45 protein-coding genes, 2 tRNA genes, 1 other RNA gene and 5 pseudogenes (2 of these 53 only partly in view) are annotated in these 57671 nt (G+C 34.4%); 24 read left to right on the top strand and 29 right to left on the bottom strand.

What is annotated here, in order from left to right:
• Together CAI20_RS04210 and CAI20_RS04205 are read left to right on the top strand one after the other, a co-directional pair.
• Window positions 1-978: the 3' portion of a ribonucleotide-diphosphate reductase subunit beta gene (locus tag CAI20_RS04210; protein WP_006013958.1), read on the top strand. 12 nt of this gene lie to the left of the window's left edge; 978 of the gene's 990 nt are visible here — the last part of the coding sequence; its start codon lies off the left edge, out of view; its stop codon occupies window positions 976-978.
• 75 nt (window positions 979-1053) lie between these two features.
• Window positions 1054-1719, top strand: a pseudogene (locus tag CAI20_RS04205) (IS6 family transposase).
• A gap of 752 nt (window positions 1720-2471) precedes the next feature.
• Here the strand turns inward: CAI20_RS04205 and CAI20_RS04195 are convergent.
• Window positions 2472-3371, bottom strand: coding sequence for a hypothetical protein (locus tag CAI20_RS04195; RefSeq protein WP_149168853.1), 900 nt, complete (start codon window positions 3369-3371; stop codon window positions 2472-2474).
• A gap of 127 nt (window positions 3372-3498) precedes the next feature.
• The gene (ygfZ, locus tag CAI20_RS04190) at window positions 3499-4296 is read right to left on the bottom strand and encodes a CAF17-like 4Fe-4S cluster assembly/insertion protein YgfZ (protein WP_006012580.1); all 798 of its coding nucleotides are present in this window, start codon (window positions 4294-4296) and stop codon (window positions 3499-3501) included.
• A 112-nt stretch (window positions 4297-4408) separates the two neighbouring features.
• Between ygfZ and CAI20_RS04185 the strand changes: the two genes are divergently transcribed.
• The 3 genes from CAI20_RS04185 (at window position 4409) to CAI20_RS04175 (ending at window position 7238) form a co-directional block, all read left to right on the top strand.
• Complete coding sequence (locus tag CAI20_RS04185; RefSeq protein WP_007302813.1) at window positions 4409-4699, top strand: co-chaperone GroES; 291 nt, start codon at window positions 4409-4411, stop codon at window positions 4697-4699.
• Between the two features lie 89 nt (window positions 4700-4788).
• Window positions 4789-6447, top strand: coding sequence for a chaperonin GroEL (gene groL / locus CAI20_RS04180; protein WP_007302814.1), 1659 nt, complete (start codon window positions 4789-4791; stop codon window positions 6445-6447).
• Window positions 6448-6734: 287 nt separating this feature from the next.
• Window positions 6735-7238, top strand: coding sequence for a protein-disulfide reductase DsbD domain-containing protein (locus tag CAI20_RS04175; RefSeq protein ID WP_007302815.1), 504 nt, complete (start codon window positions 6735-6737; stop codon window positions 7236-7238).
• Window positions 7239-7382: 144 nt separating this feature from the next.
• Here CAI20_RS04175 and CAI20_RS04170 read toward each other — a convergent pair whose 3' ends face one another.
• On the bottom strand, window positions 7383-8273 hold the full coding sequence (locus CAI20_RS04170; RefSeq protein WP_149168852.1) for a hypothetical protein: 891 nt from the start codon (window positions 8271-8273) through the stop codon (window positions 7383-7385).
• 638 nt (window positions 8274-8911) lie between these two features.
• Here CAI20_RS04170 and CAI20_RS04165 point away from each other — a divergent pair.
• Entirely contained in the window at window positions 8912-10249 is a 1338-nt protein-coding gene (locus tag CAI20_RS04165; RefSeq protein ID WP_149168851.1) for an alanine/glycine:cation symporter family protein, read from the top strand.
• 206 nt (window positions 10250-10455) lie between these two features.
• Window positions 10456-11396, top strand: a pseudogene (locus tag CAI20_RS06920) (IS5 family transposase).
• 223 nt (window positions 11397-11619) lie between these two features.
• Here the strand turns inward: CAI20_RS06920 and CAI20_RS04145 are convergent.
• The 10 genes and pseudogenes from CAI20_RS04145 to CAI20_RS04100 all read right to left on the bottom strand — a co-directional run bounded on the left by CAI20_RS04145 (window position 11620) and on the right by CAI20_RS04100 (window position 18712).
• Window positions 11620-12048 carry a ClpXP protease specificity-enhancing factor SspB gene (locus CAI20_RS04145; RefSeq protein WP_007302665.1) on the bottom strand — a complete coding sequence of 143 codons (429 nt, stop codon included), beginning with the start codon at window positions 12046-12048 and terminating at the stop codon, window positions 11620-11622.
• A gap of 16 nt (window positions 12049-12064) precedes the next feature.
• Window positions 12065-12402: a transfer-messenger RNA gene (gene ssrA, locus CAI20_RS04140) on the bottom strand.
• 448 nt (window positions 12403-12850) lie between these two features.
• Window positions 12851-13864 carry an Obg family GTPase CgtA gene (cgtA, locus tag CAI20_RS04135; protein ID WP_007302664.1) on the bottom strand — a complete coding sequence of 338 codons (1014 nt, stop codon included), beginning with the start codon at window positions 13862-13864 and terminating at the stop codon, window positions 12851-12853.
• Window positions 13852-15126 (bottom strand): phosphopyruvate hydratase, encoded by a 1275-nt coding sequence (eno, locus tag CAI20_RS04130; protein WP_149168850.1) that lies wholly within the window; start codon window positions 15124-15126, stop codon window positions 13852-13854. Before eno ends, cgtA begins: the two co-directional genes overlap by 13 nt.
• 66 nt (window positions 15127-15192) lie before the next feature.
• Window positions 15193-15326, bottom strand: a pseudogene (locus tag CAI20_RS06915) (WPE palindromic element domain-containing protein); the annotation flags it as partial.
• 120 nt (window positions 15327-15446) lie between these two features.
• The gene (locus CAI20_RS04120) at window positions 15447-16445 is read right to left on the bottom strand and encodes a recombinase zinc beta ribbon domain-containing protein (RefSeq protein ID WP_007302662.1); all 999 of its coding nucleotides are present in this window, start codon (window positions 16443-16445) and stop codon (window positions 15447-15449) included.
• Window positions 16446-16454: 9 nt separating this feature from the next.
• Window positions 16455-17066, bottom strand: coding sequence for an SURF1 family protein (locus tag CAI20_RS04115; RefSeq protein WP_007302661.1), 612 nt, complete (start codon window positions 17064-17066; stop codon window positions 16455-16457).
• 1 nt (window position 17067) lies between these two features.
• The gene (gene bfr, locus CAI20_RS04110) at window positions 17068-17544 is read right to left on the bottom strand and encodes a bacterioferritin (protein ID WP_007302660.1); all 477 of its coding nucleotides are present in this window, start codon (window positions 17542-17544) and stop codon (window positions 17068-17070) included.
• A gap of 53 nt (window positions 17545-17597) precedes the next feature.
• The gene (locus CAI20_RS04105) at window positions 17598-18071 is read right to left on the bottom strand and encodes an RDD family protein (protein WP_007302659.1); all 474 of its coding nucleotides are present in this window, start codon (window positions 18069-18071) and stop codon (window positions 17598-17600) included.
• Window positions 18071-18712: an HAD family hydrolase gene (locus CAI20_RS04100; RefSeq protein ID WP_007302658.1), complete on the bottom strand. Its 642-nt coding sequence runs from the start codon at window positions 18710-18712 to the stop codon at window positions 18071-18073. The genes CAI20_RS04105 and CAI20_RS04100 overlap by 1 nt, the downstream gene beginning before the upstream one ends.
• Before the next feature lie 143 nt (window positions 18713-18855).
• Here CAI20_RS04100 and CAI20_RS04095 point away from each other — a divergent pair, with 143 nt between their 5' ends.
• A complete protein-coding gene (locus CAI20_RS04095; RefSeq protein ID WP_149168848.1) occupies window positions 18856-19944 on the top strand; it encodes a hypothetical protein in 1089 nt (362 codons plus the stop codon).
• Between the two features lie 128 nt (window positions 19945-20072).
• Here the strand turns inward: CAI20_RS04095 and CAI20_RS06910 are convergent.
• A pseudogene (locus tag CAI20_RS06910) lies at window positions 20073-21013 on the bottom strand (IS5 family transposase).
• A gap of 462 nt (window positions 21014-21475) precedes the next feature.
• Here CAI20_RS06910 and CAI20_RS04075 point away from each other — a divergent pair.
• On the top strand, window positions 21476-22237 hold the full coding sequence (locus tag CAI20_RS04075) for a hypothetical protein (protein ID WP_246111564.1): 762 nt from the start codon (window positions 21476-21478) through the stop codon (window positions 22235-22237).
• A 24-nt stretch (window positions 22238-22261) separates the two neighbouring features.
• Here the strand turns inward: CAI20_RS04075 and fumC are convergent, their stop codons facing one another.
• The 4 genes from fumC to CAI20_RS04055 form a co-directional block, all read right to left on the bottom strand.
• A complete protein-coding gene (fumC, locus tag CAI20_RS04070) occupies window positions 22262-23650 on the bottom strand; it encodes a class II fumarate hydratase (protein ID WP_007302656.1) in 1389 nt (462 codons plus the stop codon).
• 192 nt (window positions 23651-23842) lie between these two features.
• Complete coding sequence (locus tag CAI20_RS04065) at window positions 23843-24592, bottom strand: ankyrin repeat domain-containing protein (RefSeq protein WP_007302655.1); 750 nt, start codon at window positions 24590-24592, stop codon at window positions 23843-23845.
• Window positions 24593-24700: 108 nt separating this feature from the next.
• The gene (locus CAI20_RS04060; RefSeq protein ID WP_149168847.1) at window positions 24701-25249 is read right to left on the bottom strand and encodes an ankyrin repeat domain-containing protein; all 549 of its coding nucleotides are present in this window, start codon (window positions 25247-25249) and stop codon (window positions 24701-24703) included.
• Between the two features lie 213 nt (window positions 25250-25462).
• Window positions 25463-28261: a PD-(D/E)XK nuclease family protein gene (locus CAI20_RS04055; protein ID WP_179951423.1), complete on the bottom strand. Its 2799-nt coding sequence runs from the start codon at window positions 28259-28261 to the stop codon at window positions 25463-25465.
• Window positions 28262-28369: 108 nt separating this feature from the next.
• Here CAI20_RS04055 and CAI20_RS04050 point away from each other — a divergent pair, with 108 nt between their 5' ends.
• The 6 genes from CAI20_RS04050 to CAI20_RS04020 all read left to right on the top strand — a co-directional run bounded on the left by CAI20_RS04050 (window position 28370) and on the right by CAI20_RS04020 (window position 37067).
• Window positions 28370-31429 (top strand): phosphoribosylformylglycinamidine synthase subunit PurL, encoded by a 3060-nt coding sequence (locus CAI20_RS04050; protein WP_149168845.1) that lies wholly within the window; start codon window positions 28370-28372, stop codon window positions 31427-31429.
• Window positions 31430-31506: 77 nt separating this feature from the next.
• Window positions 31507-32019, top strand: coding sequence for a hypothetical protein (locus tag CAI20_RS04045; protein ID WP_007302651.1), 513 nt, complete (start codon window positions 31507-31509; stop codon window positions 32017-32019).
• Window positions 32020-32281: 262 nt separating this feature from the next.
• Window positions 32282-32359 (top strand) — tRNA-Arg (locus CAI20_RS04040).
• An 82-nt stretch (window positions 32360-32441) separates the two neighbouring features.
• Window positions 32442-33560: a molecular chaperone DnaJ gene (dnaJ, locus tag CAI20_RS04035; protein ID WP_012481762.1), complete on the top strand. Its 1119-nt coding sequence runs from the start codon at window positions 32442-32444 to the stop codon at window positions 33558-33560.
• A 169-nt stretch (window positions 33561-33729) separates the two neighbouring features.
• The gene (locus CAI20_RS04030; RefSeq protein ID WP_149168844.1) at window positions 33730-35364 is read left to right on the top strand and encodes a ribonuclease J; all 1635 of its coding nucleotides are present in this window, start codon (window positions 33730-33732) and stop codon (window positions 35362-35364) included.
• A 446-nt stretch (window positions 35365-35810) separates the two neighbouring features.
• Window positions 35811-37067: a Tol-Pal system protein TolB gene (locus tag CAI20_RS04020; protein ID WP_012481764.1), complete on the top strand. Its 1257-nt coding sequence runs from the start codon at window positions 35811-35813 to the stop codon at window positions 37065-37067.
• 38 nt (window positions 37068-37105) lie between these two features.
• Here the strand turns inward: CAI20_RS04020 and gatC are convergent, their stop codons facing one another.
• Together gatC and CAI20_RS04010 are read right to left on the bottom strand one after the other, a co-directional pair.
• Window positions 37106-37459 carry an Asp-tRNA(Asn)/Glu-tRNA(Gln) amidotransferase subunit GatC gene (gene gatC, locus CAI20_RS04015; protein WP_007302647.1) on the bottom strand — a complete coding sequence of 118 codons (354 nt, stop codon included), beginning with the start codon at window positions 37457-37459 and terminating at the stop codon, window positions 37106-37108.
• On the bottom strand, window positions 37449-38369 hold the full coding sequence (locus tag CAI20_RS04010) for a ribose-phosphate diphosphokinase (protein WP_149168843.1): 921 nt from the start codon (window positions 38367-38369) through the stop codon (window positions 37449-37451). The genes gatC and CAI20_RS04010 overlap by 11 nt, the downstream gene beginning before the upstream one ends.
• Before the next feature lie 286 nt (window positions 38370-38655).
• Here CAI20_RS04010 and CAI20_RS04005 point away from each other — a divergent pair, with 286 nt between their 5' ends.
• Complete coding sequence (locus CAI20_RS04005; protein ID WP_149168842.1) at window positions 38656-40740, top strand: AAA family ATPase; 2085 nt, start codon at window positions 38656-38658, stop codon at window positions 40738-40740.
• 383 nt (window positions 40741-41123) lie between these two features.
• On the opposite strand, the gene tkt is transcribed toward CAI20_RS04005, so the two are convergent.
• A complete protein-coding gene (tkt, locus tag CAI20_RS04000; RefSeq protein WP_149168841.1) occupies window positions 41124-43052 on the bottom strand; it encodes a transketolase in 1929 nt (642 codons plus the stop codon).
• 113 nt (window positions 43053-43165) lie between these two features.
• Between tkt and rpsD the strand changes: the two genes are divergently transcribed.
• The 7 genes from rpsD (at window position 43166) to dnaQ (ending at window position 47390) form a co-directional block, all read left to right on the top strand.
• Entirely contained in the window at window positions 43166-43780 is a 615-nt protein-coding gene (rpsD, locus tag CAI20_RS03995) for a 30S ribosomal protein S4 (protein ID WP_006012690.1), read from the top strand.
• 10 nt (window positions 43781-43790) lie between these two features.
• Window positions 43791-43877 (top strand) — tRNA-Leu (locus tag CAI20_RS03990).
• Between the two features lie 20 nt (window positions 43878-43897).
• Window positions 43898-44092, top strand: a complete 195-nt coding sequence (gene iscX, locus CAI20_RS03985) for a Fe-S cluster assembly protein IscX (RefSeq protein ID WP_026097274.1) — start codon at window positions 43898-43900, stop codon at window positions 44090-44092.
• A gap of 267 nt (window positions 44093-44359) precedes the next feature.
• Entirely contained in the window at window positions 44360-44683 is a 324-nt protein-coding gene (locus tag CAI20_RS03980; protein ID WP_006012687.1) for a DUF721 domain-containing protein, read from the top strand.
• A gap of 54 nt (window positions 44684-44737) precedes the next feature.
• Window positions 44738-45052 (top strand): 50S ribosomal protein L28, encoded by a 315-nt coding sequence (gene rpmB / locus CAI20_RS03975; RefSeq protein WP_149168840.1) that lies wholly within the window; start codon window positions 44738-44740, stop codon window positions 45050-45052.
• Window positions 45045-45908, top strand: coding sequence for a lipoyl synthase (gene lipA, locus CAI20_RS03970; protein ID WP_149168839.1), 864 nt, complete (start codon window positions 45045-45047; stop codon window positions 45906-45908). Before rpmB ends, lipA begins: the two co-directional genes overlap by 8 nt.
• 855 nt (window positions 45909-46763) lie before the next feature.
• Entirely contained in the window at window positions 46764-47390 is a 627-nt protein-coding gene (gene dnaQ, locus CAI20_RS03965; RefSeq protein WP_149169007.1) for a DNA polymerase III subunit epsilon, read from the top strand.
• A gap of 80 nt (window positions 47391-47470) precedes the next feature.
• Here the strand turns inward: dnaQ and CAI20_RS03960 are convergent, their stop codons facing one another.
• The 4 genes from CAI20_RS03960 to CAI20_RS06665 form a co-directional block, all read right to left on the bottom strand.
• Window positions 47471-48307: a hypothetical protein gene (locus tag CAI20_RS03960; protein ID WP_149168838.1), complete on the bottom strand. Its 837-nt coding sequence runs from the start codon at window positions 48305-48307 to the stop codon at window positions 47471-47473.
• Window positions 48308-48427: 120 nt separating this feature from the next.
• A complete protein-coding gene (locus CAI20_RS03955) occupies window positions 48428-49252 on the bottom strand; it encodes a hypothetical protein (protein WP_149168837.1) in 825 nt (274 codons plus the stop codon).
• A 105-nt stretch (window positions 49253-49357) separates the two neighbouring features.
• Window positions 49358-50506: a hypothetical protein gene (locus CAI20_RS03950; RefSeq protein ID WP_149168836.1), complete on the bottom strand. Its 1149-nt coding sequence runs from the start codon at window positions 50504-50506 to the stop codon at window positions 49358-49360.
• A 180-nt stretch (window positions 50507-50686) separates the two neighbouring features.
• On the bottom strand, window positions 50687-50908 hold the full coding sequence (locus tag CAI20_RS06665; protein ID WP_246111563.1) for a hypothetical protein: 222 nt from the start codon (window positions 50906-50908) through the stop codon (window positions 50687-50689).
• 388 nt (window positions 50909-51296) lie between these two features.
• Between CAI20_RS06665 and CAI20_RS03940 the strand changes: the two genes are divergently transcribed.
• A complete protein-coding gene (locus CAI20_RS03940; RefSeq protein ID WP_149168835.1) occupies window positions 51297-52265 on the top strand; it encodes a transposase in 969 nt (322 codons plus the stop codon).
• 291 nt (window positions 52266-52556) lie between these two features.
• Here CAI20_RS03940 and CAI20_RS03935 read toward each other — a convergent pair.
• The 4 genes and pseudogenes from CAI20_RS03935 to CAI20_RS03925 all read right to left on the bottom strand — a co-directional run.
• A pseudogene (locus CAI20_RS03935) lies at window positions 52557-53336 on the bottom strand (hypothetical protein); the annotation flags it as partial.
• An 88-nt stretch (window positions 53337-53424) separates the two neighbouring features.
• A complete protein-coding gene (locus CAI20_RS06660; protein WP_246111561.1) occupies window positions 53425-55398 on the bottom strand; it encodes a glycoside hydrolase/phage tail family protein in 1974 nt (657 codons plus the stop codon).
• A gap of 32 nt (window positions 55399-55430) precedes the next feature.
• The gene (locus CAI20_RS06655; protein WP_246111560.1) at window positions 55431-56624 is read right to left on the bottom strand and encodes a hypothetical protein; all 1194 of its coding nucleotides are present in this window, start codon (window positions 56622-56624) and stop codon (window positions 55431-55433) included.
• A 496-nt stretch (window positions 56625-57120) separates the two neighbouring features.
• Window positions 57121-57671 carry the final stretch of an AAA family ATPase gene (locus tag CAI20_RS03925; protein WP_149168834.1) on the bottom strand. Its footprint extends 790 nt past the window's final position, so only the last 551 of its 1341 coding nucleotides appear in the window; its start codon lies off the right edge, out of view; its stop codon occupies window positions 57121-57123.

Genomic DNA, 57671 nt, shown 5'->3' with positions numbered 1-57671 from the left:
GAAGCAGATCCAATATACAAGCCTTTTAATTATCCTTGGGCATATGATGCATGGTTGCAGCAACAAAGGATACACTGGATACCTGAAGAAGTTCCGCTTGCTGATGATGTGAAAGATTGGAAAACTAAACTTTCGAATGTAGAGAAAAATTTATTGACCCAGATTTTTAGGTTTTTTACTCAAGCAGATATTGAAGTAAATAACTGCTATATGAGGCATTATTCAAATATATTTAAGCCAACAGAAATATGTATGATGCTTGCAAGCTTTTCCAATATGGAGACTATACACATTGCAGCCTATTCATACCTTCTAGATACGATTGGCATGCCAGAAAGTGAATATCAAGCATTCTTAAAATATGATGCTATGAGAAAGAAGTATGAATACATGTTAGAATTTGAGGAAAGTAAAAAGCACGATAAAAAACATGTTGCTAAAACTTTAGCAGTATTTGGTGCCTTTACTGAAGGATTGCAGTTATTTGCATCATTTGCAATTTTGCTCAATTTCCAACGTTTTGGAAAAATGAAAGGCATGGGACAAATAATTGCCTGGTCAGCACGTGACGAAACCTTGCACACCAATTCAATTATCAATTTGTTCAATACGTTTATTAAAGAGAATAATGAAATTTGGAATGACGAGTTCAAAGAAGAATTATATTCTGCATGTCGCACCATTGTTGAACTTGAAGATGAATTTATAAGTCTTGCTTTTGATTTAGGAGATGTTGAAGGGCTATCTGCAGAGGAAGTGCGCAATTATATACGTTACATAGCAAACAGAAGGTTAACGCAATTAGGTCTTAAATCTATATATAATGTTAAAGATAACCCTATTCCGTGGCTTGATGAAATACTAAATGGCGTAGAACATACAAATTTCTTTGAAAATAGAGTAACAGAGTATAGCCGTGCAGCAACTCAAGGCACTTGGGAGGAAGCTTTTGCTAAAAACGATACAAAAAGTGAATAGCAGTAACTTCGGTTCTGTCGCATTTGTAGGGAAGTAGAAAAAAGAATGATATAATTGTCTAAAAATAAAGCAAAGATGTTTCGTATCAATCAAAAATTATTGCCATCCTTCAAAGGATTTAGCTTTTCAGCGATGTTATCTGTATACATGAAATGTCGATTCTCTTTGAGCTATCGAGATTTGGAAGAAATTATGAGTATAAGGGGAGCAAAAATTGACCATGCTACGTTACAAAGTGGGTTATCACCACTGATAGATTAGGCAGTAAGGAAAAGAAAGAAGCAGGTTGGTAGTAGTTGGAGAGACCTACATTAAATTAAACGGTAAATGGGTTTATTTATATAGAGCACTATTGGTAATACTGTAGACTTCCTCTTGTGTGTTAGTAGAGACAAGTCTGCAGCACTTGCATTCTTTCGTAAAGCCTTCAGGAGTAACTATCTTCCTGAGAAAATTGTCATTGATAAAAGCGGCAGTAATACTGCTGCTCTTGATGATTTGAATGCAGAAATTTCTGAAGATTATAGAATCACAGTTCTTCAAATAAAATATCTAAATAATATTGTTGAGAGGTTTATCAAGAAGCGAATAAAGCCTATGCTTAGTTTTAAAAATTTTCATTCCGCAAAGATTACTATTACAGGTATAGAAAATATTCGCATGATTCAGAAAAAACAAATTATCGGAGCTAATGACAATGTTTCTACTTTTGAGAATTTTGCTATGTTAATGGCTCTATAACTCCTATAATCCCAGCTTTAATGATCTTCTTTTCTATGGTTTATAGATGCAACAGAACCAGATAGGTTGCTGTGTAAAAATTTGGGAAATGTTTTTGTTAGTATTAAAAATTACATAATGTATATTATGGAAAATATAAGAAACACAAGCTTTCAGCAAGAGAAAATGCAATTTTTGCTCTTCTCAAACAGCATAAAAAAGTGCCTGTTGAACCTCCAGATTAATGCTCAAAAATGTTCAATTGATACTTTAAAAGTATTACTTTAAAAATACCTAAAGTATCACTTCAAAAGCACTTAAAAATTTTATCTTTTAGGAAAAATTTTCCAAGACTACCCCCGTATTGGCTTTTGTTAGAAAAATATTAAAACTATAACCAAATATGTAATCTTTTATATGATTGTATTAGCTTAGCTCCCTTAATGGTTGTTTCTTTTTTTTTTAAATATTAAAATAAATATAACTTTTCAGAGTTATCCACAGTTTTTTTATTCTCAATTATATATTAGTATTTGGAGATCATATTTATTATAGATCTCCAAAGTACTCAGAAATGTAAAATTATATACTCTACTAGGTTATCAACTTAGTTATTAACAATTCTGTGAATAACTTAAACAAGAAAAAGGGGCTTTTGCACGAGTTTATGGTTACACCTATTATCAGATCTAGGTACCCTGAATAGGATTAAGGGTACCTAACGAAGTAAAAAATTTGGAGAAAAAGGAAGAAAACTTCTTCGCTCTACTTAATTAAACTGATATACCTGTCGCTGTATTAGTTTCTTGTTTTACAGTGTCAAACCCTTTTGTCGTATAAACGGTATCTATACAACTCTTAGGCTTTAAAACATCGTACGTAATAGCACCAATCGTAGCTCCAACTAATAATGCAGCGACTAAAGCTATACCAATTATAGTCGGCAATGCCGTTAATGCGGCACCAGTACCAAAATACAATCCCAACCCAACTGCCAATGCAGTTATAGCACCACCAATAGCACCAAATTTCATTCCTTTCTTAGCTGCATTTTTCCTTAACTCACGGTTATCTCCAAAATCTAGTGTCCTTTCCATTCCCCTTAACGTTCTTGTATTGAACGCTTGTTCCGATTCGATTATACTGATTTCTTCTAGAAAATTTTTATATTTACTTTTCTCTTGATCATCTCCCAGTTTCCCCATCTCTCTTTCTAAAGCACCTTTAATCATATTACGATCTGAATCTTCAGGTAAAGCTTTCCAAAACTCTTTTAATCCAAATTTGTCTTTGATTAAATCTAAAAATTCAGTTATATTAACTGAAGATTTCACAATAATATCAGCCATTCTATAATCTTCGCGAATACCATTATCCGATTTTACAAAGCCAAGATCGATACTTAAAAATTCTTTTAATATATTTCTCTTTTTAACCATATCGAAAACGGCTGATTCGCAAATTTTATTCTTACCAAGAAGATCGAATAAAAGGCTAACTCTTGTATAAGGAGAATCTTCGTCTCCTTTTTCACCTCTATATAATTTAAAAACAGCAAAAAGATCTTCTGTTTTAGCTTCTTCAAGTATTTGAACTATATCCTTAGTTCCGGTTCCTTTTATTACAAGCTCTAGATCATTGAATAAAGTTGTTTGTTCTTCTGTTAACGCCATATCAAACTCTCCTACTAAAAATAATAATATACTTTAATTATGATATATTTAAATAATAAAGTCAAGAATTTAACTAGTATTGCAAACACTTAAACAAGAAAAAGGGGCTTTTACTCGAATAGATATTTTATAACGTCTTAATGCTAACTCCACCGACATATAAATTTGCGTGGCTTTTTCCAGTATTAAGCAATGCAAGTCCAATATTGTCGACACTAGAGCGTAGTTCTCCTACTTCTTCATTATGTTCACTGATTACTTTAGTGCCAATATTTGGAAGTGCATTTTTTCCCTCAACAAGGTAAAGTTTCCTTCTGAATTTTTCTTGTCTGCTCATTCGATTTACAACTTCCTGACCTATATAGCACCCTTTATTAAAGCTTATACCATTTATCTTATCGATTAAATATTGCAGCGGAAATGATGAATTTTGCACCATATCTTTTGCTCCATCTGGGACAAGGTTTTTAATTCTAACTTTTTCATACTGAATAAAATCTCCAACCGGTTCTTTTATTTCATCTTCATGTATGATCCTCATTCCTAGCAGCTTGTGCCTTGGATCTTGAAAAATAACTTGTGACTTACTACTACACTTCGCCAACTTAGCATCAAACAAAACTCCAACCTTATATAGTGAACTAATGTCTTTAATCCTCACTCTAAGGTAAGTTTTGAGCAAGTCTAATTTTTCAATTATTTGCTGTAGATGGGCATTTTCACACTCCAAATAAATATATTTATCATGCTCAATGAGGAAAAAATCGTACAGATATTTTCCCTGAGGGTTGAGTAATAAAGAGTAAATTGCCTGCTGGCTACTTAGTTTATTAATATCATTTGTTATAACACCCTGAAGAAAATCTCTCGTATCTGGTCCGTATAAAGATATTAGACTACGGTTTGCTAGCGGTATGTAACCCATAAAACTTCTGTTCAAATCTTAATTATACACTTTTACTAACTCCAACCCTTGAAATGTAACCTTTAGATGACTACATAGAATTGTAGGTTAATCTATTAATGAGGAAACATAAATGTCAAGTGTAAATTTGAATGTATTAGATGATAACGTGCTAATAAAGCCTATTACTGAAGAAAAACAAGGTGGAATTGTACTACCATCAAGTGCTGAAAAGAAGCCTACTAAAGGTGAAGTTATAGCAATTGGTAGTGGTTCACGCAACTCAAGCGGAGAGCGTATAGCTTTAACTGTAAAAACTGGTGATAAGGTTTTCTACAGGCAGTGGGCTGGCACAGAAGTAGAGCATGACAATGAAAAGTATGTCGTGATGAAGGAGTCAGACCTACTTGCTGTTATCAAGTAGGTATCCCTATTTTACTAAACTAATGCGCTATATAGTGCATTATGTATTTTAATATTCTAAATTTTTTATTAATTTAAGGAGTGATAAAAATGGCTAACATAGTAGTATCAGGCGAACAGTTGCAAGAAGCCTTTCGTGAAGTTGCAGCAATGGTTGACTCAACGGTGGGAGCAACTGCAGGGCCTAGGGGAAATACAATAGGAATTAGCAAGCCATATGGTGGACCAGAGGTCACAAAGGATGGCTATAAGGTAATGAAAGGTATAAAGCCTGAAAAACCATTACACTCTGCGATAGTAAGCACCATTGCTCAAAGTGCTTCTCAGTGTAATGACAAAGTTGGTGATGGTACCACAACATGCTCAATACTGACTAGCAATATGATAATGGAAGCTTCAAAGTCAATTGCAGCTGGAAATGATCGTATTTGTATCAAAAATGGAATACAGAAGGCAAAAGATGTGATATTAAAGGAAATTACATCAATGTCTCGCACAATTTCTTTAGAGAAAATGGATGAAGTTGCACAAGTTGCAATAATTTCTGCAAATGGTGATAAAGATATTGGTAATAGCATTGCTGATGCTGTTAAAAAGGTTGGAAAAGAAGGCGTCATCACTGTTGAAGAGAGTAAGGGTTCAAAAGAATTAGAAGTTGAACTTACAACTGGTATGCAGTTTGACCGTGGTTATCTCTCTCCATACTTTGTTACAAATAATGAAAAGATGAGCGTGGAGCTTGATGATCCATATTTGCTGATTACAGAAAAAAAACTTAATATTATTCAACCTTTACTTCCTATTCTTGAGGCTATTTTTAAGTCTGGTAAACCTTTGTTTATCATTGCAGAAGATGTTGAAGGTGAAGCATTAAGCACTTTAGTGATCAACAAATTACGTGGTCTAAAAGTTGCTGCAGTAAAAGCTCCAGGTTTTGGTGATAGGAGAAAGGAGATGCTCGAAGATATAGCAGCTTTAACAGGTGCTAAGTATGTCATAAAAGATGAGCTTGGAATCAAGATGGAAGATTTGACTCTTGAAGATCTTGGTACTGCTAAAAATGTTAAAATCACTAAAGACAATACCACAATTGTTAGTGAAGACAGCGACTGTGACAAACAAAACAGAGTAAATGCTAGAATTAACCAGATTAAATCTCAGATTGAAACTTCAACCTCTGATTATGACAAAGAAAAGCTAAGAGAGCGTTTAGCAAAATTATCAGGCGGCGTTGCTGTACTCAAAGTTGGTGGAGCAACTGAAGTAGAGGTAAAAGAACGTAGAGATAGAGTAGAAGATGCACTTCATGCAACAAGAGCTGCAATTGAAGAAGGGATAGTTCCAGGTGGAGGAGTTGCACTTCTTTACGCTGCATCTGCTCTTGATAAGCTAAAAGCTTCAAGCGATGAAGAGCAAATAGGTATCAACATTGTCAAAAAAGTTCTCAGTGCTCCAATCAAAAGATTGGTTAAAAATGCTGGTCTTGAATCTGCTGTTATAATTGACTATTTGATTAAGCAGAATGATAAAGAGCTTATATACAACGTTGAGGCTATGAACTACGCTAATGCATCAACAGCTGGTGTAATTGATCCGGCAAAAGTAGTTCGTATTGCTTTTGAAACGGCAGTGTCTGTAGCAAGCGCACTTATTACTACTGAATCTATGATAGTTGATCTACCAAACAAAGAAGAAAATGCTTCATCACCTATGGGTGCAGGAGCAATGGGCGGAATGGGTGGATTCTAAGTAAACAAGAGCCTTGGAGCAACTTGCTCCAAGGTATCTTTCTAGTTCTAAAAAGTCTTACATTTATAAAGGAAATAAATTTGTGATTTTCTATGCAAAGCCACTACTATTTATATTTGTTACGTCTCTTTAATATTATAACTGCTTAAAAATAAAAAAATAATATATGAAAGTTATAATTGCTAGTATATTACTATTAGTATAATATTATATTAATAAATGATTTATATAATATTTTTATTATAATAGATAGAACTTAAATTATTTTCTTCATAAATAGAGTATTTATGAAAATACGTATATACTCAATCCTACTTTTACTTTTTTCTTGCACTCAATTGTGCGCTGAAGAAGAAGTTGCAAAATTTGATCTGCTCATTGGTAAGGTAAATAAAGCAAACCTTACCATTGAAGGCGCAATAAAGGTTACAATAAAACCAGGTTGGCATATATATTACAAAGACCCTGGAGATTTCGGCCTTCCTACTTCCTTTGACTGTCAGGGTAACATATCAAATATAGATATTCATTGGTCTACTCCCAAGGAACATGAAGATAAAGTTGGGGAAGTTACATTTGTTAGTAACATATATGAAGATATGGTGTTATTTCCCTTTAAAACTAATATCATTCCAAATCAGGAATACGTTGATATTAACTTTCATATAAAGTACGCAATATGTAAAGATAGGTGTATCCCTAAAAATGCCGAGATAAAAACCAGTCAACCACTAAAGGATTTTATGGATTCCGATATCAATAAACTCATAAATGAGTGGTATGAAAAATAGAGCTCCCAGCGAGCAAGTGATAGTTATACGATAGCTTAAAAATGTTATTCCTGTCCCTGAATTTTCCAATAAAGATCTTTCCAAAAATTTCGATCATGAAGCCTTTTGGTCCCCAAAAGGCTTCATTTCAATCAATAACGAAAATTATAACTTTGAAAGAGCTGCTTGCTTATTAACTCCTGTAGTGATTTGTATGCTTTCCACACTTGTTGAAGGATAAAATCCTTTTATTACTTCAGAGCCTTCTCGCTTTAAATATGACAATGCTTCATATAAAGGCTTCGCTTCATATTGTCTTCCTACTTTTACTTCTTTATTTGCAGCTAATTGCTCCCAAGTGACACCATTGCTTTCAATAAACTCTACAGCACCATTATCACTAATGATAATTTTCATTTCACACTCTTCTCCTTCAGCATACCAATTTAAAGTCATATAATATGAGCCGTTAGCTACTTCATAAATTCTTGTTCCATTCTCATCAACTCTGCAGCGTATTCCCCTTGTTTCACATTTGCTTTTACTAGGCAGCAATAATGTAATTCCATCTACACCATATTTTCTGCATATATCACTATTTAAAACATCAACCACATTTATTGATTTTGTAGGATCGCCAAGCATAATTCTGAGTGCAGGCTTAATCTTACCTTTCTTTCTACTTTCTTTAATTCCTATATATTCTAAAGTATTATCTTTTATACTTTCCTTTACATCTTTTGCAATTTTCTGAGCAATTGCACCTACGACATTTTTGCTATCGTACTTATTGGCATGTTTATATTCATACCTGCCATTAACCTCATATCTATACTTTTCCTGTCCTTCTTCATTGGAAAGTACAGTAGAAAAGTGTTTAAACCACTTTTCATCATCATCAATACTAACTTCTTCGTTCTTCTCTTCAGAATCGATAGTCATTTTACTACCTGGATTCACATTTTGAAAAAAATTATCTTTTAGGCGCAAATAAAAACGATTACTTTTATCAAAATAATCCTGATTATTAACTGCTTTTGGATTATCTACCACCATATTACCTCCACACATTAGCTATATAGAGGTATATATCAGTATTGACCTTCTAGGTCAACACTAAACAATAACGAAAACTATAGTTGTTTCTTTTCACCTGCTAAAGATTGTGCTTGTGCTCCATCTACACTTGTTGAAGGTTGCTTCTCAATATGTGTGATTTAGATATTCTCGTGCTTCATCACTATATTTAATGCTCTTGTAGCTTAAACTTCTTATCAACACCTTGCCTAAATGAAAATATTCCTATTTCTTGGAAAAATTTGTTATATTTACCTTGGTTACTGACTCTCATTTTTTATGATATATTTATCCTTAAGCGGTTAAATGGCTATTTTATAATGAATTTTGTCAGTAATCGCTAGTTTTTCTCCTGCTATGCAACAAAGCCCTCTGGCATCCAGATTAGACACTAAGTTGATAAGTATAAAAGCAGCTAACCTTATGTAAAAACACAATATTCCAGTGTTAAGCACTGGAATGACATTGTATGAACATTGTACCATATTACAATCAGTTGTGATTGGTATGACAAGATTAAGAGGTGCTAGAATAATGAAACCGAAGTCATACATAGAAAATAGGTTGGGTATTTTCAACTTTTGCTATATACTCAAGTAAAAATCTCTCTTTTACAGATGGATACAGTAAAGTTTGTTTTCTTACTGCCAACAATACTACTCATACTAGTTGCTGGTGTTTACCTATCGGTTAAACTAAAATGGTTACAGGTGTTTAGACTACCGTATGCCGTTTCACTTGTTGGAGCTAAAAGAGGAGAAAATAAATTTTCTTCTATAGCCGCCCTGTTTACAATCTTAGGAGGAAATTTAGGAGTAGGAAACGTTTCAGGCACTGCTGTTGCTCTAAAAACCGGAGGACCAGGATCCATTTTATGGATGGCAATAATTATTGTTGTTACTTCTGTGATAAAATATGTTACTTGTTACCTAAGTATAAAAACCAGAAAAGAAAAAAATGGACGGTTTATAGGTGGACCTGTAGCCTACATGACTGATGCATTTAATTCTAGAAAAGCTACAGTTGTGTTTCTAGTTATTATGATGATGGTTTCAATAACAGTTGGTAACCTTGTTCAGGTAAATTCTCTATCAATACCACTCAGCATGGTAGATATACCTGTAGTCATTGGCGGCATTGTAATGGCCATAATATTTTTTGTTGTTGCAGCTCTCAGCTTAAAAAAAATTAAAATTTTTATATCGGCTATGATACCGATAATGACGGTAAGTTACCTCACACTTTGCGGTATCATATTATTTAAGTTTAGTGAAAATATTCTTCCTTCTCTAAAACTAATAACAAGCAATTTTTTTACAACTAGTAGCTTTAACTCTGGCTTATCTTTAGGTTTAATTTTAGAAATGTTGACTATTATTCAAGTAGGAACTCTGCGAGGTATTTTTGCAACAGATATAGGACTTGGCCTCGAAGGAATTGTACACTCCTCGATTACTCCTAAAAAAAATAACAATAAATTTATCATTGAACAGAGTCTAATCACAATAATATCTCCTTTTATAGTTGCACTCATAGTGTTCATTACAGCAATGGTACTGCTTGTCACAGATTCTTGGATTACTGATTTAGAGAGCACTAACATGTGCATTTTTGCTTTTAGAAAAGCTATGAATTGGCCCTATACTGACTATTTAATTATGGCTATAATGTTTTGTTTTGCCTTTACTACTATCTTTACTTGGTTTTTTTGTTCAAAACAAACAATACGCTATGTATCTATGGATAATAAATACACTAAAATCTGGACTGTAGTTTTTACCTTAATCATTCCATTTGGTGCAATCGGTGGAGTTAAGTTACTCTGGGATATCGCTGATATTTCAATTGCTGCTTTGCTACTCATAAACATACTTGCTATACTCAAGCTCACTTCTCAAGATCCAGAAGTATTTACTATGAGTAGCAAATACCTGAAGTTGCAAAAACAGAGCTAAAGCAATATTTTAAGTTGTCATCCCAGTCTGGAATCCAGCCTTTCATGAACTTCATCAAAAATTTTATGTTTTAACATAATACTTTTATGCTCACTAACTGAGTGCGACTGGATCCCAGTGGGCTTTGTTGCACCACTCAAGGAAAGAACAGGCAGTTACTGATGGAATTTGTTATAAAATAGATATTTAGCCGACAAAGGAAAAATATGCCAATAAGAATGAAAGTCAGTAACTGCAATGAATATAACAAATTTCTTCAAGAAAGGGGAAATGTTTTTCATTATATCAACGATGCCATTGAAAATTGGTACGAAAATAGTCCAAAAGTAGCAGGTGGCAACAATGTCTACAGCGACAAAGTAGTGATTCTAATTCACATAATAACCTATCTATTCAGGATTGGTCTTAGGCAAACAGTGGGATTTATAGAGAAATATCTTGAGCAAATAGGGAAAATTTTGCAAATTATCAGCTATTCGCAGGCTTCAAGAAGGTTTAAAAAGCTTAATATCAAAATCAACGACTGCAGAGTTGATAAGAACGATATGGAAGATATTGAAATTGCTATAGATAGTACAGGTATCAGCATCTACAATAATATTCCAGGCCATAGTAAGGCAAATGGTACAGATAGAAAGTATCGCCGCTATGAGCAAACAAGATGTAATGCTAGAGATAGGTAGTAAAAAAGTTATAGCTGCAAAATACAGTAGTGGAGTTTATTCCGACCACTATGGAGCCTGTGATCTTATTGAAAGAGTGGATACCAAGTATAACATAAGCACGATATATGCAGATAGATCGAAAGAAGTTATACAAACTGTGCGATGAGCTTGACATAAAGACAAGGATTCCTCCGCAAAATAATGCAGTAGAGCATCCAAAGTTGGATTATATGAATGAGAGAAATTCTACAATCAAGCTCATAAAGTCATATGATGAAGATGGTATGAAGAGGTGGAAAAAAGAGATAAATTATTGGAAGAGATCTTATATAGAAAGTTTTTTCTCGCGACTGAAGCAAATATTTGGATTTAGTTTTAGGAATAAATCTGAGATTAATCGTGAGAAGGAACTGCTACTCAAGTGTTATTTGCTTAACAAATTTACTGAAATAGGCATGGCTAAGTTTGATATAGCTTCATGAATTTATTATACATTACCCACTATCCGAAGAGCTGTGCAACAAAGCCCACTGGGATCCAGATTGGCACTAAGTTGGTAAACATGAAAGCGCTTTATAACGTTTTTGATGTGAAAGCTAATGTCAGCTACTCAAATGATACCATTTGTTATAAACTCACTTTTACTCTATGGTCTTGTCGATATCCTGAACAGATACAATATTTTTTATTTATAAAATGAAGTAACTACTTATCGTAAAGTTGATCTATAGATATAATACTACCATTTGATGACTTTTCAGCACATTTCTCACTTTCATATTCTTTATCAGAATCAACGCTAAATACTAAAGTATCTCCTGAAATTTTATCATGAAACTCACTAATAGCAAAAAACGGTACAGTGACTTGTTCTTGTTTTCCACGAAAGCTCAAACTGACGCTAAACTTATCTTCAAGAACTTTTAGACCAAAAAATTGATGCTGTAATATAATAAGCATTTGAGTAGGGTATGATTCTTTCAAGTAGTCTGGCATGACAACACCATTAAAGCGCGTAAAAAATACTATTTCTAAGTGAGGAGTAAAAACATTATCTAATATAGTATTCAAAGCCTTTTTGATAACTTGAAATTTAGCATAACTAAGCGACTTCTGATAATCTGTTTTATCCATATAACCCTTACATGTTTGGGGGAACTTCTGTTACCCGGCGTTCCCTAAACCGTGCTTATAGCAATGAAGTTATAGTGCCTAAATTAAGCAGCTAATGCAACATTGTCTTCAGCAGCAAAGTTATCGTTTGCATCTAAATTGTGAACTCTTAGCGGTGGTATCTAACCGAGCAAAGCTACCATCTTTACTATGCATGTCGATCCTTACTCGCCCCCGTATCAATCAAAAAATATGGTGGAGGCGCCGAGTACTGCCCTCGGGTCCAATACACCTATTACAAGGTAATTTTATTGCCATAGTGTATAAAAAATACACATGCTTATTATACAGTAGTATTGAATAAATGTCAAGTTATTGAACTCCAAATTGATTGGCAACTAAAAAACTAATATAAAAATTACTTCGCCTATTTATCTAATCTTAGTATACTCACAGTAGAGGTATTTTTAGAGCTCAAAATCTATCTTCGTCTGCAGACTTTTCTATCAAATAATCAAACTAAGTAAAGAATGTAGCGTATCTTCTTCAGCGCACATGGGTGCACACATATGCTTAATCTCTGTCGTATGTACGTTACATTTTTTCTGTTCTTTATTAATAAATATGGGGGATTCTATGCCTAATTCTTAACAAAAAACTACTCAAATGCTTTTGTAGCTATTGAATTTCTGAGTTCAAGAAGGCAAGAGACAGCGTGAGAAATGGCACAAGCCGAAAAAAAGATAAGTTGTGGAACAAAAAATGCAGACAACTGTGGAAAATTACCCACTGGAATCCAGACTTTGATTGTCAAATAAAAAATTCACATCTTAAAAGGATCATATACATTAATTTCCTTAGTTTTCACTTTTTCATTTAACAACCTCAGAATGGGCTGTAAATCATCGTCAATTGATAAACACAGTACTTCTCTATCAAGATAATTGGCTAAATGATTCTTCTTCTCAAGAATTTCTGTTTCTTCCAATAAGTCACATTTATTTAACACTACAATTTCCTCTTTTTCAACAAGATCGCTATTGTAAAGCTTCAGTTCATTATGCGTACAATTATAAGCTGAAATAATTTCATCGTGAGTTACATCAATTAAATGCAGTAAAATTTTGCACCTTTCTATGTGCTTTAAAAATTTGTGTCCGAGCCCAACTCCAAGATGAGCATCAGCGATTATTCCAGGAATATCTGCTATTACAATTTCGCTATAATCCACTTTTGCTACACCTAAATGTGGTCTTATAGTAGTAAATTCATAATCGCCTACTTTCGTATCAGAATTCGAGCAGCGGGTTAAAAATTTAGATTTACCTACATTTGGCATACCAATAATGCCAACATCAGATAAAACTTTTAGCTTCAATACTATGTTTCTTTCCTCACCAGGCTGACCATGAGTAAAATGCCTTGGTGCCCTATTGGTGGAAGATTTAAAGTTAGTATTTCCAAGTCCACCTTTTCCACCTTGTACTACTTGAAATTCCATGTCGGGTTTATCAAGATCTACTATCACTTCCTCACTTTCTTCATCGATTATTTGTGTACCAACTGGAACTTTAAGTATAATATCTTTTCCTGCCGTGCCAGATCTATCTCTACTCGTACCACTTTTTCCACTACTTGCTTTAATATGTCTTCGACAACGAAAATTAAGCAAAGTGTTGAGATTTGCATCACTGATGAAAATTATGTCTCCTCCCTTGCCCCCATTACCACCGTTTGGGCCACCAAATTCAACGAATTTTTCTCGACGAAAACTTGCGCAGCCATCGCCACCATCACCTGCTTTTAAATATAATTTAACTTCGTCTATGAAGTCCATGCTAACCCACAATAATATTTAGCATTTTCTCCTAATGAACTTTCTATTCTCATTAATTCATTATACTTTGCAAGCCTATCAGAACGCGACAGCGAGCCAGTCTTGATTTGTCCACAATTCGATGCAACCGCTATGTGGGATATCGTTGTATCTTCTGTTTCACCTGAGCGATGCGAAATAATAGCCCTGTAGCCATTTAATTTTGCCATTTCAATAGCAGCAAAAGTTTCCGTAAGTGTTCCTATCTGATTTGGCTTGATTAGTACAGCATTTGCCATTTTCTCCTCTATTCCTTTACTTATTAGTTTACAATTTGTAACAAATAAATCATCTCCAACCAATTGAACTTTATTCCCAAGTTTTACAGTAAGTAATTTCCAACCTTCATAGTCGTCTTCATTCATTGCATCTTCTATAGAAATTATTGGATATTTGCCTACAAGGTCAAAATAATACTGAACCAATTCCTCTGAAGTGAGTTCTCTGTTTTCAAATTTATAAACTCCATCTTCATAAAAAGTAGATGCAGCAACATCAAGACCCAGTGCAAAGTGATTTTTCATCGAATAACCGGCAGATTCAACAGCCTGAATTATCAAATTAAGAGCTTCTTCAGTGCTTCCAATGTTTGGTGCAAAACCACCTTCATCTCCTACGTTTGTACTATAACCTTTTTTCTTAAGAATGCTGCGCAAGTTATGAAATACCTCTGCAGATATTCTTATTGCTTCACTGAAAGTTTCAGCACCAACCGGAAGAATCATAAATTCTTGAAAATCGAGTTTATTATCCGCATGTACTCCACCATTAATGACGTTAATTAGCGGAACTGGCATCTGCTTCTCCCCTACGCCCAAATATTTATATAACGGTGTTTTGAAACTGTTTGCTGCTGCTTTTGCAACAGCAAGAGACACACCCAAAGTTGCATTTGCTCCAAGTTTAGATTTATTTTTTGTTCCATCTAGTTCAATTAAAACTTTATCAATTGCACTCTGGTTTGCTGCATCCATGCCAATGATTTTATTTGCTATCACTCCACTCACAGATTGAACAGCTTTCAGCACTCCTTTACCACAATACCTTTTTTCATCTTGATCTCTCAGCTCCAATGCTTCTAGTTTACCGGTCGAAGCCCCAGAAGGGACAGCGGCTCTACCTGTTGCTCCATTACATAGTTCTATTTCTACCTCAATTGTTGGGTAACCCCTGCTATCTAAAATTTCTCTTGCAAATACACTGCTGATCGTCTTTTTCATCATGCTAAACCTCCACTAGATTCACAATTGTGTTCACGTTCGGGAAATGTCACCCCAGCGCTGTAACATTTCAGTGTACGAACATTGCAATATACAGGTAATTTGAGTAGCAGATGGTCAGTGCTTGACACTGGAATCCAGTTTTTATTATACAGCCACTTATTTAAAGTTAAGTCTTCTGGATCCCAGTGTCTGGGCACTGGGATGACACCATTCTTAATGGAAGCTATCCCCATATCGCAATGTCTGTACAGTTGTTTGCCTAGACACTGGGATCCAGTTTTACTACACAATTTTATCATATAAATCACCAATGCTTAAGTTTATTTTACTAGCAGCAGCTTTGCAGTTTCTTTCGCTAGTTTAGCTATATTACTACCAGCACCAATAAATAATACTACATCTCCTGAACTTGTCGAATTACTAATAAAATGTGAAATGAGTAAAGCATCATTCATAATCTTCACATCATTAAACCCATTACTGATCAAGGCTTTTTGTATATCATCAATTCCACAGCCAGGAATAGGCTTATCTTCTGGAGGATGGACAGGAGTGAGAATTACATAATCAAACATCATGAAAATTCGTACGAACTCATCAAAAAAATTACGAACACGAGCAAAACGAAGCGGCTCGATAATTCCTGTTACCTTTCCTTTAGTGGTCAAACGTGCTGCTGACAGGGTTGCCTGTATTTCATTTGGGTGGTGAGCATAATCCTCAATTAACTTAACACCTTTAATATCGGCAATTAATGAAAATCTCCTTGCTACTCCTTTAAATTCCAAAAGACCTTTTTTAATCTCTTCATCACTAATTCCAAGTTTCACTGCAACTGATATTGCAGCCAGGGCGTTGCTAATTTTATGCATTCCTATTGCATTTGATAGCACTACATTCTTTATAATTCTGGTACAAGGTTGAATATCTTCTTTTTGTCTTTCGAGAGCGAGTTCTTTTAATCGAAACACCATATGTACATTATCATCATCAATTTCAATACGCTGAACTAACTTTCTAATTATATTAAATTTAGTCTCCCAATCTACCTCTGATAAATCACACTTTTCCTTCGTTATATGCCCTCTTAACATCTTCACTTCTTCCCATACTACCTCTTCTAGTATATCCGCGCGTATTGATTTGCTGTTACATTCACCAAAACGTTTTCCAGGACAACGATAGTAACTTCTTCCTCCCTTAGCATTACTCATTCCATAATAAACGGATTTGCAACACTGACATATCACTAACCCTTGTAATAAGTATTTTCTTCCACTTTGTTGCATTTTTTCTATTTGTAGCTTTTCTTTTTCCAAACTGTATCTCTACGACTTATATATATTTTGCCTATAGTAAAATACGCATATAATGAGCCAAATCAAGGAAAGTGCAAACCAAGTAATTGCGTATTCAAGATGCTTTATTGGCTGTATAGTCAATTTGCCACCAAAATTATCTTGCCACAATATACATTTCTCTAGCTTAATACCTAGTTCATTGGAGATCTCTTTTGTACTTAGGGTAAACCATGTATTTGAAGCAATATCATTTTTGATAAACCAATTTTTGCTACCATCACAATACAAAACGCCATCAGCAGCTACTTTTTCAATTTTTGCTTTTTCTTCTTTTTTTTCTCTGACTATTCCTTTATTTATTAACATGTAATGTCCATTGATAAGCAACATAGGAGACAGCACATGATAGCCACGTTGACCTGCGAAAACATATAGTTCTATATCACTTAAAATTCCGTCGATTTTAACGTTTCTGTAGTTAAACTTTGAAAGATTATCACTAGGCAGTAGATGAATAACTGGAAGATCCATATTTTTGATAATATTATTCTTCCAGCTCAATCTAAATAACTGCCATAACCCGAGTGAAAAAAGAAGTAAAAAAGGTATAATGAAAATAAATGTTGTTTTTCTTAACACTCTATATTTGTGTTCTCAAGTAATTTTCAATACCCATAAGCTCAATAAGGTCAATCTGTTCTTTGATCCAATGTAAGTGCTCTTCCTCATTTTTCAGTAGTCCTTCTAATAACATTACACTCACGAAATCCTTTTCTTTTTCAGCAACGGAAATTGCCTCTTTGATGCCCTTAATACCTTCTTCTTCTAAGTTAGAATTATCTTCTAAGATTTTCTGCATTGTATCTTTTGTGAACTTTCCTTCATACTTTGAGATTTTATTTGTATCTTGAAAATTTGGCATGCCCTTAAGCAGTAAAATTCTTTCTGCTAGCCTATTTGCATGCTCAAGTTCTTCATTAAGCTCGTTTTTCATCTTTTCTGCAAGTTTATTAATTCCGCTATCTTTAAGAATCGCAAAATGCAAAAGATACTGGCGTACAGAAGTCAGCTCATTTGTAAGTAATTTATTTAAATGTTCTACTATTTCTTTATTCATAACCTTTCTTTAGCTAATATACCAATGTAATCTACATAACAATCAAGGTCACATCAATTTATTTTTCTCACAACAATCGTATCAAATAGCACATCATGAAATGCCTGTTTCCTCTGAGAGAAGCAAGCAACTAAATACCAACTGAAGGTAAGCATCACTATAATCACTTCTAGTGTACTTAAAGCATTTACTGATGTTTGAAAAAGTTTGATAAAGGTGATAATTGAATTATTTAGCATAGGAAGAAAAAACTGAGAGATAGTGCGATCAAATGCTAAGCTCAAACCTATTTTAGAACTATCTAAAGTGATAGTATATATATTCATTAACTGTTGACCAGGAGTTGCTTGAGCTGTTGAAGATATAAAATATGTAAAGTAGCCACAATTTATACACATGTATGACAGGTGTAAAATTAATGGAAAATCCCCTAATGACAACACAATTAGTAAGGTTGGAATTAATAAAATTGCTACATCTATTAAATATGCGCAAAAGCGCCTGTGTACACTAGCGATCTCTGTCATTACCACCTATCTTTCAAATACTTTACTATGAATTCTGTAAGTTTATTAAAATGTTGAAAATATAACAAATCTTCATAACCTCTTATTGATTGTCCGTATACAATAGGTAAGCAATTTGCATTTTGTGCACATAGAATGTCTGTGATGCTGTCACCAACAAAAAACACATTTTCTCTATTTACAGGTAGCGTACTCTCCTCTAGTGCAAATAGCAGTGGAGTTGCAGATGGTTTATCTTCTGCAGTATCACATGATCCAACTATTCTTTCAAAGTAAGAATCTAGTTTAAAGTAGGCAACTTCTTGACGTAAATTAGTATTTTTCTTATTGCTAACTATCGCTAGGTAAATATTGTGGCTTTTCAGCGTCTGGAGCATTCCCTCTACTCCCTCGTTCAGAGTAATATTTTGTAACAGTGCACTATCTAGGTATTTTTGATATATCTGGTTCGCTTTTTTCCACTGATCACCAAACAAATTGACCATGTAGCTCTTTCTTGATTCATGAGAATTTCTATCAACAACTTTACTGCCAGATCCCATCAAATCTAAAGTATGCTTAATAGCATTAGAAATATTATCTTGAGTGTCAACTAAGGTATTATCCCAATCGAATACTACTGCTAACGGGCTATTTTTCATTTTTATATTGTGACGTATTTTAAGTTAATAAGTAAATGATATTTTGATGAAAAAAGCATAAATGAGGTGCTCCTTGTGTCTTAACCATTTTTACATAATTAACTAATATACTGATTTTAGTATAAGCTTTTATTTAGTTGGGTATGACACAGCTTAAAGATACACAAGATATTGAGAAGAAATTCAAGGATGTCTTTGCTGGTGCTTTTCCAGAAGGTACGTTGCTGGAAGATAAAGTGAAGATTATCAATGATTTCCGCCAGGAACTTAAAGCTTACAAAAGGCAAGTAACCAAAGAAAATCCCGGGAAAAGGTTAAAAGATATTTCTGCAGCAGATAATTCTTCACTGGGAGATAAAATCAAGACTATTGCAAAATTAAATCGTAGTCTTAGAGATCGAATGAACCGTGCAGCTAAAAAAGTAGCTAAAGATTTTGAAAAGATCGTCGAATTGAATCGGGAACTTAAAGATGTTTTTCCAGAAAATTCTTCATTGGAAGATAAAGTAAAAATTATTGTTGAATTGCACCGGGAGCTTAAAGCTCAAGAAGGGCGTAAAGATGAAGTGAAGATTATTAAAAAATTGATTCATAATCTTGAAGGTCGAATGGATCGTGCAGCCAAAAAAATAGCTGAAGATTTTAAAAAGATTGCTGGATTTAAACAAAAATTCGAAGGAAAAGACGTTTTTACAAGTAAAAAAGTTGCAGAGTTTGAAAGTAATAAAAAATCTCAAACTACATTAGAAGGCAAAATTTCTGATCAAAATAAACAAGAAAAGATTTCTGTTCAAACAGATACAGTAACTAAGTTACAACCTTCAGTAAGCAAAGATCCTATAAAAGATAAACCGAGCGATAAAAAGCCTAAAATTTCGTTAGAACAAGTCTCAGTGGATAGGAATGCTACAGAAAAAAAATCTAATAATAAAAAATCTCAGTTGAGTGAAAAGAAAAATATAGCTCAACCGAAAGAAAATCAAAAAGAAGAAGGCTTTTTGGTACGTTTTCTGAAGAAAATATTCAAAAAACTTTTTGGTGAAGATAAAAAGAGTGTAGAGGATATAAAAGGAACTACTCAAAAAAGCACTTCAAATGATGAAGGGCAACAACAAAATAAGCTCCTTTCAAATCAAGACCAAAGCGCAAGTGAAGGTTTAAAGCAAATTGATAATCTATTGGTAACTCCTGTCACGAAAGTAGAACAAACAAAGACAGACCATGAAAGATAATTCGCCTTAGATTTCTTGCATAGTCTGGGGTCTAATTTGTCATCCTATGGCTTGACCATAGCTAAAAATCTGGATCCCAGTGGGCTTTGTTGCACAGCTCTTCGGATAGTGGGTAATGTATAATAAATTCATGAAGCTATATCAAACTTAGCCATGCCTATTTCAGTAAATTTGTTAAGCAAATAACACTTGAGTAGCAGTTCCTTCTCACGATTAATCTCAGATTTATTCCTAAAACTAAATCCAAATATTTGCTTCAGTCGCGAGAAAAAACTTTCTATATAAGATCTCTTCCAATAATTTATCTCTTTTTTCCACCTCTTCATACCATCTTCATCATATGACTTTATGAGCTTGATTGTAGAATTTCTCTCATTCATATAATCCAACTTCGGATGCTCTACTGCATTATTTTGCGGAGGAATCCTTGTCTTTATGTCAAGCTCATCGCACAGTTTGTATAACTTCTTTCGATCTATCTGCATATATCGTGCTTATGTTATACTTGGTATCCACTCTTTCAATAAGATCACAGGCTCCATAGTGGTCGGAATAAACTCCACTACTGTATTTTGCAGCTATAACTTTTTTACTACCTATCTCTAGCATTACATCTTGTTTGCTCATAGCGGCGATACTTTCTATCTGTACCATTTGCCTTACTATGGCCTGGAATATTATTGTAGATGCTGATACCTGTACTATCTATAGCAATTTCAATATCTTCCATATCGTTCTTATCAACTCTGCAGTCGTTGATTTTGATATTAAGCTTTTTAAACCTTCTTGAAGCCTGCGAATAGCTGATAATTTGCAAAATTTTCCCTATTTGCTCAAGATATTTCTCTATAAATCCCACTGTTTGCCTAAGACCAATCCTGAATAGATAGGTTATTATGTGAATTAGAATCACTACTTTGTCGCTGTAGACATTGTTGCCACCTGCTACTTTTGGACTATTTTCGTACCAATTTTCAATGGCATCGTTGATATAATGAAAAACATTTCCCCTTTCTTGAAGAAATTTGTTATATTCATTGCAGTTACTGACTTTCATTCTTATTGGCATATTTTTCCTTTGTCGGCTAAATATCTATTTTATAACAAATTCCATCAGTAACTGCCTGTTCTTTCCTTGAGTGGTGCAACAAAGCCATTCCAGCTTCACGCGCTAACTTAAATTATTTATAAAATTTGTTCCGGTAAACCTAATTTGGGTTAGCTATAGAAAGCAAAACAGACACAAATCAGGAAAAAAATTAATAGAATTCCTGTTTTTATAATAAAAATAATTAATTTTTAAAAATTTTATATTGATTTTATCATTAAATCTCATATAATATTAATATATTAACTTTGATGGTGGTAAAGAAATGCATGGTAGTATAAGCAACGAAGTGGTGAAAAATTTAAACAAGTTAATTAACTCTCACCAAACAAATAAACTTAGAAAGGCATTTAATAACCTTAGCACTAACCATAAAATGAATATATAGAGCATGTTAAAGCAAAGCCTCAAGGCTCTAAAGCTATGTCCGGCATACTAAATGCACTAGACAAGGAAGAAGCACCTTCTATCTTTAATCAGTTACCTCAAGAGTTTGCTTTCAATACACTCGATTGTATTAATCCCACATCGACTTTATTTAAAATTCTATTTAATCAACTGAATCCCCAACAAAAAGAAGATTATAAAGTAAATTTAGAGACAAAATCAACTGTCAAAGCTAAGCTTGTCCTAAAGAATTTTTACTTAAGCAATAAAGAGAGTTCAAGCAACTTAAGTACTGAAAACTCCAATGAACCGTTAGTACAAAACAGAGATGATTTGCCAGCAGCACATTTCTCTCTTATATCTCCTGCGTTCGAGGAAAAAGTTGTTGAACATACATTTGATACTAGACTAGAACTTTCTTCTGACAAAGAGAATCAATCATGTAGCCAAACAGTAATTCCATTTCTGGGTTTTGCTGAATTCGATAATCAATTCTGCAATACTGTAACAGAAAATTCGACAGTTAGTAGTAGTTTAACGTCGAATGAGCATATATCAGATAGCCTAGAAGGTGAGCAATTATCCCCAGAGTATTATAACTATTTGATAAATGGAGTAACTAGTCTGCAATCCTCAAATGTGAATCCATTGCCAGAGTTCAGTTTCTCTCTAAGCTCTGTTACGCTAGATGAGATGGTTAAGAGATATGGCTTTAATCACAATGACCACGCTCTAAGTGATTTAGAAGAGGTATATGTAGAGCAACCAGCAAAGTTCCATACATATTACCACAATTAACTAGGGACAAAAAAAGGTGGTAGTTTAACCTACCATCTCCTCTGGTTTCACTATCCTTTCAAACTCCTCCTCAGTGAGCAGTTGAAGTTTTGCTGCTGCTTCCTTTAGAGTGATATTTTCTTTATAAGCAAGCTTCGCTATTTTTGCTGCATTGTCATATCCTATATGCGTATTTAATATAGTAACTAGCATTAACGACTGATTTAGTAAATCCTTTATTCTTTCTTCGTTTGCTTTAATATCAACTACGCATTTCTCTGCAAAATTTAAACTTGTATCAGCTAAAAGTCTTATAGACTGCAAAACATTGTAAATTATCACCGGCTTAAACACGTTCAATTCAAAGTGACCATTTGAGCCACCAATTGTCACGGCAACATGATTTCCCATAACTTGAGCACATACCATAGTCACTGCTTCGCATTGAGTTGGATTCACCTTACCCGGCATGATTGAAGAGCCAGGCTCATTTTCTGGTAACATTATTTCTCCAATCCCGCATCTTGGACCAGAACCAAGTAGCCTTATATCATTTGCAATTTTCATCAAGCTTACTGCTACTGTATTGAGTGCTCCACTGAGCTCAACTAAAGCATCATTTGCTGCTAGTGCTTCAAACTTATTTTTTGCTGAAATAAATGGAAAATTAGTGATTTTTGCCACTTCTTTAGCAAAATCCTCAGCAAAACCCTTTTTAGTATTGATTCCCGTGCCAACCGCGGTACCACCTTGTGCAAGTTCATATACATTGCTTAGAGTTGACTTTACTCTCTCTATTCCCTTTTTAATCTGAACTGCATAGCCAGAAAATTCCTGCCCAAGTGTTAGAGGAGTTGCATCTTGCAGATGAGTACGCCCTACTTTTATTATATCTTTAAATTCATGAACCTTATTATTTAGCGCTTTATATAATTCTTCAAGATTGGGAATAAGCAAGCGGTTTATTTGCTCTGCTACTGCTATATGCATTGCTGTTGGAAAAGTGTCATTTGATGACTGACCACAGTTTACATGATCATTTGGATGCACTGGAGACTTACTACCTAAATCACCGCCCAAAATTTCTATTGCACGATTGCTGATCACTTCATTCACATTCATATTGGTCTGCGTTCCAGAACCGGTTTGCCAAACAACAAGCGGAAATTGATTATTAAATTTACCGTCTATTACCTCCTGTGCCGCTGTGCAGATTGCATCCCCTACTCTATTATCTATGCTACCCTGTTTCATGTTAACACGTGCTGCTGCAAGTTTTACTATTGCTAGCGCTTTAATCAGGGGCTCTGGCATTTTCTCTGTACCAATTTTGAAATTTTCCAAAGAACGCTGAGTCTGAGCTCCCCAGTAACGTTCACTTGGTACTTTTACTTCTCCTAAGCTATCTGATTCTATCCTAATTTTTTTATCCATATTTCCTCCTTCTAGTGCTTGACGTTACCTACATATATGAATTAATTAAATCAAATTGTATTTCAGTGTCAAGTTGAGACATTTTTAGTGAAGACCTTAGAAAATTTTCAAGCCATATCTTTTGCTTCTATTATTTTTTTATTGTTATTAAGGCAATCATGCAACCTTAAGCAATAAACCTACTTTCACTCTCTATAAGGCTATTCTACTTAGAGCTTGAATAGTGAAAACATCTTTAAGCGCAGAAGCTATACCTTTGTTTGCTTTCTCTTTTTTTACTTCTACAATCATATAACCCAACATTGCACCTAACGCTAGACTAACGGTCGCTGATGCTGCACAAACTGTAATCACTGCTCCCGCAGAACATGATATTGTCATACCTGCAACATAACCTACTATACCACTAACACCAATGCAGACGTATTTCTTCCGTAGCTCTTTTTGTATATGACTTTTCAGATATTCTTTTACATCTAAATGCCCGTTTCTAGTAGCATAATTCAGAGCAGTGTTTTCATAGCCATCTTTCACATTAACATTTGCTTTTGCTGTTTCTATCAGGTACTTTACTACCTCTAAATAGCCACTTCCAGCAGCCCACATTAGAGCAGTTCTTCCATAGTGATCTGTTGAATTAATATCTTCTTTCTGTTTTTCTATCAGGTATCTTACTGTTTCTAATTGACCATTTTTGGCAGCTGAAAATAATCCTGCATGATTGTTAATCATTTGTGCAAATGATAATGTTTTTAGTTTAGGGGGTTGTAACTCTTGAGTATTAAAGTTTAATTGTGCTGGAACAATTTCTACTTCAAGCTCTACATGTTCTCTTGTGAAACGATCAAGTAGCCTTTTTACCTGATCAATTGTTTGAATTCTTACCTTATAATACCACGATAAAGAATTGATTATTTCCCTGTTGTTAAGAAAAAATATCACTAATTCTATTTTACCTGTTAAATCTTTAGCATAGATTGAGTATTCTATATTTAATCTATCTTGTGAAATATTTCGTATTGTCTCACTCTCTGTCCAAATTCTTACCTGTTAATTAATTCTCTTACTTACAAGAAAATTATATAATTCACTATCTTCTTCCTTCATTTTATTGAGCTCATCCTTACAGTCATACCAATAAGATGATAACTCTGGTATACAAGTAGGAAGAGGCAAGCGAGGTATTGACATATCAAGATTAGCTATTAAATGATATCTAGTTAGAAGCTTTGCTACCTCCGTATGGCCATTTACAATAGCATATGTTAGGGCAGAGAATTGACCTTTACGTTTCACATTTAAATCAGCTCCATTTGCTATTAGAAGTTGTACTACCTCAAGATGACCATGGGCAGCAGCATGAATTAGAGCAGTTATGTTTCCCGGAGATTCTGCATTAACATTTGCTCCCTCTTCTATCAAGTATTGTAATATCTCTAGTTGACCATTGTCAGCAGCCCATATTAAAGCAGTTCTCCCATAATCATCATCTATTGTATTAATAATTGCTCCACTCTGTATAGCTTGCTGAACAAAATCTAGCTGTCCTTTTTTAGCAGCATCAATTAGCTGCGTATTTAGCTGTTTTTGTGATGGCATATACTCCTCCTAAAAAATATACAATTTAAAGCTATTTTAGCCACTATTCAAGTTTTAATGGCTAAAATTGATTGAATCACTTTTTAGTGTTTTTTTATGATTATTTGAGTCTAGCAAAGATGAGTCTATATCACAATCTAGTAATTCTCCTACTGCACTTAGTAAACCAGCTGTACAACCAGCTATTTTGATCTGGATGAGAGGAGATATAATTTATAACCACTCCCCTATCCTTTCTAGTTGTTTGTAGATGTTAAATCTCAGGAATTTATCAAAATAAGGAGAGGCAATGAAGGGAGTAGTATCTCTTAAATAATTAGATAAGAAATCTGGTAGAATATTCTGAAATTCATGCATTTTTTGTCTATAATCTTTCAAAGCAATAACCTTTATTTTATCATAATCAAGTTTCCAATAAGCAAGCTCCGAGACTTCTTTTTTTGTTGTGTATTCCACTGCTAAAGCTTGTAAAATTAATTGCGGGAAAAATCCTGACATAACTTCCTCATTTGAAGGTGGTGAACCAAGTTTATAGTCTATAATTGCTACTTGCCCACCTGGTAGATACTCAACTCTATCACATCTTGCTGTCAATAAAATTTCCTCTGTCATTCGAGTATCTGACCAGCTCTTATTACACAATTGTCTGGTGTGTTCATTTGCAATCAAATTTTCTGGATCCAAGTAGTCAAGCACTGGGATGACACCCTTATTCTTAGTGGAAGTTGTACAGCATCCGCGCAGTTGTGTGTCACGCGCTGGAATATGAAATATCGGATAGGAAAAGCTCTTCTCCAACTCAACTTGATTGTTTCCAGTCCTATCAAACTCAACAAAAGATTGAATTATCCTCTGCAACCTTACCCACCACATATTTGAAAAGTGGAATCGATTAGACGAGAATATTTCTCGTGCAATACTCATCAGCGACTTTTCGTTGCGTAAATATCTTGCAAGAATATTGTGTACCATAGTGCCAAACTCCAATATCGATGGCTTAAAATTTAAGTCTTTCAACTGTCTAAGGTTCAGTATGTATTCAACATAAAATGAATAAGGGTTACGAATCAGTTTTTCTACCGCACTGCAAGACATCACTTGCATTTTTGCTTGCCTCACTTCAGTTTTAGGTTTTGGCATAGGCTGAGTACATGGAACAATGCACTCAGGTGTATTTAATATTCTTAGCCAATTGCGATAAGGATATTTTGGTTCTTGTAACAGAACTTCCAAACGGCGCAATAGAATTGATTTTCTATCACTCACTAGCCTCGTAATATAAACCTTGCCGGCACCAAATAAATTGCGCAAAGTATACAAAAAGTACCCTTGCTCTTCTTGCACAGAAGGAAGGTTAAATTTTTCTCTATTCAGTGCACTCAAAAACGGATTCTGAAAATTTGGTATATCATTAAATCCAGCAAGTACTACAACCTTATTGTGATATAAGCTGAATTTATCTAAGTTATTTTCTGGAGAAAAAAACTTCCTTTTTAAAAATAATATCAGGATTTGGCTATATAACTCTAAGGAGCATTTTATTGCTACATCTTCACATGCATTTAAGAAATCACGAGTAAAATTACCTATTTCACCATTTAGCTCTAAAAAATTGATATTAGAAAGGACATTAACACACTGCAAATGAGCTGATGCCACATCAAAAATGGGATAATTTACAAGATACAGTAAAGGATTAAATATAATCTTTAACTTACTGATAATAATTAATATATCTTCTTTATGTCTTAGCTTTTTACAAGTATTAATAGCGTTAATAATATCCTTAAGACCATTTGTATTAAAGCTACGCAATACTTCTATCTCAAACTCAGATAAAATACGAGTGTACTCTTCTTGAGCGTAACCAAAAGTCACTAGCCTATGTTTAAGAAGAGAAAGCAATGCCACACCGTTCCATTTTGAGTTCAAAATCTCAATACTATAAAGCAGAAGCGTCACATAAGAATAGTTTTCCGATATGGTACACGCCATACGATCTGCAAGTAATTTATCAAAGACAAACAAAGAAGCGTTTTCATAACCTTCATTCTTTATAATTAGTGACGTCACTTGTGCTTCTTCCTCCCTTGAATCACAAGTGATGACTTCAATATTTTCAATTGATCCGCCACCAACTTCACTTAGATCAGCAGTTGTATCGAAGATATAATCAAGATATTCCTCAGGACTTCCTGTTATCCCAGCCCTTTCTTCTGTCATCCCAGTGCTTGACACTGGGATGACACCAGAACACGCTTCTGACAGAAAACTAACATCCCTTCTATCCACTTTTAAATAATCGAGTAAATCTTTCAGGCAATGTTGATAGTGTTTTTTATCAAGTGATTTCCAATCTTTTTCGTTCATTTTCAAATTCAGGTTAGGTAGAATTATCTTTCCAAATGGCAGGTCATATATAGCCTTAATCAATAACTTGTAGATTTCACCCTTTCCAATTCCAATAAAGATCATATGCTGATCTTTCTGCAGGAAGTTTATCATATTGTTTATGTAGTCATTCTTATGCTTTAGTATATCTATTACTCCCAAACCTTTTAAAGTTTTACTCCAAGTTTTGATAAGTAAATTTATGAAATTCCCTACTTTTTTTGAGTGCTCATCAAGTTGATAATCACCCTCTATTTGGGTATATTGAAGCAATGACGGCAAACTGTAAACCAGATCGATTGGAAAATTATCATTGTTTTTTTTATTCCACTCCAATATAAATTGAATGAGTAGCAGTGTTCTTTTTGTTGGGTTGATAACTTTAACTCTATCAAGATTTAATATTAAATCTTCTTCATCAATGTTTTCTAGTGAAACTATCTCTGGCAAAATTATAGTTCTGTAATTCTTGAATGCACTCAGCAATGCTATAACATCCCTCTTGCAGGGAAGTATGATCTTTATCTCGGGAATTTTTTCTCTTTCATATTCAGAAAATATGTGCTGAACCAGCACATCAAAAAGGGACTCATTCACATTAACAGTAAAAACTCTTCCCACTAACAGTAACAATTAATACAACACTTTTATTGTATAGAAATTATTTAAAATATAAATGTGCTCGCAGTTTCTTATGCTATGATATATTAAAGTCTTTCACAATATTACATGGCAAACATCAGAATAGAAGTTTTTAATAAATGTGAACAAGTTAGCCGCAGAAGGGTAGTTAATGTTTACTTGATTTACATAAGCAAAGAATTACCATCAAAATTACATGAAGAAATTTGTGGGCTATTTTATAATAAAGCCATACAAGACTGCCGTTATTATTCCTACAATGAAAACCTTGAAGAAGTTCAATATAACTTCATAGAATCACAAGCAAAGTGGGGCTTGGAGATAAGCTTTTTACCTGGCATGACCGATAACGTAGGAAACACGGCAAAACAAATTGTTAGAGAATATCTAATGAGCAAACGCCACATTGATGAAAGTGTTTCTATCAAGGCAAGAAGTTCAAAATTGATTCTAAGTCAAGGAGGTTTTCCAACCGAAGATGACATAAAACAGGAATTCAATCCTATTACTGAATATTGCACACTTTTCCATAAAGAAAACGGCAATTGCCATTGGAAGTATTACAGTAAACAAAATACCCCAGTTGGTGTCATTACAGCGCGTGACCAGGAAAAAAAAGAATGGATTCCAGTGTCAAGCACTGGGATGACACCAGGTAATAATGGAGCAAAATCTGTCAAACTCAATGTAAGTGACCAAGAGCTTGAAAAAATCAGCAGAGATGGAATCGATGGTAATGGCACTTTAGGGCTCTCGCTGGCAGCAATGAAAGCTATAAAGGATTACTTTAAAAAACTCGGTAGAAATCCATATGATATTGAACTTGAGTCTCTGGCACAGACTTGGTCTGAACATTGTAAACACAATATTTTTTGCTCCCCTATTGATGAAATAAAAGATGGTCTATATGCTCATTATATTAAGCGTGCAACGCGTGAGATAAATTCTAACATATGCGTGTCAGTTTTCTCCGACAACGCAGGAGGAATAATTTTTGATGACGATTACTTGATTGTAGATAAAGTTGAAACTCACAATAGTCCTTCAGCTCTCGATCCGTTCGGTGGAGCAATGACTGGAGTGCTTGGAGTTAATCGAGATATAGTCGGTTTTGGCAAAGGTGCAGAACCTATCATGAATACTTATTACTTTTGCTTTGCCAAAGAATCAAAAGGCAAACTTTATAGAGATAAAGAGCGTACTGATAAAATCTTACCACCAAAATATATAATGAAAGAAGTGATTCACGGTGTTAATGTTGCTGGTAATTGCTCCGGTATTCCAACGCAACTTGGATCGGTATACTTTGACGATAGATTCTGTGGAAAGCCATTAGTTTTTGTTGGAAGCATAGGAATTATTCCACGGAATATAAATAATGCACCTTCACACATAAAAGAACCCAAAAACGGTGATAAAATCGTAATTATTGGTGGAAGAGTTGGAAGGGACGGAATTCACGGTGCAACTTTTTCTTCAGAGGCATTGTCGGGAAACAGCCCTTCAACAATTGTGCAAATTGGTGATCCTATAACACAAAAAAAATTATCCAACGCCGTCGTAAAAGCAAGAGATCTTGGTCTTTATAATGCAATAACGGATAATGGAGCAGGCGGTCTATCATCGTCCATTGGTGAAATGGGAAAAGACGGATTTGAAGTTGATTTGAGCAAGGTTCTCCTTAAAAACGATGGTATGGCTCCGTGGGAAATATGGATATCAGAATCACAAGAGAGAATGACCTTAGCAGTGCCAGAAGAAAATCTTCCTGCGTTTAAGCAAATCATGAAAACACATGATGTGGAGGTCTGTGTAATTGGAGAATTCAACAAAAGTGGCAAAGCCGTTGTTAAATGTCCCCCAGGAGAAGTAATAATGGACATCGAAACTGAATTTCTGCATGACGGTAATCCCAAAGTGCATTTACAGACGAAACCGTGGTCTAAGGAGTCTGCTGTATCCTTTCCTGTCATCCCAGTGCTTGACACTGGGATCCAGCAGGTAAAGCCTGCAAACATTTTACGCCAAAACCCATACGATGGTAGAGCTGAGCGTGAAATGGATTCCAGTCTCAGCTACTTGCATGACACCTTTGAACTAAAAGAAATGCTAAGCAGACCAAACATACGCAGCAAAGAGTTTATAGTGGTGCAATATGACCATGAGGTTCAAGGATCGTCAATACTGAAACCACTGCAAGGCAAGGGAAGAGTGTGCAGCGAAGCTGTTGTCTCGAGGCCAGTCCTTTCTTCAAACAAAGGTGTTGTAAAATCGCAGGGATTTGGCTCAAGTTATGGAGAAATTGACACTTATCACATGGCAGCATGTGCGATTGACACTGCCATACGCAACTACGTAGCTGCAGGAGGAAATATAAATCATCTAGCGTTGCTCGATAATTTTTGCTGGTGTGATGCTTATAATCCAGAAAGATTGTGGCAACTAAAGAGAGCTGCAGAGGCTTGTTACGACTTTGCAACTGCATTTAAAACACCATTCATATCCGGAAAAGACAGTATGTTCAATGACTTCAAGGGATATGATGAAAATGGCGAGAAAGTGATGATATCTGCACCACCTTCACTACTCATTTCAGCAATTGGAATTATAGACAATATTGAAAATGCGGTATCGCTTGATGTGAAAATGCCAGGGGACTTGACATATGTGCTTGGTACAACCTACGATGAGCTTGGTAGATCTGAATATCAGTTATATAGTGGAATAGATAATAACAACGTGCCAAAAGTTAATGCAAAGAGCGCTAGGAAGTTGTATGAACGTTACAACCAGGCAATAAAAGATGGCATAATTGTCTCTGCAATTGCACCAAACTTAGGCGGCTTAATTATTGCTTTGGCAAAATCGCTAATTGCAGGAGACCTTGGTGCTGAAATTGATCTTTCACTAGTACCAATAGGAAAAACACAAAATACAGACATAATAAACAAGATAATAATGTTTTCTGAATCGCAAAGTAGAATATTAGTAACCATTGCCCCGGAAAATCAGCGGAAGTTTGAAGAATTGTTTAAAGGTATAGTTTTTTCATGTATTGGAAAAGTGACAGAGGAGAAAGCTCTCAATATAAAGGATATTATAAGAATAGATTTGAAAGACTTAGGTACTAGTTTAAATAACTTTTGATTACACTAGACAAATTTTTCATTATGTGTAATGTCTGACTAAAATAAATGCATATTATTAAATTTGGGTAGGTGATTATGTCCATTTTATCAATACTCTTGCTTATCAGTCTTTCTTTACTTAACACTTCAAATAAATTAATGATATGTGCTGCCTTATTTGTGGGAGCTACTTTAGTTGTAAACTCAATGGTTGAGTTTTATGGTAGAAGCAAAGCTACTTACAGCTTAATAGTGTGTACAGTGATATGCTGTCTTTTTAAATTGCAAAATTTTGGTTTTATGATACTGGTTCTATATACTCCAATTTTAATCTCTCTTCTCTCAAGCATAGTTGTTTTTGAAGAATTAAAGTCGAAATTGAATTTTCATATGGCAAATTTCATCACTTTAATTATAGCATCGGTCATTGATAGTACGATTATTTGTGTTGGACTACTATACAAAATTTCTGCAGGTAAATGCTTATCAATATATATTAAAGATTTAATTTTCAAGTTTTCCTATGCATCGATATTGAGTATCTGCTTGTTTGTAGGAATGTATTTATTCTCCTTGGCAAGCAAGAAGTATTTTAAGGTTTCTGCATAACCCGTCTTCTGATATAGCCAAAATAGTTTAGATTTAACTATAACCGTCATTCCGCTATTTGTTAGCAGCTTGGCAGTATAATGTGAAAAGCTCTTATTCGGATAGCGGTTCTAAAATCAAAGTAATTGGAAACTGTTAACTTAAGTTATCCTTTAAGAGAGCTAATACAATTTCTTACAGGTTTCATACATGATAAGAGTTTTATTTTTAGCTAAACCAATTGAAATAAGCTATAAAATCTGTTAAAGTCAGCTTTGTGCAAGCACCCTTAGCTCAGTTGGATTAGAGCATTTGACTACGGATCAAAAGGTCGGGCGTTCAAGTCGCTCAGGGTGCACCATATTTTATAGGAAATAGAGGTCATACTTGAAATTCATATATGTAATACCTATCTTTAAAGGTAAAATACTGAGCTATTATATATGAACAAAAAAGACTACTATGACCTGCTAGAAGTGAGCAGAAATGCTAGTACTGACGAGATAAAAAAAGCATATAAAAAACTAGCATTAAAATATCATCCTGACAGAAATCCTGGTAATAAGGAAGCAGAGGAAAAATTTAAAGAAGTAACAGCTGCATATGAAGTTCTATCTGACTCTGAAAAAAGAGCAGGTTATGATCGTTATGGTCACGATGGTGCTTCCGGTGGATTTGATTTCAGCCAAGCTGGAGGGGATTTTAGTGATATATTTAACGATTTTTTTGGTGGAGGATTCGGCGGCAGTACAAGTAGGTCAAGAACAAAAAGAAGTACAACAGGAGTATCTGGAGCAGATCTGCGCTACGACCTTAAAATTACCTTGGAAGATGCATTTAAAGGAATACAAGCACCTATACATTATGTGACAAATATAAAATGTAATACATGCCAAGGCACAGGTAGCGAAGGAGCAATCAAACCAGTTCAGTGCAACACATGCCAGGGAAGCGGTAGAATTAGAACTCAACAGGGCTTTTTTACCATTGAAAGAACGTGTACTACATGCTATGGGGAAGGAGAAATAATACAAAATAAATGTAAGAAATGCGGTGGAAGTGGGCGTAAAAGAGATGAAGTAAATATCTCCGTTTCAATTCCAAAAGGCATAGAAGAAGGAGCTAAGGTAAGGGTCAGTGGTAAAGGAGAAGCTGGAGCAAGAGGTGGAAAAAGCGGAGATTTATACGTATGTGTGAAAATAGCTACTCATCAGATCTTCACTCGCAATAGAGCAGATTTACACTGTAAAGTGCCTATAAGAATGACACTAGCAGTACTTGGTGGTGAAATCGATATTCAATCAATTGATGGAGCTAAAATAAAAGTAAAGGTCCCTGAAGGCACTCAAACTGGTACCAAACTACGTTGTAGGGAAAAGGGTATGCCATATATGAACTCACATGCTCGTGGTGATTTATACGTACAGGTAATAGTTGAGACTTTAAATCCAAAGAATTTAACCCAAAAGCAGATTGAGCTATTAAAAGCGCTTGAGGAAGAGGAACATGAAAGTGTAGAGCAGAAATCTGAAGGATTCTTTGGAAAAGTAAAAAAAAAATGAGAAATTTGCTAAATGATATAAAGAGGTAGCTGTCTACACTTAATTCTTTTTACCAATTTGAAAGCCTTCTCTTTTAGTGAAAAGATTTTTTTAAGTTATGCAAAAGTGATAAATTCCTTTATTTAAGGTCGAAGTTTTGCTATCCTCGCATTTTAATAATTTAAAATTAATGAACATAAACAAAAATGAGTTTTTATTTCTTCCTCTTGGAGGAGTAGGAAGAATTGGGATGAACGTTAGCCTATATCATTATCAAGGCAAGTGGATTATGATCGACCTTGGTATCGGTTTTGCAGATGAAACTATGCCAGGTGTTGAGCTACTCATTGCTGATGTAGATTTTATTGCTCAAAGAAAAAAAGATTTGCTTGGAATAATAATTACACATGCACATGAAGATCACTGTGGTGCAGTGCCTCATCTGTGGGAAGATTTGCAATGTCCCATATATACAACAAAGTTTACAGTTAATTTTCTCAAGGAGAAACTAAAGGAGTTTCGATTGGAAGGTGTGGTACCTGTGAAAGAGGTAGACATAAATGGCAGCATAAATTTGGGTCCTTTTACCGTTGAGTTTATAAATGTAACTCACTCAATTCCTGAGGCAAATTCAATATTAATTAGCACTGAAGCAGGTAGTGCACTTCATACTGGGGACTGGAAATTTGATCCAAAACCTGTTGTTGGATTAATTTCTAATATAGAGCGTTTAAAAGAAATTGGCGATAAAGGTGATCTACTTGCAGCAATTTGTGATTCAACAAACATACTGAGCAAACACGACCCTGAATCAGAAAGTGAAATTTATGATAATATTTACAATATAATAAAGCGGTCTAAAAAATTGGTTGCTGTCTCGCTATTTGCCTCGAATGTGGCGCGAATTGAAACAATAAGCCAAGCTGCAAAAGCACTAAATAGAAAAGTGGTTTTACTTGGCAGATCTTTATGGAGAATAGTGAAAGTTGCTCAGGATAGTGGTTATTTAACTGATTCTCCTGAGTTTCTAGAAGCAAAGGAGGCAGTAAATTTTCCAAGGGAAAAGCTGGTGCTACTTTGCACAGGTTGTCAAGGTGAGCCACTGGCAGCTACCGCAAGACTTGCCTCTAAGAGTCATCAAGCATTTAAAATGCAGCAAGGTGATACCATGATCTTTTCATCAAAAATCATTCCTGGCAATGAAACTCGTGCACATAACACGCTCAATGCCTTTATTGAGATGGGAGTGGAAGTTATTACTGAAAAAACAGAGAATGTTCATGCTTCCGGGCATCCAGTAAAAGCAGAGCTAAGGGAAATGTATTCTTTGATAAAACCTAAGATGTCTATTCCGGTTCATGGTGAGTATATTCATACGGATGCACATGTAAAGTTTGCTAAAGAGTGCGGTGTGAAAAAAGCAATAATGATTGCACCAGGTGATATTGTTAATTTGGAAAATGGGGAAAAAGTTAGCTCCATTGATGTCGACTACTTTGGTATTGATGGTATGTTACTCCGTCATCCAGAATGCAGCGTTATAAAAATGCGTGAGAGAATGAGAGATGCCGGAGCTATCGTAGTGACAGCAGTTGTAAACAAGAAAAATAAACTGCTTGCTAAGCCAAAAGTATTTGCACCTGGTGTTTTCGAAGCGCAAAAAGATGCAGCCATTATGCAAAAGATCATAAAGAAGGTTGAGTCAGCATTTGACTCACAGCCGATAAAAAAAATAAGAAATAAGATTGAAAGTTCAATATTTATTATCTTAAAGGAATATTTACTAAAAAGACCTATAATTGAAGTCCAAATAGAACAGGTATAGAAGTATACCTCTTTTTATTAACCATTATTTGAGTAAGAAGTTAACAATGTATTCTTTGATGTTATTTCAGCATGCAATACTGGAATCCGTAAAAAAAAATCAGTGTCAGATCACACAACTATACAAACATTGTGATTTGAATCTACCAGAAGGGTGCCATCTCAACGCCCAGGCAAACATTGTAGTTTTAGAGCAATCTCCACCAGTAGAGTGTCATCCCAGTGCTCTGACACTGGAATCCAGTTTTTCATGCAACCTTGTCAAAGACGTTTATTTTAGAATAAAACAGCTACTTTTATGCTTGCCACCTCAGTGCACTTACTTGCAGTCAAATTTCTGGATTCCAGTGTCAAGTACTGCAGAAATTGATTTACTCTACTGTCATGCAGTTTAACTTCAAAAGTAAGCTATTTGCTGAGATGAAAGGAGGTAATGCAAGAAATCTAATGAAGCTATTCGTTCAACTGGTGTTATTTATTTCGTTATTTATTCCTTATTCCACAAAAGCTGTTTTATATGTTGATATAAAAAAAAGCAATATTGGTAATATTGATCTTGTTGTATCTAAATGTGCATGCAAGACAGAAGTGGAAAATGAGCTAAGTGAAAGCATCACAAAAGTAATTGAAACAAATCTATCTAATTGTGGCTTATTTAATGTGAAACGTGACGCGAAAGTTGAGTCTTGGAAAAGCGATACTGTAGTCACAATAAGTTTAAGTGAAGTATCAAACAGAAATTTAGAGCTATCTTTTCGTTTATCTGACAGCTTTACAAACAGAGAATTGCTTACTCAGTCGGTTGTTTTTCTAGCAAAAGACTGGAGGAAAATTAGTCATCTTGTTTCAGATCTGATACATGATAGATTGATTGGTGAGAAAGGGCATTTCAATACAAAAATTACATATATCGCTGAAGAAAAAGATAGCAATTACAAATCCGTCCGTAAAATTGCTGTGATGAATCAAGATGGAAGTAATATAAAGTACTTAACAAATGGTGAGAAATTTGTGTCAACACCAAGATTTTCACCAAATGGAAAGGGTATTGTTTATATATCATACACAAATGGTAAAAGTTATATAATATTAAAAAATTTAAAAGATAACACTGAATCAATAATCAGCGCATTTGAAGGAGTTATTTCTGCACCAAGATTTTCTCCTGATGGTAAATCTCTTTTTATTTCCCACTCATTGAGTGGTGAAACAAATATATTATCTCTAGACTTAAGCAGTAAACGAACAAAAAAAATTACTAAAGGTTCAGCTATAAGTACTTCTCCCTCTTTGTCTCCAGATCAAAAGTACATGGTTTTTAGTTCTGATATAAGTGGAAGTCAGCAACTATATATCATAGATTTCACTAAAAAAAGCAAAAAACCCAAGAGAATTAGTTTTGGAAATGGAAGATATGCTACACCTGTTTGGTCGCCAAAAGGAGATCTGATAGCTTTTACAAAAATTCAGTCAGGAAAATTTTACATAGGAGTTATGAAGCCAGATGGCAAAGAAGAGCGCTTGCTTTCAGAGGGACATAAAATTGAATCTCCGGCATGGCTACCAAATGGCAGAGAAATTATCTTTACTAACGCAGAATCACCAAGCAACTCTAAATTATATTTAGTAGATTTAGTAAAGAAAAATCAAAAAATGGTTTTTACTCCAACGAATGCTTCTTTACCAGATTGGTCTTATTTTTGAAAGTAGATCTATAAAATCGGTATAAATCTTGCTTTATCTTAATCGTTTATAACCTTCGGTACTACGAAATACCCATGCTCTGATTTTGTATTGGATAATATTTCTTCTTTAATGTTTTGAGAATTTATAATATCATCGCGTACATGAATATCCTTATCTATAGTTCCATAACGCATAGGAGAAACACCTTCAGTATTAACTTTCAACAAAGTATCATGTATCCAATCCAGCATTGTCAGTTCTTTTGAGTAGTATTGAATCTCATCATCGGATAACTTAATCCTCACAAGCTGTGCAGTTTTAAGCATTTCTTCCTTAGTAATTGTTATTTTTCTCTTATTTGCAAATTCTATTAACGAAGTGATAACATCTTCTGTTGATCTAGCTGGCACTTTTACCTCCTTGCATAAAGCAAATTAAAATATTTGCAATTGAAACAACCTCTATCTTATCATTTTTTTCAAATTTGTGAAATACGGTGTCCGTAATTACTAATTTATCCAGAGAAGAGGAAGAGATTTTCTCAACTGCATTTCCTGAAAGTATTCCATGTGTAATGCACGAAACTACAGACTTTGCTCCTCGGTTTTTTAAAGCAAGAGCTGCATTACATAATGTTCCGCCAGAGTCAACTATATCATCAACAATGACGCAATTTTTGTTTGCAACTTCTCCGATTACATTCATTACCTCAGATGTACCTGCTTTTTCTCTATATTTATCTACTACAACAATATCATTATCCAACTTGTGTTTTTCCTCTAAAATCTTTGCAAAAGCACGAGCTCTGCCAATTGCTCCAACATCAGGCGCAACTATTGCCAAGTTTTCCTTGTATATAGAGTTAACAAATACTTCAAAACAGCTTAGATTAGTAACTGGTATATCAAAAAAACCTTCAATTTGACTTGAATGCAAATCAATAGCAGCAACGCTATTTGCACCAGCTGTTTGAATAAGATTTGCAGTTAATTTAGCACTTAAAGCAGATTGCATATTATTGTTTTTAATAACCCTATCCTGCCTACTGTATCCGTAATAAGGAATAATAGCTGTTATTCTCTTGGCTCCAGATCTCTTTGCTGCATCAATTGTAAGCAGAAGCTCCATAAGGTTATCATTTACAGGGGAAGAAAGAGATTGTACTATATATACTTCTTGATTACGTAGATCATTTGCTACTTCTACATTTACCTCACCATCGGCAAATCTTGACACCTGATTGGGGAATAGCTGAGCATTTAGCCCACTTGCTATTGAATCTCCTAATCGTTTACTAGCGCTACCTATTATTACCTTCATATATATCAATTAAGTTTTGAAAATTATACAGAAACCATGGAATGATTAAAACTTTATTCTTGCTGCCAAGTAGATCATAGAAACGGAAAAGTTACTCGAAACATTTCACCAGTTTCCTTATCATGCAACTTGTTCTCACAAAGGTACGTACTGTTTTTCTACTTAAAAATAAAGTAAATTTTTTATGATACTGAGCATCTTCTATAATTTTTCATTTAATTTATTAAAAATTTGACAATTATTAAAATATAGACTAAAATATTTATATATTTAATGGAGAAACGAAATGAATTTTAATGAACTTGTTAAAAACGGCTGTCTAAAATTGGACTTTAAAATAATAACCGTAAGTGAATTAGTAAGCTTTTTAGAGATTAATTCTCATATTACAAAGCTTAGTTTAAAAAGCTGTTATATTGGTGATGAAGGAGCAAAAGCTTTAGCTAATGGTAATCTTGCAAACCTTACTCAACTTGATTTAAGTTCGAACAGTATTGGTGATGAAGGAGCAAAAGCTTTAGCTAATGGTAATCTTGCAAACCTTACTCAACTTGATTTAAGTTCGAACAGTATTGGTGATGAAGGAGCAAAAGCTTTAGCTAATGGTAATCTTGCAAACCTTACTCAACTTAATTTAAGTTGGAACAGTATTGGTGATGAAGGAGCAGAAGCTTTAGCTAATGGTAATCTTACAAACCTTACTTCACTTGATGTAGCTTTGAACAACATTGGTGATAAAGGAGAAAAAGCTTTAGCTGATCTTAAAAAATTTAATGTTAAAGGTATAAAAAATTTTGGAACAATAGATAGTTTGATAAATAAACTCACACAAAGTAACTCTTCAATAGAAATTTTTGATCCAGCTAAATCGGAAAATAAAACAACACTTGATGATATTATAATTCCAGAAAGCGTTAAAAAGGAGCTAAACAAGATTCTTGGTACTATTCCAGAAAGAAATAAAGAATTACTTAAAAAGATAGGTTTAAAACCAGAAAAAGGCTATCTTTTTTATGGTCCACCCGGAAATGGTAAAACCAAAATTGCTCGTGCAATTGCATGTCAAGCTAATGCAAAGTTTATTAGTGTTTCTGCATCTGAATTTCTGAAATCGTATATTGGTGAAGGTGAAAAGTACGTAAGAGAAATTTTTAAAAAGGCAAGAGCAAATGCTCCTTGTATAATTTTTATAGATGAAATTGATTGTATTGCTACAAAACGTGGTAGCGGTGGTAGTTCTAGTCATGCTCAATCATGCGACAGCCTTGTGAATCAGTTTTTAATCGAGCTCGATGGTTTCAACTCACTAGAAGGTGTAACAGTGATTGCTGCAACTAATCGTAGAGATGTTTTAGACAAAGCGTTTATTAGGCCAGGCCGTCTCTCTAATCATATTGAAATTCCTTTGCCAGGTCGTGCCCAGCGTAAGGATATATTGGACTTATATATAAAAAAATTCAAAGTTATTGAAAGGTTGGAAGTTAAAGTAGATACTCAAAAACTTGCAAATAAAACTGATGGTTTCTCGGGAGCTGAGTTAGAATATTTAATAGATAAAACAACAAGGGATATTATATCTTTTTTTGAAGGTGAAGGAAAAATCACTATTGATACTAATAACTTCATTCAGGCAATTGAGGAGAAGAAATCTAAAGAGCCTGAAGGTGAGCAAGTTAATAATGATCTAGAGTCACTCAATAGTCCTGTTGATAATGAAAATAATGTAGAAAGTCATAGCTCTGCAAATAGTGGTCCAAATGTTGTAAATACTCAACAGTTTGCTAAAGTGACTAAATTACTTAATGGTATACAAACTAAAATTAATGCGCTACAGAAAGAACGTGAGGAAAGATTTGAAGAACTTGACTCTGAGAACAGCTACTTAAAACAGGACCTAGATTCTGTAAGGAAAGACTTAATTAAAGTAACTCAATGTACTAAAGAATACACTCAATTAAAGGATGATCTAAAGACTATCACTGAAAAATATACTCAACTACAGAGTGAATTCGAGAATATGGTAACAACCGAACTCAAGAAACATGAAAGCACACTAGAGAAGCGTTTTGAAGATCTACAAGAACAATTTGAAGGTAAAAATAAAAAGCTAAATAGTAAATATGAAAAATTCTTAGGAGCAAGCAACAATAGTAAAAGGCAAGGTAGTTACGCCTCTATTTCTTTTGTATTATCTGGAGCATCTGCTGTTGGTGCAAGTTTGACAATGTTTCATTTAGCAATGTGTCTTTCATTCGCTGTAGCTGCATTAATTTTTCTTGCAGCAGGATGTTACTGTTTGTATAAGGCAAATACAACACTTAGTAATGTTGAAATTGATCAAACTCAAACTATACTGAGTTTAACTGCTTAAATGTTTTTTAAGGTTTTAAATCTGTACCTGTTTGGCAAGTTAAAAAGTCCTTGCTGGTGCTGTAGCTTAAATTGAAGAAAATGGCAGAAGTGTAGAGTGAGGTAGTTTTTGATCAAAAATTTAAGATATTTTTAAAAAAATTACCTTTCTTGACGTATATGAAGACTCCCAAATTTTTTATAGGTTTGACTTCACCTGATTTACAAATAGAAATTGGTTGAGTGTTTGCCATTTATTCTTATAAACAGCATTTTGCTTTTTTTAGCACGTAGTAATTCTTGAATTCTATGATATTATTTTTGTAACATTGTTATATATATCATAATAACGGTATTGGCTGAGTTCATTAAGTAATTTTATGCGCAGCGTAATGACAAAAAGTGTTATTCACAAACACATTTTACTACATAATCAGCGCTAATATTAAAATGCTTATAAAGAGCTTCATAAGGTGCTGATTCTCCAAAATTTTTCATGCCAATAAATATACCGTTTGAACCTATATATTTATGCCAACCCACTTCACTTCCAGCTTCAATTGCAACTTTGATGCTGTCATTATTTAATACTACCCCTTTATATTCATCACTTTGCTCGTCAAAAAGCCTCCAACACGGCATAGAAATGACCCTTGTACCTACACCTTTTTCCTGTAATTTTTCTCTTGCCTCAACTGCAATTTCAACTTCAGATCCGGTAGCAAATATCGTCACTTCTAGCTTTCCTGAATATTCGCATAGTATATATGCACCAAATTTTGATAGGTTGGCCAATTGGTCAGTATAAGAGTGCATGTAATTAATATTTTGCCTTGAAAGTGCAAATAACGATGGAGATTCTTTTTTTTCCAATGCAATGCTAATGCACTCCAAAGTTTCAATTGCATCTGCTGGCCTAAAAACATACAGATTTGGTATAGCTCTCAGAGAAGCTAAATGCTCTATTGGCTGGTGAGTTGGACCATCCTCCCCTACTCCAATTGAGTCATGAGTCATTACATATATAACCTGCTGTTTCATCAAAGCTGAAAGACGTATAGCAGGGCGGCAGTAATCGGAAAATACTAAAAAAGTTCCACCATAAGGAATAATTCCACCATGAAGAGCCATACCATTCATACAAGCTGCCATAGCGTGCTCTCTCACTCCATAGTGGACATAAGAGCCACCATAATCATTACTATCTATTGCCTGCATGTGCTTATATTTAGTACAATTTGAACCGGTAAGATCAGCAGAGCCACCAATTAGTTCTGGCATAGACTTAGTCAATATTTCCATTACTTTGCCGAAAGAAGATCGAGTAGCTTCGTTTGGCATGAGCTCACATATTTGTTTCTTCAGGTTAGCCAAATCACTCTCGATGTTATTCGGCAAACGTTTCTCAAGTCTTCTTTGTAGTTCTTCATTGATCAAGGATGTATAGTTTTGTTTTGCCCTCTTAACTGTTTCCATCCAAGCGTTTTTCACATCTTCTGGTACATAAAATGGTTCATAGTTCCAATTCAATTTTTCTCTCATCTGTTTTACATCTTCCTCTGTAAAGGCACCACTATGAGCAGAAGATGTGCCAGCACGGCTCGAAAATTTTCCGATAATAGTTTTGCAACAGATTAGTGTAGGTTTATCAGACTTTTGTGCCTGCTCTATTGCAAGGGATATAGCATCAAAGTCATGCCCATCGATTTTGTCAACATTCCATCCATACGCTGAAAAACGCTTTTCTACATCATCAGAACAAGAGAGGCTAGTAGAGCCGTCTATAGAGATGTCATTGTCGTCAAAAAGTGCTATCAGCTTATTTAATTTAAGATGCCCAGCAAGGGACGCTGCTTCATGGCTTATACCTTCCATAAGACAGCCATCTCCTAGCATTACATAAGTGTAGTGACTGATTTCAAACTGCTTTTCAAGAATCGATTCAGCAAGTGCCATGCCAACAGCAGTGGCAAATCCTTGACCAAGCGGGCCTGTTGTTGCTTCTATACCAGAAGTTAAGCCAAATTCTGGGTGACCTGGAGTTTTTGATGTAAGTTGCCTGAAGTTTTTTAGTTCATCTATACTAATGTAGCCTGTCAGATATAATATAGAGTATTGCAACATTGAACCGTGACCATTTGATAAGACGAAACGATCTCTACTGATCCATTGAGAATCATCAGGGTTATGGTTTAGGTATTTAGCAAATAATACAGTGGCAACATCTGCCATGCCAAGTGGCATACCTGGATGTCCAGAATTTGCTTTTTGTACTGCATCAATTGATAAAAAGCGGACAGCATTTGCCATGGATTTTAGTAGTAGATGATTCATGTATTAATAGGAAAACTTAAAAGTGAAGTATACTATATCATAGTGGCAAAAACAAGTTGACACTTAATGTTAAAATCATTAATAATTTATAGTTAGATTGTGAGAATTTTTGTATGACAACTGTTATCAATAGAAAGTATAGAATCAGTCGCAGGCTTGGTGTAAACTTATGGGGTAGAGCAAAAGATTCGGTCAATAAAAGAAAATACCCTCCAGGTCAGCATGGTATTCTTGGATTTAAGAAGTTATCTGATTTTGGTAAGCAGTTTGCTGCACATAAAAAATTTAAGTTCTACTATGCAATTTCAAGTAAGCAGCTTAGACGTACATTTTTAGATGCCTACAAAAGAAAGGGTTATACGGCTGATAATTTTATTGGTGCCTTAGAATCAAGGTTAAGCTCTGTTTTATATCACTCTGGTTTTGTGCCAACAATTTACTCGGCAAAACAGCTTATATCTCATAAACATGTTACAGTTAATGATAAGGTGGTTAACATATCAAGTTATAGAGTGAAGCCTGGTGATATAGTAAAAATAAGGGAAAGAGCAGCAAAAATTCCTATATTAATAGAGGCTGAACAAAAACAAGAACGTAAGGCTCCAGATTATTTAGAGGCAGATAGCAAAGCACTTTCAGTGAAGTATTTGAGAGCGCCTCAATATTCCGAAGTCCCCTATTCAGCAGACATGGAAGTCAATTTAGTAGTAGAATTTTACTCTAGATAAACAACATAAGGCCCGTGTGGCGGAATCGGTAGACGCAGCGGACTTAAAATCCGTGGGTTTTGCGACCTTGGGAGTTCAAGTCTCCCCATGGGCACCAGTTTAATTTATCAAAAAAGTATGAAATGGCTTGATATAGAAGATATTGCAGAAGCTCTAGAAGAGAAGTTTCCCAATAAGGATATAATTAGTATTAGATTCACTGAACTTAAGAAAAAGATCTTGGGTTTGAAGGAGTTTGATGATGATGAAAAGTATTGTAATGAAAAAATATTAGAGGCCATTCAAGCAGCTTGGATTGCAGAAAGATCTTAAAAAACAGATAGCTATAAGAAAATTACTGCATACAGTAAAAAGATAATTTTCTTGGAAATACTATACTTTACCCGAATTTTAATTAGCTTCATAATAATTTAACAAATTAAAATTAAAAATGATTACAAGGTAGGAAACACAAAATTCTGGCAAATGCTAGATATACAAATACTGCTTTTTATGTGTGAGGCCGAGGATCATGAAAACAATAAGTTAGTTTTTTGTATAAGAAAGTTGTAATATAATTTAATTTTAAGCACTGGAAAGATGTTTAAATATAGCGGGCCAAAGAAATTAAAATCTATAATAGAAAACTATGCATTAAAATGCATGAAAAATAAGATCAGCAAAAATGAAATACGTCTTATTTTAAACTGGAAAAGTATAGTTGGAGAGGAATTAGCAGAATGTACAAAACCACAAAAGATCTCATACGCACAAAACGTAAATTCTGGTGTTCTGCATCTGTTAGTAACAAATGGCAGTAAAGCATTAGAAATGCAGCATATGGTTTCTCTTGTAATAGAAAAAATTACAGTGTTTTTTGGCTATAAAGCAGTATACGGTATAAAAATCAAGCAAGGGAGTTGACTATTTAACTATATAAGGTTAACCTAGTTACATAGGATAAATTGGTATATTGAAGTGAGTAGAATTTGTGAATTAACAAATAGAAAAAAGTCTTTTGGTAATAAGGTATCGCACTCAAATCGTAAAACAAAGCGTACCTTTCTCTTAAATTTACATAAAGTTACATTAACGAGTAATATATTAGAAAAAAAGTTTAGCTTTCGTATAGCGACAAGAACTTTAAGAACTATAGATTACAAAGGTGATCTTGATGCTTTCTTGCTCAACACAAAAACAATTAAACTAAGTAAAGAAGCGCAAAAGATAAAAAGAAGATTAAAGAAAGTTTTAGCAAAACAAGAGGTAGAGCTAGCTGTTTCAAATGCATAGTAAGCCTACATGGCTCAGAGCAAAAGCTCCAGCTGGTAAAGTATTCAATGAAACCTTAAATACTGTTAAGCTACATAACTTACATACAGTATGCGAAGAAGCTGCGTGTCCAAATATTGGTGAATGTTGGAATAAACGTCATGCTACTGTGATGATTCTCGGTTCTGTTTGTACTCGTGCTTGTGCGTTTTGCAACGTTGCAACTGGCATTCCTGATAAGCTCGATCCTCATGAACCAGAAAATTTAGCAAAAGCAATAAAAAAGTTAAATTTAAAGCACGTTGTCATTACCTCTGTTGACCGTGACGATTTACCAGATGGTGGTGCAAATCAGTTTATAAGGTGTATAGAAGAAATTAGAAAGATAACTTCGGAAACAACAATAGAGATCCTCACTCCTGATTTTTTAAATAAGAAAGGAGCGTTTGAAGCAATAGCTATTGCATCACCTGATGTTTATAACCACAACATCGAAACAGTGCCAAGGCTGTATGCAAAAATAAGACCAAGAGCTCGTTATTTTCATTCACTATATTTGCTAAAGATGGTGAAACAGATTAATTCTAAACTTTTCACGAAGTCAGGGCTTATGGTTGGTCTTGGAGAAACAAAAGAAGAAATCTTTCAGGTTATGGATGATTTACGTAGCGCCGAAGTTGACTTCATTACAATTGGTCAATATTTGCAACCAACTCCAAAGCATGCAAAAATTGATAGATATGTTACTCCAGAAGAGTTTGAGCATTATAAATATATTGCTTATTCTAAAGGCTTCTTGGTAGTTGCATCAAGTCCATTAACCCGTTCATCATATCACGCTGAAGAAGATTTTAACAGGCTCAAGTCCTGTAATTGACATCTCGATTTTATTGTCCCAAATTTGGGACAATAAATCAGAAAAGCTTAGTGAGTTGCCCTAGGCTTGACTTTTTACTTAGCTGATCACAAAAAGTATGAATTTTACAGCACCTAAACCAGCTGTTTAAGATCTTATATAAGCAATTGACAGCTACTGAGATGCCAGTTAAAATATTTACATAGTATATTAACAGAGGGTAATGTGGGTTTTAGTGGATATGTACATGATAAAGCTTTAACAATATCAGATGTAAGTGCTAAAATTGATATAAGAGAGCTAGCAAACTTTCTACAGAGTAAAAAAGGCATTAACGAGCTTAATTTAATAAATGTAGAGATTGATAGTAAAGATGTAAAAGAGTTAAGTAAACTTACACATCTTACTTCGCTCACTCTAAGGAACAATAAACTCGGTTTTGAAAGTGCAGGATATATAGGTCAAGGCAATCTAAAAAACCTTACTTTACTTGAAATAAGTAATAACAATATTGGAGACAGAGGTTTTGCATTTTTGATTGGCAGCAAACGTCTCCCAAATCTTACTTTATTAAATGTAGAAAACAACAACATTGTTGGAGTGTGGCGCCACCACTATGGAGGAGATATAGCACTCAAAAATCTCACCTCACTTTATGTAGAAGGTAACGGTAAAAAATTCTTAAATGATAAAGAAGTTATCCTTGATAGTATAAAAAAAAGCTCAATAACCGAAGCGCCTGGACACTCTAGAGTAAAAGATGGTGAAGGTGCTACAAAAAAATTAGTAGCTAAAAGAAAAAAAACGATACAAGCTGCCAATAGTCAGTCAGATCCTAGTAGTAGGTTAAGTATAGAACTTTCCAAACAAGATGGGCTGCGTGAAATAGTACTTGACACTGAAACTACAGGTCTTGATGTCAATAGCCATCGAATTATCGAAATAGGGTGTGTAGAACTAATTAATCATATTCCAACAGGCAAAGTATTCCATCGATACATCAACCCAGAAAGGAGCATAGACAAAGGTGCATTTAAAGTTCACGGTATCAGCGAAGAATTTCTAAAGGATAAGCCATTATTTTCAGAGATTGCATCTGAATTTCTTAATTTTATATCTAGCGATACTTTGGTAATTCACAATGCTGGATTTGACATTAAATTTTTGAACATGGAACTTGGTAAACTGAATGCCAAATTAATCTCTTCAGACAGAGTGTTAGATACATTACCGCTTGCAAGAAAGAAATTTGGACCACCGGCTTCTTTAAGTGCATTGTGTGAGCGTTTTGGTATATCACTAGAGAGTAGGGAGTTACATGGAGCGCTAATTGACGCTGAGTTGCTAGCAAAAGTATATGTTGAGCGATTACAAACTCCTTTGGAGCATGCAGTACGTAACTTATCTCTTAGAGGACACTTGCCAAGTAATGAAGAAGTTAGTGAGCAGTTAGATGAGATTAACGTATCTGTTCATGAGGGAGTAGTAGATAGAAGATTATAAAAACGCCTTTTGCTTTCAGTAGCGAAATTATTCTCTCAATGAATGTGTTTTCTAGCTTTAAAAATGCGAATCTCAATATCTTATCTTGAATTACTTAACTGTTGGTTCAAGTTTAAGTTCTTATCATGGTATGTATTTACATCTTTTAACACTTTAAGTGGTTCACCTAGACTATGTTCCACTTTTGTCTCAAATTTAAATCCCAAATTTCCAAAAAATTCTTGAAAATACTCAATAGTAATGTCACACAAACTTCTACCACTTGCTTTATAATTTTTCAGCTCTTTCGGAATAATAAGAGACACTTTACCATCTTCATATGTTACATTTCTACCCTTACAGTTCAGTTTAAATTCTACTGAACTGTAAAAACCTGGTGTTTTGATATCACTAGCAAGATCACTGCTAAGTACCCTTATACATTCCATGCTAAAACTGAGTTTTAGACAATTGGAACTATGGCAATCCATACTATAAGTTATTATTATATCAGAATCTAACACAAGCAAGCCAAGTGGAAAAAGAGCCTTTAATAAATGCAGAAACAAAAAATGATTATATCCTTCTTGATGATAACTAGTTATCAATTCTTCTATAATAGAGTCATTTGGAACTGTTGCACCAACACGTATAAACATTTCCATAAAGACTACTTTAAGAAACAAACAATAGTTTCTTTTCCCTTTTTCATTCCCTAAAATGAGATCTTTATGTTTTGAATATAGCTCCTCGATAAGCTCATTGGTTATTTTTTGTTTGTTGATAGTAAGGTTGTGTGATCTATCAAGGTCAATATATGTGTTGTAACCAGAGTTTATGCTACTCCAACCACCTGATTTCATTGGTATAGATTTTAAATCAGAATACTTGAGCTTTTTTACTTCAGATTTCAATGCGTTAACTATTTTTTTTGACATATCACAATCTTATATTATATACGTATTACGTACTTTTCATCATAAGTAAAGGTTTTCTGTAAAACTTGATTTACTTTTTATTATACTCACCTTATTAAAAAAAGCGGAGATTTCAATATCTTATTTTAAATTCTTCAAGTTTAGATTCTTGTCTTTGGTTGTATTTATATCACTTAATACTCCAAGTGGCTTATCCAGATTATACTCAAAATTTTCCTCAAAAAAGTGAAATCCAAATTTTTCGCAAAATTTCTGAAAATACTCAATAATAACGTCAAACAAATTCTTATCATTTGCTTTGTAATTTTTCAGCTCCTTAGGAATAGTGAGAGAAACCTTACCTTCTTCATATATCACATTTTCACCTTCACATTTTAGTTTAAACTCCACTGAGTTTTGTAAATCACATACTAAAATTTTATTACCGTTATATATACCATCATTTACGCTAAAACTCAACTTCAGATAATTTGGATCTTCACAACTTATATAGGTCCTTTCTCTGTAAGAAGGAATTAAATAGTGGAATGAATACATGCACAATCCAAAAGAACGAAGTGCTTGACTTTGAGAAGAAAAGAATTGCTTGTACCCAGACCTGTTATAATAAGTTATCAATTCTTCCATAATAGAGTCATTTGGAACTGCTGCACCGGCGTGTACAAATACTTCCGTGAAGATTTGCTTAAGAAACAGACGATAACTACCTTTTTTGTCCTTATCTTCTGTAATGAGATTTTCATGTTTTAAATATAAATTTTTAATGAAATCATTAGTTATTGCCTTCCCATTAATAACAAGGTCACAAACAAATTCATATTCACTATTGAAGTCCATATCCAAATCCTTATATGTTCTATAATCAGAACTTTCTGTAGACTTCAAATCAGCATATCTCCTCTCCCTCGCCTTATCTTTCAACTCATTAATCATTTTTTTTGACATATATACTATTAATAGCTCTTATACTATAATATATATATAACTATTAACCTTTTAATAATATAGACTATCAACTGTAACCTGAGTTACTTTCCGGTTTACACTTGATTACTCTAACGATAGATTTTCCAATTCCATCTGATCTACTTGTACTTTTTCTAACTCACTTTTTACCTGTTTATGGTATAAGTTTGCTCCTCTAGCCCAAGATAGGTCACCATTTATTGTACAAACGTAATTGCCATTGTCCTCTTCGAAGCAAAACAGCTTCAGTTTACTTTCGTCTTGACCAATTAATTCACTACGAATTACTTCTACAGTATAAAATTGACCCAAATTCATACTTACTTCAGGATGTTGCATATACCTTAACACCCGTGGCTCATATAATTTTCTTATCTCACCATTTTTGAGATCACCTATTGTACACTCTATCTTCTTTAATCCGTATTTAATAACTCTCACTAATCTCTTCGTCTCATAATCCCACAGCTGTTCTTCTTCCAATCTTTTACATGCGGTAAAAAATTGTGATTCTTCTCTTTGCATAAACCGAGATAAACGTTCTGCCAACTCATAGCACATTTTTTCTTGACTCAGTATTTCTCTTTTATATTGAGCTAAAATATTAATCGCTATACTTGGACAACTTACTGCAATCAAGTCATTATTTAAATCCGTTTTAATAATTTTGCCGCTCTCTTGATTAACATGTACAGTAACTTGCCCTAACAAAATTCCCTTAGAAATCGTTATGTCTTTTCCTATATGAGTGTCAATGGCTTTTAAAGAATCAAAGTCTATATATATTGCACCTTTCTCTCCTGTCATTTTTTCTGAAAGAGCAAGAGCAATCAATCTAAAGGTATCTATTTCAACAGCAAAATACATCCTTTGCTCCTCTGACATATTATACATATTCTTAAAGAAATCCTTTATGCTAATGTCTTCACCATCTACCTTCCATCCTGTATCTATTTCGCTCCAGTCGTATTGGTGTAAATCTACAACATGTACTCCTTCAATTCCTTTCAGTTCACATTTTAAATCATCTATTTGATTTTCTTTGAATCCAGGACCGTTGATAATCAAATATATATCCCTCTCTTCTTTATTTATTAATTTATGATTTTTTATTATATCTAAGTAATTAAAGTCACTGTTTTTACCATCAGGTAAAGATGCACCATATACTCTTGGTACCCATGTTAGTATTATTGGCGCTTCATTTGATAATTTTTTTACATTACCGATCATTATTTTACCTCAACACATTGATATACTTATATTATTATAATGAAATTCTAGCAAAGCATAAGTAAAATTTAAGTATTCTCCAAAAATTCTCGCTTTCTTACTACCTACCATAAGTTTTAGTTTACAGTCTCTGCTTCAAAGAACTTTCTATTTTTAATATAGAAAGTCCTTTAATAACTGTTATGTAAGCGATAGCTTTTCCATTGCTACCCTGTCTACTTCTGCTCCTTCCAGCTTATTATCTACTCGTTCACGGTATAGATCTTTTCCCTTCATCCAGGATAGGTCGCTCTCTTGCTTAAAAACATAATTACCATTATTACAATTAAAAGAAAATGATGGACATTTGCTCACTTTTTCGCCATCACATAATTGAACAATAAGAACTCGTCCTGTACTCATTTGAGCAGAATTTAAGCTAAATTCACCAAGCCCGGTGTTAATATACTGAAAGTTTTCGATATTATATAGCTCTTGTATTCCATTGCTTTCAAAGTCTGAAACGCATTTTTTAATTTTTTCTTTTACTTGTTTAATTATTTCATTTTTGAGTTCTTCATCTTTTGTTAATAAGGAAGCTTGTATCTTTATAATGTAAGGTATTAGAGCTAAAATATCTTATAGGAGAGGGTGAAGCCGTAGCGAAGCTAATGCCAGTAAGGCCGTAGTGGAGATTTTGCTCTCCCTCTCAATAGGGTTGAAAGACTGAACAGTATCTTTGGAATTATATCCCGTATTTACAAGGTTAGTCTAAACTCTCAACCTAATTTATAGTCTTGGAGGCAATTTTATGCAAGCAAATGCTGTTTTAGGTGTGGACATTTCTAAAAAGAAATTTGATGTTTGTTTATTGGTAGGCAACAAAGAACGGTACAAAGTCTTTCAAAATAATCATGATGGTTTTGAAAAGCTTGTGGCTTGGTGCAATCATCATGGAGCAGAACTTATTCATCTGTGTCTCGAAGCAACCGGTTGTTATAGTGAAGATATAGTTAATTTTATGTATGACTTGGAGCATAATGTAAGTGTGGTAAACCCAGCCCAAATCAAAGCTTTTGGCAGAAGTGAGCTACTTAGAAACAAAACAGATAAGTCAGATGCTGCTATGATTGCTAGGTTTTGTATTGCTAACAAACCTAATCTTTGGAAACCTGCTCCTCCCGAAGTTAGGCGTTTAAGAGACCTTTATCGTTGTTTGCAAGCATTGAAGGATGACAAGCTACAACAGATGAATCGCTTGGAAAATAAAAATACGGATTCCCATTGTAAACAAGCAATACTTGAGGTCATTGCTACAATAGACACACAAACTGCTGCCCTAGAGAAAGAAATTAATGAACATGTTAATAACCATTTGCATCTAAAAAATATAACAGAAAAGATCAAGACTATAAAAGGCGTAGGACATCTTACAGCTGTTGCTGTTGTTGCAGAAATGCCATCAGTTGATAACTTTGATAATGCCAGACAATTCACAGCTTTTGCTGGTCTAAACCCAGAACATTATCAATCAGGATCATCCGTAAGTAAAAAAAGTCGAATATGTAAAATAGGATCTGAGCGTATTCGCAAAGCTCTTTATATGCCAGCTATAGTAGTCAAGAATCATAATTCTTACTTTCAAAAGTTTTGTCAGCGTTTAGCAAGTAAAGGAAAATGTCCAAAGGTTATAATTGTTGCTTTAATGAGAAAACTAATGCATATATTTTTTGGTATTCTTAAAAATGATCAACCATTCAATGGTAATTTAGTGAGATAATTTTGACAGTAAAAGCTTGGATCTTATGCTCAACTGTTTAGGATGTAATTTAACATGTACTTTGAGTTATAATATGTATCATTTTGATTTTAACTGAGCTCTGTACTTTGTAAAACTATTCTCAGAAGATTAAGAAGATATGGTCCTATAACTGTGGATAAATACGTCCACACACACTTAAAGTATTTATCCACAGTTACACTAATTTATAGAAAATGCAGATAAATTTTTTGTTGTTTTATAGCTAAATAACTTGTTGACAATAAAGACAGTATCTCCTTTAGCAAGTTCTTCTTCTTGTTCTAAAGCTAGAGATAAGCGCTTTTTAACCTCATTACAAGCTTCTTTTTGGCTCAGTATTCTATCTTTATAATCAGACAAAATGTTAACTGCTATACTTGAATTATTTATCACAATGCAATCATTATTTGTACAAATTATTAGATTTTTATATTCGTCATAATGATTTGAGTTCTTTATATCTACCGCACTTTTGTAGTTCATGTTCCCTTCTTGATCAAGAAAACCTGCTATAACATTTCCTAATAAAATTCCTTCAGGGATTGTTATATCCTTCCCTATATGAGTGTCAATGGCTTTTAAAGAATCAAAGTCTATATATATTCCACCCTCATGTTCCGTAAACTGCTTTAAGAGTGACAGAGCAATCAATCTAAAGGTATCTATTTCAACGGCAAAATACATCCTTTGCTCCTCTGACATATTATACATATTCTTAAAGAAATCCTTTATGCTAATATCTTCACCATCTATCTTCCATCCTTGATCTATTTCGCTCCAGTCATACTGATGCAAGTCTATAACATGTACTCCTTCAATTCCTTTCAGTTCACGCTTTAAATTATCTATTTGGCTTTGCTTAAACCCTGGGCCGTTGATAATCAGATATATATCCCTCTCCTCTTCATTCTTTAGTTTATGATTCTTGATTATATCTAAATAATTCAATCTACTATTTTTACCATCTGGTAAAGATGCACCATGCACTCTTGGCACCCATGTTAGTATTATTGGCGCTTTATTTGATAATTTTTTTACATTACCGATCATTATTTTACCTTACTATATTGCTATGTTTATAATATAGTGGATTTTTTAATAAAATGCAAGTAGACATTAAGATTTCACTTACGCTCTCTCAGTTTACAATTTTTGTTTCCGTATTATCTAATGAATCACCGTAAGTGACTGCCTTAAGATAAAACTTTCTCCCTTTTTGCACTTCAAAAGAAATTATTGAATCATCAAGTAGAATAAATTTTTCACCTGAGGTGTGTTCATATTTCTTAGTACCCTCTTGGCCTCTAATTAGGTCGATAAGCTGATATTTATTCTTACCTATGATCTTTGCTCTTTCGAATTTTATTACCTCTTTTCCAACCAGCGCTAACACAGTTGGACTCATGACGTCTATCTTACCAAAACGCAGTACTACTGTAATTCCCTCATCGGTAAATTCGATTACATATCCGTAAGTAGATTGTATATTTGCACTTGCGATAGGCTTATAATCTTTATCATCATACGAAATAAAAAGTGTTGCTCCTTTCCAACTTTCCTCTTCACTAATTAAAGTAAAGCTTGCGATATTATCTTTAATATACGGTAAATCTATCATTTCTACGATAGATTTACTGATGTGAGAAGGAGGATATTCTTTAAGCATAAGTGATCTTGTTGAAGGAAAGGAGAGCTTGTATATAGAGGGATCATAACCAACTCCCATTACTTGAATGGACATGCTTTCAAACTTTGTTTTTATAATTCTCATCGTATGTCTTTTCTCGCCATCTGAAATTGCTATGACATCACTTGGTAAAAGCCATGCATATTTTATCGGGAGCTTAAAGTTGTATACATTTCTCTCTTGCCACGAAGAATAAAGTAAAACTTCAGCTATATTTTGCGCCTCCCCTTCCTCCATAATGAGAGGTATTTCAACTGTTGCAGCATTGCCCTGCTTTGGCAGTTCAGCATATTTCACATCAATTGGATAGCCAAAATTGCGGTTAAAATAGACAACATTGACTTTACTATTTAAATCTAGCTGACTAATATTAACAAGTTTTGCAACGTTATTGGTAACCATCTCGCCAATTGGTATTTCAGTTTTCACTCCCCTGCCCTTTTGAATAAATTTCAGTTTTGAGTTCTGTTCAACCACATCAAAAAAATAGCACCTTCGCAGCATTTTAATAATTGAGCGTACGGGTTGCTGATCATTTATTACATACCCAGATAGTAATCCTTTAACATCACTTGTATCAAACTGATCGCCTTTGAGACCTACCTTTTGCAACAGATCAGACAAAACATCGGAAACATTAAGTTGTGAAATTTTTCCCTGAATCCAGTTCCCGGTCTGCCAGTTATGGCAGTCAGCCCACATGTCACATAAATTGGGGAAATAAGGAAATGGCCTTGCATCCCACGCCCAGAGGAACATTTTCTCCACCATTTCTGAGCTTTGCCACTTTTTTAATGTTCCTTCGATTGCAGTTTTCTGCGAAAGAAAGCTCACCTCTCCGTTTGAGTATCGTGGATATTTACTCTCTATACTACCTTTATCAACAAACACATTGGGCTCATTAGTGCAGCCGTTCATACTGGGAAATCCATATTCGGTAAACCATATTTTCTTCATTTTTGGTTGCCATTTTGTTTTACTACCACCTGGATTTACATGAACTTCACTCCACCATTTCTCGATATTTTTCCACGCATATTCGCTGTCATTATACTTTATTTTCTCAGGATCACTTTTTGAGTAATCGTAAAAATAATCATACCCTACCCCACTGCTCCAACCACCCGTTACATCTTTCGCGGAATAGCCAAAAGGAGGTTCTGGGCCATCGGTGAGTGGAAAGTAAGCATCTATGCCAACAACATCGATAAACTCTGAAGACCATAGTTCATCCATATTATACCAACCATCATATGAATGATACTCACTCCAATCGGCAGCGTAAGTTACGTTTACTTCTTTTCCAAGCTGAAATTTTACTTGCTTTGCAACTTTAACTAGCTCTGCTACTGCAGGATAATTGCCTTTCGCATCTTTTACTCTGGTAAGCTGAGCAAACTCAGAACCAATAATAAACCCTTCCACTTTAGTTTGTTTGGCAATGCTTGTGTAATGCTCTATGAATTTGCTATACTGATTCTCAAAAAATCACTTATATCCTGAGGAGTACCGCTCAATTTTCCTCGCCACTCTTTGTTTTTTGTGTCAAGCAAGAGCATTGGATAGAGCATCACCTTATAACCTCTGCTATGCAGCTCTTCTATATATCTTATTAGTGCTGCATCGCTAACTGTACCACCATATCTTGGATTGCCATGATTATCTTTTGAAATGAGCTGGGCATTATCCCTGGTTATATTTCCCACTTGCCAATCATCAGGCACTATAGCAGAATCGTCTTGAAATTCAACTGCAGGATATATTTTACAATCTTTGATATTCAAACTGCTTGCAAACCAATTAACCACTACCGATGCCCATTCAACATTTGGTAAACTTTCCTTCAATTGGTCCAAAGAAAGCATAGCATCGCTCTTTTTTGTGTGATTATTGTGATTTACTCTTTGTACCGGTCCATAGGGAATATATTGACTACTGCTTATTTTTTCTCGTGCAATTTTCTTCTGTATTTTCGTATCATACACAAACTCCCCTGAACCTGGTATGATATTGATATTTTTAATGTTTTCTGCTACTGAGAATCCATTGAGCTTCAGTGCAGTTTGCACTTCAAATGTAAACACCGGAACACGATTACTATAGTCTGCCAAAGGGAAATTTTTGATGACTATGTAAGATATTCCTCTATAAGCTGGTACATTCTTCTCACCTTCGATTGATAACATAAACGGATCAGGGTTTTGGTCTTCTCTGCCGTGGTAAAAAGTATAATCTATTTCATCAAAACTAAGCGATTTTATCGCCCAGATTCTATTTAATTTTTCTACTTTCCCCTTGCAAATTGCAATTGCGAGTGTTGCATAGTAGTTATATGTAATATTTATACCTCTTCCTGTTTTATTTTGAGTGGTTATCGCCTCCTCTTTTATTGGCTGTGACCAAATAATGTTTCCAGCAATGCGAGCAGTGCCATAGATAATTGGAATTGCTTTGCCATAAGTTGAGGTTTGAACTTGCAGATTTTTCAGCCTCGCCCCATGCGTTATCTTTTGGTCGGCATCAAGACCAAATATTGCATTATCAAGCTGTGCACCAAGCAGAGCACCGAGTTCTGAGCCAACAATCTGGCCAATTGGCCCAAAAATACTGCCCGCTTTACTTAAAATTGATGATAAAATTATTGTAGACATAATATTCTCCTTTTTAATAGATTGTTTTGAATTTTTGAAAGAAGATCCCAGACTGGGATAAAATTGGGACCTACTATATAGTAGTGTCATGCGACTGGTATCCAGGAAAAAAAGGATGTAATCCGAGTAGCCCTTTTCCTGTCATCCGAGTAGCTGACACTGGGATCCATTGTTCTTTATTTCTGAATTCCAGCGTCACACGCTGGAATGACATTAAATGATTTTTCTTTGAATTTGAGTTATGCAAGTAGCCCCTTTGTTGTCATGCAAGTAGCCCCTTCGATGTCACCCGAGTAGCCCTCTTCCTGTCATCCCAGTACTGGGATCCAGCCTTTCTTACCAACAAAAAACTTGGCACAACTTGCGTGCTCAAAAAATTCCTAGATTCCAGTACTGGAATGACACCCTTTTAGAAGTTCCTTCTGGATAAAAACTATTGTCAAGCACTGGAATGACATGATTCGACTTGCATGACCAGACTGTGTAGTAATTCTCTTTATTCCTCGATTTGCCACTTACTTCCTCGAGAAGATACATCACTCAATGAAGAGCTTACTGATGAACTTCTAGATAAGCTTCCAGATGATAGCCTTATATCCTTGTTTTTAGTTTTCCCGTTACTATATTTCTTATCTGGCTCATCTTTTATGTTATGCTCCTTCTTGAAATTTTTACAGAAAGTGCGAAGATATTTTATTTCGCCTTCCTTTTCTGTAGTTTCGCTTATTTTATCGATTAAGCAAATCAGATTTGCCATTGAGAATCCCTTACTAGCCTGTACAAGAATTTTCATATTGCTATCTTTTAACTTTTTGATGAGCCGTTCTTGTAATATTTTTTGACGTGTATCGTCTTTATCCAGCCCAGGAACCTCAATACACTCCAAACGACCACCCCTAATAAGCGCAGGATCTAAATGATTCTTATGATTAGTTGCAGCAACTACCGTTATATTTTTTGAGGATAAAAACTCTCGATCCAATTTAGTGAGTAAATGAGTTAAAGGTCCTGCATTTTCACTGGAAGTGCGCTTTTTGCCAATGCCGT

The organism is Wolbachia endosymbiont of Chrysomya megacephala, from assembly GCF_008245065.1.
In the GTDB taxonomy this organism is placed as follows: domain Bacteria; phylum Pseudomonadota; class Alphaproteobacteria; order Rickettsiales; family Anaplasmataceae; genus Wolbachia.
This window is presented reverse-complemented; position numbering and strand designations above follow the sequence as displayed.

Bases quoted from the DNA above. Each gene is read 5' to 3' on its own strand.
- CAI20_RS04175 (WP_007302815.1), top strand. From the start codon at position 6,735: ATGAAAATACGTATATACTCAATCCTACTTTTACTTTTTTCTTGCACT.
- lipA (WP_149168839.1), top strand. From the start codon at position 45,045: ATGCATAGTAAGCCTACATGGCTCAGAGCAAAAGCTCCAGCTGGTAAA.
- dnaJ (WP_012481762.1), top strand. From the start codon at position 32,442: ATGAACAAAAAAGACTACTATGACCTGCTAGAAGTGAGCAGAAATGCT.
- CAI20_RS03960 (WP_149168838.1), bottom strand. From the start codon at position 48,307: ATGTCAAAAAAAATAGTTAACGCATTGAAATCTGAAGTAAAAAAGCTC.
- CAI20_RS04010 (WP_149168843.1), bottom strand. From the start codon at position 38,369: ATGAAGGTAATAATAGGTAGCGCTAGTAAACGATTAGGAGATTCAATA.
- rpsD (WP_006012690.1), top strand. From the start codon at position 43,166: ATGACAACTGTTATCAATAGAAAGTATAGAATCAGTCGCAGGCTTGGT.
- CAI20_RS06665 (WP_246111563.1), bottom strand. From the start codon at position 50,908: ATGAGTACAGGACGAGTTCTTATTGTTCAATTATGTGATGGCGAAAAA.
- CAI20_RS04095 (WP_149168848.1), top strand. From the start codon at position 18,856: ATGACACAGCTTAAAGATACACAAGATATTGAGAAGAAATTCAAGGAT.
- CAI20_RS03950 (WP_149168836.1), bottom strand. From the start codon at position 50,506: ATGATCGGTAATGTAAAAAAATTATCAAATGAAGCGCCAATAATACTA.
- cgtA (WP_007302664.1), bottom strand. From the start codon at position 13,864: ATGGACTTCATAGACGAAGTTAAATTATATTTAAAAGCAGGTGATGGT.
- CAI20_RS04170 (WP_149168852.1), bottom strand. From the start codon at position 8,273: ATGGTGGTAGATAATCCAAAAGCAGTTAATAATCAGGATTATTTTGAT.
- CAI20_RS04075 (WP_246111564.1), top strand. From the start codon at position 21,476: ATGTCCGGCATACTAAATGCACTAGACAAGGAAGAAGCACCTTCTATC.
- iscX (WP_026097274.1), top strand. From the start codon at position 43,898: ATGAAATGGCTTGATATAGAAGATATTGCAGAAGCTCTAGAAGAGAAG.
- CAI20_RS04020 (WP_012481764.1), top strand. From the start codon at position 35,811: ATGAAGCTATTCGTTCAACTGGTGTTATTTATTTCGTTATTTATTCCT.
- CAI20_RS04195 (WP_149168853.1), bottom strand. From the start codon at position 3,371: ATGGCGTTAACAGAAGAACAAACAACTTTATTCAATGATCTAGAGCTT.
- CAI20_RS04100 (WP_007302658.1), bottom strand. From the start codon at position 18,712: ATGAAAAATAGCCCGTTAGCAGTAGTATTCGATTGGGATAATACCTTA.
- ygfZ (WP_006012580.1), bottom strand. From the start codon at position 4,296: ATGGGTTACATACCGCTAGCAAACCGTAGTCTAATATCTTTATACGGA.
- CAI20_RS03955 (WP_149168837.1), bottom strand. From the start codon at position 49,252: ATGTCAAAAAAAATGATTAATGAGTTGAAAGATAAGGCGAGGGAGAGG.
- CAI20_RS04105 (WP_007302659.1), bottom strand. From the start codon at position 18,071: ATGACAGAGATCGCTAGTGTACACAGGCGCTTTTGCGCATATTTAATA.
- CAI20_RS04060 (WP_149168847.1), bottom strand. From the start codon at position 25,249: ATGCCATCACAAAAACAGCTAAATACGCAGCTAATTGATGCTGCTAAA.
- CAI20_RS04050 (WP_149168845.1), top strand. From the start codon at position 28,370: ATGGCAAACATCAGAATAGAAGTTTTTAATAAATGTGAACAAGTTAGC.
- CAI20_RS04030 (WP_149168844.1), top strand. From the start codon at position 33,730: ATGAACATAAACAAAAATGAGTTTTTATTTCTTCCTCTTGGAGGAGTA.
- CAI20_RS04005 (WP_149168842.1), top strand. From the start codon at position 38,656: ATGAATTTTAATGAACTTGTTAAAAACGGCTGTCTAAAATTGGACTTT.
- bfr (WP_007302660.1), bottom strand. From the start codon at position 17,544: ATGAATAAAGAAATAGTAGAACATTTAAATAAATTACTTACAAATGAG.
- CAI20_RS04145 (WP_007302665.1), bottom strand. From the start codon at position 12,048: ATGGATAAAACAGATTATCAGAAGTCGCTTAGTTATGCTAAATTTCAA.
- CAI20_RS03940 (WP_149168835.1), top strand. From the start codon at position 51,297: ATGCAAGCAAATGCTGTTTTAGGTGTGGACATTTCTAAAAAGAAATTT.
- fumC (WP_007302656.1), bottom strand. From the start codon at position 23,650: ATGGATAAAAAAATTAGGATAGAATCAGATAGCTTAGGAGAAGTAAAA.
- tkt (WP_149168841.1), bottom strand. From the start codon at position 43,052: ATGAATCATCTACTACTAAAATCCATGGCAAATGCTGTCCGCTTTTTA.
- CAI20_RS04165 (WP_149168851.1), top strand. From the start codon at position 8,912: ATGGATACAGTAAAGTTTGTTTTCTTACTGCCAACAATACTACTCATA.
- CAI20_RS04185 (WP_007302813.1), top strand. From the start codon at position 4,409: ATGTCAAGTGTAAATTTGAATGTATTAGATGATAACGTGCTAATAAAG.
- CAI20_RS06655 (WP_246111560.1), bottom strand. From the start codon at position 56,624: ATGTCTACAATAATTTTATCATCAATTTTAAGTAAAGCGGGCAGTATT.
- CAI20_RS03980 (WP_006012687.1), top strand. From the start codon at position 44,360: ATGTTTAAATATAGCGGGCCAAAGAAATTAAAATCTATAATAGAAAAC.
- groL (WP_007302814.1), top strand. From the start codon at position 4,789: ATGGCTAACATAGTAGTATCAGGCGAACAGTTGCAAGAAGCCTTTCGT.
- CAI20_RS04045 (WP_007302651.1), top strand. From the start codon at position 31,507: ATGTCCATTTTATCAATACTCTTGCTTATCAGTCTTTCTTTACTTAAC.
- eno (WP_149168850.1), bottom strand. From the start codon at position 15,126: ATGATGAAAAAGACGATCAGCAGTGTATTTGCAAGAGAAATTTTAGAT.